The organism is Erwinia sp. GW821-FHT03D09 (genome assembly GCF_059420805.1).
In genome coordinates, this window is record NZ_JBWKUK010000015.1 from 87473 (window position 1) to 138935 (window position 51463).

Consider the following 51463-nt stretch of genomic DNA (forward strand, 5'->3'; position numbering starts at 1 on the left):
AAGCCGGGACGTCCCACCGTGATAGCGAATCGAATCGCCTGCGAATGCTCTACAGTCTGATGGCGCCGTCCAGCACCGTGACCGTCTGGCCACCAATCCACACGCCGTCGCTGGCGTAGGTCACGGTCACTCTTCCCGCGCGCTGGATGGCGGTTCCCTGATGAACCACGTAGTCCAGCTCCACGCCGCGTTCCTGGAAATAACGGGCCAGGCAGGCATTCGCGCTGCCGGTCACCGGATCTTCCGTCAGAGAGCCTTGTTCAATCAGCAGACCACGCACCTCATAGCCATCAGCCACGCCTTTAAGTGGTCCAAACGGCATTACCCCGTTCACGTTGGATTTCTTAATCAGCCGGGCAAACTCGACGGCGTCCGGTTTGATCTCCAGCACTGCTTCCGCCGACTGCATCGGCACCAGCAGCCAGCGAATCCCCATATCGGCCACCATCACCGGCAGCTGCTCTTCCAGCTCATCGCTGTTCAGTGCGCTGGAAATGGGAGCATCGCTAAACGGTGTCAGCACTGCCTCCGGTGAGGCGAACGCCAGCGCGCCGTCCTCGCCGATGCGGATCTTCACCAGACCGACACCGCACTCCTGTACGATCTGCTGCGGCTGATTCAGCGAGAGACCGGATTCCAGCAAAGCGTGCGCCGTGCCCAGCGTGGGATGCCCGGCAAACGGCAGCTCCATATCCGGAGTGAAAATGCGCACGCGGTAATCCGCAGCCGGTTCGGTTGCCGGTAAAACAAAGGTAGTTTCAGAAAGATTGGTCCAGCGCGCGATGGTCTGCATCTGCTCATCGCTCAGACCGTCGGCATCCATAATTACCGCCAGCGGATTACCGTTAAACGGCGTGGGAGTAAAAACATCAACCTGTTTAAAAGGGCGTAGTTGCGTCATAACAATACCTGTAACCGGAAGATTTCCATGGGGGCTGACCACGTAGTGTGATGATTTATCACAGGGGTTGTCAGCCTCGTTGATTATGGCTATTACTAGATAATATCAGATAGAAAATGGAACATATTATGCTGAAAATACTGGGAAGAGCGTCTTCGATCAATGTCAGAAAAGTGCTGTGGATCTGTGATGAATTAGGTATCCCCTTTGAACGTGAAGAGTGGGGCGAGGGTTTTCAGTCGCTGAAGGAAGAGGCGTTTAAAGCGCTGAATCCGAATGCGCTGATTCCGGTTATTCAGGACGATGATTTTATCCTGTGGGAATCCAACACTATTATCCGCTATCTGGCGAATACGTACGGCGGAGAATGGCTCTATCCGCAAAACTCGCGGCTGCGTGCACGCGTCGATCAGTGGATTGACTGGCAGGCTACCGAACTCAATACTGCCTGGCGCTATGCGTTTATGTCGCTGGTTCGTCATTCCCCGGCGCATCAGGACCCAACGTTGCTGGCGGCGGCCTGCAAGGGCTGGGAATACACCATGGGGATACTCAACCAGCAGCTGGAGAAAACCGGGGCTTACGTATCCGGAGACAACTTCTCGCTGGCAGATATCCCGGTGGGCCTGTCGGTTAACCGCTGGTATGAAACTCCGCTTGAACATGCGGAGTTTCCTGCCGTACGAGCCTACTACGAGCGCCTGACCGCGCGTAAGGGCTACGCAGCCTGGGGGCGAAACGGTACGCCATAGTTTTTAAACTACCCCGGCGGCGATACCGCTCATTTCGCAGGCTACGGCTCCTGTACGCTGTAGCGCCCAGATGTAGCGCTCATTAAACGGATAGCAGCAGGAGAGTCGCAGGGCGTTATTACAGCGCTCGCTCAGCGTGTAAAGCGCACCGGGCGTCAGGCAAATTTTCTCCTGCAGCAGCCGGTGGAAGAGCTCAACGCTATCGATATTGCCGGGCAGCTCAACCCAAAAAACAAAGCCTCCGCTGGGACGGGTGGCGCGGGTTCCGTGCGGGAAATGGCGGGCAATAATACCGCGTGCTTCCTCCAGCTGGGCGGCATAGCGGCGGCGCAGCGAGCGCAGATGGTGATCGTAGCCGCCGGACTCCAGAAAAATCCCCAGCGTTTCCGATAGCAGGCGTGATTCTGCCAGCGAGGAAACGGATTTAAGCCGTGCCAGTTCCTGGCTGAAACGGCCGGCGGCAATCCAGCCGAGATGGAAGTCGGGCGCCACAGTTTTGGTAAAGCTGCTGCAGTAAAGTATCCAGCCGTTTTCATCAAAGGCTTTAACCGCGGGCGTCAGCGGCCAGCAAAACTGTAGTTCCGCATACAGGCCATCTTCCAGCAGCGGCACCTCGTACTTATTCACCAGCCGTGCCAGTCGCTTTTTTCCTTCCAGCGTCATGCTGCTGCCTAATGGATTCTGCGCGTTCGGCATGGCGATAATCGCCTGAATGCGCCGCTCCTGCAGCATCAGCTCCAGTGCATCCAGCGACAGCCCGAGCTGGGGATCGGTGGGGATCTCCAGCACCTTAAGCCCCAGGCTGGCGAGCAGCGGAAAGAGGTAAAAGTAGGTCGGCGTTTCCAGCCCAACACAGTCGCCGGGCTGGGTGACCGCGCGCAGAGCCAGCTGGAGTGCTTCCATACAGCCGTGGGTGAGCGTCACGTCGTCTGTGCTGATGCGAATACCCAAATCCATTGAGCGGCGGGCAATCTCCCGACGCAGGCGCAGGCTGCCCGGCGGCAGGGCGTAGCGGCCAATCAGGTCGGGTTCGCGACGCAGCAGTGAGGCCATGATGCGGCTGATTTTTGCCGTGGGGAAAAAGTCGCTGTTCTGCGGGCAGGCCAGTGAAATATTGGTGTAATCGGCATGGTTCTGGGCGGCAAAAACGGCATCGATCAGGTCGAGTTTTTTACTCCCCGGCGAGCGCACGCTGCTGCGCGGTGGAGACTGGTAGGTCAGGGAAGGGAGCGCATCGCGCACGTAGTAACCGGATTGCGGACGCGCCTCAATCAGGCCGCGATCCTCCAGAATACCGTAGGCAGCCAGTACGGTATTCACGCTGACCTGGTAGCTGGCCGCGCAGCGTCGGATAGCGGGCAGTCGGCTGCCGGGCATAAACGCACCCTGATGGATAGCGGCGGCCAGCGTTTCGGCCAGATTATGGTACAGCGTTGCCCGCGTTTCGGTAATGGACACAGATCGCTCCTCAACTGATGGGTACAGTGATAAGTAAAATCACTTTGTACCCATAACAATACTGTTTTTCTGCATCTGTTACCATTGCGGCAGAGTGAATACACTGGCTGCATTCACCCGGAATGTAGGAACTCTCTTATGCTCGATCTCTCTTTTGTCAGCTATGTCACCGTTATGTCGATTACCCCAGGCCCTAATAATCTGATGCTGGCGACCTCCGGGGTCAATTTTGGTATGCGCCGTACCCTGCCGATGGTCACCGGAATTATGCTGGGCTGCGGTATACAGACCGCACTGGCGGGAGCGCTGCTGGAAGTGCTGCTGATGTGGATGGGGGCGATTCGCCTGCCGCTCACGCTGCTGGGCTGCGGTTATCTGCTGTGGCTGTCGTGGAAGGTTTTCCGTTCCGGCGCGCCGGAATTGCGTGAAAAAGCACGTCCAATGACGATGATTGGTGGCGCGCTGTTTCAGGCAGTGAACCCGAAAGCCTGGCTGATGGCGATCAACGTGGCGCTGATGTATACCGTCAACAGCAGCATTCTGGCGGTAATGGTCGGTTTTATGGTGCTGAACCTGCCGTGCATCCTGGTCTGGGCGATGATGGGCGATCGCCTGGGTAAACACCTGCAGGTGCCGTGGAAGCTACAGCTGTTTAACACCGTCATGGCGCTGTCGTTGCTGGCAACCACGCTGTGGATGCTGGTGGAAGCTATCCAGCTGGCTTAATTCCTCAAATTCAGCGCAATAAAAAAGGCGGATATACGCCTTTTTTCTTTGTTTCAAATTGCCCGCCGGCGTATGGGTATCCCCATCCCCATCCTGACGTTACTTACCGACGACTTCCGCCGCCTGCTCGCTGCTTTCATCGTTGGCAGAGGTCATTGGCGCGTACTCCAGTTGCAGGATACGGCTGGTATCCGCCAGCTCTTTCTCCGTTGCGGCCACGTTGCTGTTCAGCTTCTGACCATAGAACGGAATAATCGCTTTCAGTTTGCTCTGCCAGTCTGACGATGCCATCTGCTCTTTGAACACTTTGCTCATCAGATCCAGCATGATTGGCGCCGCCGTTGAGGCACCCGGCGATGCGCCCAGCAGCGCGGAAATGGTGCCGTCCTGCGAGGTGACCACTTCGGTGCCCAGCTTCAGCACGCCGCCTTTTTTGGCATCTTTCTCAATGATCTGTACGCGCTGACCGGCTTTCACCAGTCGCCAGTCCTCTTTACGCGCGTCCGGGAAGTATTCGCACAGCGCCTTGTGACGATCGTCAGCGCTGAGCAGCACCTGACCAACCAGATATTTCACCAGATCGAAGTTATCCATCCCCACGCGCATCATCGGCATCAGGTTCGATGGTGTAATAGAGCCAAACATATCCCACAGGGAACCCTGCTTGAGGAACTTGGTGGAGAAGGTGGCAAATGGACCGAACAGCAACACCGGCTTGCCGTCCAGCGTGCGGGCATCCAGGTGCGGGACGGACATCGGCGGTGCACCGACGGACGCTTTGCCGTACACCTTCGCCAGATGGCGTTTCACCACTTCCGGGTTTTCGCTGACGAGGAACTCGCCACCTACCGGGAAGCCTGCATAGTTTTTCATTTCAGGAATTGCGGACTCCTGTAACAGCGTCAGCGCTGCACCACCGGCACCGATAAAGACATATTTGGCGCGAATAGTGTCCTGCTTGCCATCGTTTTTCAGGTCGGCCACGGTCACGTTCCAGCTGCCGTCGCTGTTGCGGTGAACCTTGCGCACTTCGTGGCGGTTTTTCAGGCTGAAGTTCGGGTTCTTCTTCAGCGAGGTGACCAGCTGGCGGGTGACTTCACCGAAGTTGACGTCGGTGCCGATCGGAACCCGGGTCGCCGCAACTTTCTGCCCCTGCTCACGGCCTTCCATCACCAGCGGTACCCACTGTTTGATCTGTTCCGCATCTTCAGAATATTCCATACCCCGGAACAGGGTACAGTTTTGCAGCGCCGCATAGCGACGTTTCAGGAAGCTGACGTTATCGTCGCCCCAGACGAAGCTGATATGCGGCACGCTGGTAATAAAGCTGCGCGGATCGCGCAATACGCCACGTTCAACCTGGTGCGCCCAGAAACGCCGGGAAATCTGGAACGATTCGTTAATTTCTACCGCTTTCTTAATGTCGATCGATCCATCGGCATTTTCCGGAGTGTAATTCAGTTCCATCAGCGCTGAGTGCCCCGTACCGGCATTATTCCAGCCGTTGGAACTCTCTTCGGCGACTGCATCGAGACGCTCTACCATGCTGATGCGCCAGTTCGGCTCCAGCTCTTGCAGGTAGGTACCAAGGGTGGCGCTCATCACTCCACCACCGATCAGTAAGACATCAACGTGCTTCTCGTCTTCTACTGCGGCTTTACTGGTCAAACCCAGACCCGCCAGAAGTACTGCCATTTTACGCATGAGGATACATCTCCGTATGCTGAAGTAATTCAACATGTTAAGCAGGTAAAACAGACCCGATATATCTCTGAACCAGTGAAGTTATTGCGCTAATTCAGGAAGGCTAAAAGATTCCACCTGCATTTTTTGCTGCAAGTTTAATCACTTTTAGAAGTATCAGAAATATACCATTGTTACGGGCTAATTAAAAAAGTGTTTAAAGATTAAAAATGAGAATGATATGTGAGAGGAAATTAGTAACATTTATACGGGCCGTTGAACGGCCCGAAATAACGTCAGGATTTGAAGGGTAAATAGTTGACCTGGATGGATTAATTACGAGGAGCACTGTCCGGCAGCTTGCGGTGGCTGATTGCCAGACGGTTATAAGCGTTCATCAAACCGACAGCAATTGTCATATCAGTAATCGCTTTTGCGCTAAATTCTTTTTGTACCAGGGCATAAACCTCATCCGGGGCGTTGGTCTGTGCAATCAGCGTCAGGGATTCTGCCCATGCCAGCGCCGCCTGCTCATTAGTGGAAAACCAGTTGCCTGCTTCGCGCCAGACCTGAGTGAGCACAATTTTGTCCCACGGCATTCCCTCTTTGTGTAACGCTTTAGTGTGCATGTCGATGCAGTATGCGCAGCCGTTAATTTGTGAGACGCGCAGAAATATCAGTTCGATAATGCTCATCGGCACTCCGCACTGCGCTACATAACCATAGACGGCGCCCAGAGCCTTCATTCCGGCAGGGGAGGTGGCATTAAAATCAATACGTTCGCTCATTTTTGTGTCTCCAAAGACAGGGGGGATTGGCGTGAATGATCGAGAACATTCGCTGCTGATGACTATTTTCATCGGTTTGATGGGGCAATAAAAGTGCCAGGAATTGACAAAAACAGTGGTCCATCCGCCGTGCAGACGGCTGAACAGATTGGCCTGCAGCGCTACGCCGATCGTTCGCTGACGGAGCAGATTCGTGCCGGGATGGCGCAGGCGATTGCGGAAGGCCGTGTCCCGGCGGGATCGCGCGTACCCTCCTGCCGCGATCTGGCGGTTGCGCTGGGCGTTTCGCGCGGTACGGTGCGCAGTGCCTATGACATGCTGGTGGACAGCCAGCTGCTGGTGGCCCGTGGTGCAGCGGGCACCTGGGTCAGTGCCGTTCTGCCCGCCGCCCGTGTGATACCGCAGAAAGCGCCGGTGCTTGCCCCGCTGGCGGATGTGGTCCATGCCTTTGACGTTGCGCCGTTAACCTTCCAGATGGGGACACCCGCCAGCGATGCCTTTCCGGCCAAAGTCTGGTCGCGCATTCTGGCCCGACACGTTCGGGAGATTGCCGGAGGCGCAACGGGGTATGCCGATCCGCGTGGCAGCCTGACACTGCGTCAGGAGCTGGTGAGCTATTTGTCGCTGGCCCGTGGCATCCGCTGTCAGGCCTCGCAGGTCATCATCACCAACGGCTATACCGGTGCGCTGGGCATTATTTGCCTGGCACTCGGACTGCGCGGCACGCGTGCGTGGAGCGAAGACCCGGGCTATCTGCTGGCTCGTCGTGCACTGAATCTGGCCGGAATCGAGGCGGTGCCGGTACCGGTGGATGAACAGGGGATTTCCGTTGCAGACGGTATGCGGTTGGCCGCCGACGCCCGCGTGGCGCTGGTGACGCCGGGGCAGCAGTCACCGCTCGGCGTGACATTATCGCTTGCGCGCCGTGGCGAGTTACTGGCCTGGGCGCGGCGGCAGGATAGCTGGATTATCGAAGATGATTATCTCGGCGAACTGCAATTGCAGGGGCGGGCGGTTCCTGCGCTGGCGGCGCTGGATGCAGAGCGCGTGCTGCATATCGGCACCTTCAGTAAAACGCTCAGCCCGGCGCTGCGTATGGGGTATCTGGTGGTGCCGGACGCGCTGGCCGGGCATTTTGCGGAAACGGTGGCGCTGCTGGCCCCGGCATCGTCATCCGTACTGCATAATGCGGTGGCGGAATTTCTGCATGAGGGGCACTACATGCGCCATCTTCGGCGGATGAAACGGCTGTACGCCGCCCGGCTTAACGAGCTGCTGCAGGCGCTTGAGCCGCACTTCACACCGTTGTCGCGTGCGGCACTGGCGGTGATTATTCCCCTGCCGCAGGGCACTCGCGATGTACAGATTGCAAAGGCGGCTCTGGCACAGGGTATGGCCCCGTCACCGCTGTCGGTGTGGTATCAGGATAAAACGGCTTACTGCGGGCTGGTTTTAGGAGTGACTAATTTACCGGAAGGTGGTTTTGCCGCGAGTGCGGCCAGGCTGAAGGCGCTGGTGAAGGAGTTTGGTTAATAGTCCCTGCCCCGAAGGGCAGGGATGAGGATCAGGCTTTTTTCGCTGCAGCAGCGGCTTTCACGATAACCGCGAACGCGTCGGCTTTCAGCGATGCACCGCCAACCAGCGCGCCGTCGATATCCGGCTGACCGAACAGCTCAGCTGCGTTTTTATCGTTGACGGAACCACCGTACTGGATGATGACCTGTGCAGCCACGGCCGCATCCTGCTTAGCGATGTGGTCACGAATAAATTTGTGTACCGCCTGGGCCTGCTCAGGGGTCGCCGATTTGCCGGTACCGATGGCCCATACTGGCTCATAGGCGATAACCGCGCCGTTGAAGGCTTCAGCGCCCTGAGTTTTCAGCACCGCGTCGATCTGACGAGCACAAACTTCTTCGGTTTTGCCCGCTTCGTTTTCAGCGTCGGTTTCACCGATGCACAGAACCGGCACCAGACCTGCCGCTTTCACGATGGCGAATTTTTTAGCAATGAATTCGTCGCTCTCGGCGTGATAGGTACGACGCTCAGAGTGACCGATAATGATGTACTGCGCACCGATATCTTTCAGCATGTCGGCAGAGGTTTCGCCGGTGAACGCACCTGACAGGTTCACGTCAACGTTCTGCGCACCCAGTACGATATGGCTACCGGAAATGGCATGTTTTGCCTGATCCAGATAGATCGCCGGTGGGGCAATTGCCACGCCACAACCGTCAACACCGCTCAGTTCGTTACGCAGACCGGCGATCAGCTCATTAACCATGTGCTTGCTACCGTTCAGTTTCCAGTTACCCATCACTAATGGATGTCGCATTGTATCCTCCACGCTTAGAGAGTATTAAAGCTGCCAGCAGGCAGCGTTGTCTGCCGACAGTATAGAGATCAAATATGCGAAAGGCTTTGCTTTTCGTCATCGTTTGCATGAATCGATTCAGGGGGCCGTGAGAGCCAGTTTTAGCGGTTCGATCGCGAAAGTAAGCCCCTTTTCGCCGTTATCCGCCACAATGTAGCGTAACGCCCCCTCCTTCTGTTGGTAATATCGCGAATTCTTGCCTTTCGCCAGCAGCTCGTTCACCCGTTTCTGGCTTTGTTCATCGCTGAGCATCGGTTCAAAGAACCGCACAAACGCCGTCATATAGGCCAGCGCCTTTTCCCGAGCGGCTTTCTGTTCCGGCCCGGGGATGGGTAGCCAGGTGAGCTGGAGCGTTTTGATTTTCCCGCTGCCGTGTTCAAGTGCCGTGGACGCGTAAAGATTTTCGTTGATCTTACTGGCGGCACGGGTCAGATTGCTTTTATCATCGGATGTGTCAATTGCGCGATATTCACCTAACGGTAACGTTGCGTTGGCAGCATTATATTTTTCACGAAACTGGCCAATGGTCATATCAAAGGTTGGGGCCCCCATTTGCAAATAGGGTGCCGCAGGCATATGTTCTGCCCGGTCCTGAGGATCGGGATCGGCTTTTACTGTAGCGATGTTCAGTGTGGTCAGCAGGATAATTACTGCCCATATCGCTTGATTCATTTTCGTGGCCCTAACCAGTAAACTCTGCTCAAGATTAAAACGGACAATGACTGGAAAAGTCAAAGGGCACCCTGACACTGGGAAAAATAATGACTCTACAACAATGGTGTTTCTCATTTCATGGCCGTCTCAGGCGGCGGGATTTCTGGATCTGGCAGGTAGTCTGGGTGCTGCTGTTGACGCTGTTGTTCAGCCTTGCCGGCAACGGTTTGATGGATATGCAGCTGGCGGCATTCTGCGTGGTGGCGCTGCTGTGGCCGGTCAGCGCTGTGCTGGTGAAACGGTTGCATGACAGGAATAAAGGCGGCCAGTGGGCGCTGCTGCTGATCCTCGCGTGGATGCTGATGGCCGGTAGCTGGTCGATGCTGCCGGTCGATGCGCAGTGGCTGGTGGGGCGTTTTATCCCCACGCTGATTCTGGTCAGCATGATGGTGGAACTCGGTTTCTTCCGCGGTACGGATGGTGATAACCGCTACGGTAAGATGGCGCAGTACGTGGTGTTTCTGCGCCGTGGAACAGCCTGATTACCAGTAGTGCTCACTGGTCATGTGGCCCGGTTTACGCTTGAAGTGCTTGCGCATTCCGCGCGTATCTTTCAGCAGCTGCTGGGTGTCTTTTACCATCTCCGGGTTACCGCACAGCATGACGTGGCTCGACTCAGCATCGATTTTCAGGCCGGTTGCGGCTTCCAGCTGGCCGCTGGCAATCAGCGCCGGCACTCTGCCGGTCAGTGAGCCTTCGGCTTCTTCACGGCTCACGACCGTTTGAATTTGCAGCTGGCCGTTATAGCGCTGCTGTAGCTGCTGTAGCTGCTGCATCTGCGGCAGATAGCTCAGATCCCGGGCGTAGCGCACGGCATGAAGCAGTACGATATTTTTAAAGCGATCCAGTCCTTTCCCTTCTTCTAAAATTGACAGATAAGGACCAATGGCGGTACCTGTTGCCAGCATCCACAGCGTATCGCACTGCGGAATTTCCTCGATAACAAAAAAGCCCTGCGCGTCCTGGGTAATCATTACTTCATCACCCGGCTTCAGCGCATACAGCAGCGGGCTGAGCTTACCCTCCGGAACCAGCACCAGATAGAACTCCAGATTTTTATTGCTCGGCGCATTCACAAAGGAATAGGCGCGAACCACGCGCTCACCGTTAACTTCCAGCGACAGTTTGGCGTACTGACCGGCGGTAAAGGGGTCGATGGGGGCGGTCACAATGATACTGAACAGGCTGTCCGTCCAGTTCGTCACTTTTTCTACTCGGGCGTTGACCCAGGCGGCCATAACAAACTCCTTAACTCAGTTGCGGCAGGATTGGCTTCTCTGCGGCTATCTTCGTCAGCTGTGAGTGGTTTTTCCAGTTTCCGACGGCGGTAAGGCTCGTATAAACAAAGTATGCGCACGAATTTACCTTAGCGTAAAAATTGTTTTACAGCCGCGCCCGTTTTTAGTGACAGCCGCAGGTGGCTTATTTTGGGTTCAGTCCTCGCTTTGTTATCCATTCCTGATATTTTCTCCGGCGCTGAGCGTATCCATTTACCTGATCCTCTGGATACGAAAAATTTTACCGTTATTTATACTGATGTGGCGCGATGAAAAAGATTGAAAATGGACATTTGTTAGTGATGCTGATTGCCCTGCTGGCGGTCGGACAAATGGCGCAGACTATTTATGTTCCGGCGATGTCCACCATTGCGGCGGCATTTAACGTTGGTGATGGCGCCGTTCAGCGGGTGATGGCGGCATATCTGATGACCTACGGTGCCTCTCAGCTGTTTTACGGCCCGCTCTCGGACAGTATTGGCCGCCGGCCGGTTGTTTTGCTTGGTATGGGGATATTTATCCTCGGCTCGCTGACAGCTTTGCTGGCGCACAGTCTGAACGGACTGGTACTGGGGGCGGCGATCCAGGGGCTGGGGACGGGGGTGGCGGGCGTGATGGCACGAACCATGCCGCGCGATCTGTATGAGGGCAGGGCGCTGCGTCATGCCAACAGCCTGTTAAATATGGGTATCCTTATCAGCCCATTGATTGCCCCTCTAATAGGTGCCGGGCTGACCCGGCTGTTTGGCTGGCAGGCGTGTTTTGCGTTTCTCCTGCTGTTGTGCCTGATGGTCAGCTGCGCCATCCTGCGATGGATGCCGGAAACACGCCCGCAGACCGCGCAGCCTCGCCCGCTGTTTTCACGCTATCGCCCGCTGCTGGCCGACAGCAGTTTTATACGCTATCTGGTGATTCTAATCGGCGCACTGGCCGGTATTGCCGTATTTGAAGCCAGCTGCGGCGTATTGATGGGCGGCGTTCTGGGAATGAGCAGCTTCGCCGTCAGCCTGCTGTTTATCCTGCCGCTGCCGGCGGCATTTTTTGGCGCCTGGTTTGCCGGTAAAAGCGATAAGCCCTTTACGAGCATTATGTGGTATGCGGTGAACAGCTGCCTGCTGGCAGGCATACTGATGTGGCTCCCTGGCTGGCTGGACGTGATGAATCTGTGGACGCTGATTGTGCCCGCCTCGCTGTTTTTCTTTGGCGCAGGCATGCTGTTTCCGCTGGCCACAACCGGAGCGATGGAGCCCTGGCCCTATATGGCGGGTACCGCCGGTGCGCTGGTCGGTGGGTTGCAGAATCTGGGATCGGGGCTGACTGCCTGGCTTTCTGCGCTGCTGCCGCAAAACGGGCAGTTCAGCCTCGGGATGTTGATGTTTGCCACTTCGCTGTTGATTCTGTTCTGCTGGCTGCCGCTGTCGAAGCGTCCGGAGCCGCAGACCGTTTGACGCTCAACCAGCAACGCCGGAGCCAGCAATCAGCGGCTGGCTCCGGCGAGTGAATTACAGAATAAACGGATGAAGGCTGTCGTCTTTACGGTCAAGATAGTGAATGGACTGGATACGGCGAATGGTGCGCGATTTACCGCGGATCAACAGCGTTTCGGTGGTCGCCATATTGCCTTTCCGCGTGACGCCCTTCAGCAGATCGCCGCTGGTGATGCCGGTGGCGGCAAAGATTACGTTATCGTTGCGCGCCATCTGATCGAGCAGTAAGACTTTGCCAGCATCAATGCCCATTTCATGGCAGCGCTGAATCTCCTGCTCGCCCAGGCGACGATTTTCTGCCGTATCGCCTTTCACCTCATGACGCGCCAGTAAACGACCCTGCATATCGCCATCCAGTGCGCGGATCACTGCCGCAGAGATTACGCCCTCCGGCGCACCGCCAATACCGTACATCACGTCTACTTCGCTGTCCGGCATGCAGGTAAGAATTGAGGCTGCCACATCACCATCCGGGAAGGTAAACACGCGTACGCCAAGCTGCTGGAGGCGGGCAATCATCGCATCGTGGCGCGGCTTCGCCAGCAGCGTGACGGTCAGCTCGCTGAGTGGTTTATCGAGCGCGCCGGCAATACGCTGCAAATTCTCTTCCAGCGGAAGATTCAGGTCGATAGCGCCCTTCGCTCCGGGGCCGACAACCAGTTTTTCCATATACATATCGGGGGCGTGCAGAAAGGTGCCTTTATCGCCGACCGCCAGCACCGCCAGTGCGTTCGCCTGGCCCAGCGCGGTCATGCGTGTCCCTTCAATCGGGTCTACGGCGATATCAACCGCATCGCCTTTGCCGCTACCCACTTTTTCACCGATATACAGCATCGGCGCTTCATCAATTTCCCCTTCGCCAATCACGATCTGACCGTCAATATCCACCTTGTTAAGCATGATGCGCATCGCGTGTACCGCCGCGCCATCGGCCGCATTCTTGTCACCGCGTCCCAGCCATTTATAACCAGCCAGCGCCGCCGCTTCGGTTACGCGTGAAAATTCAATTGCCAGTTCTCGTTTCATGACGTGCCTCGGAAAAGTGATGAGGCGGGAAGTTTATCACAGGCGGGGAGGAGAGGAGGTGCCCGCAGTCGCCGACTGCGGGCGGGTAAAACTTTAGTTATCCTGATCTTCCCACGCCTGAGCGCGGGCAACGGCTTTCTTCCAGCCTGCATACAGCACGTTACGCTGGGTGGTTTCGATACCAGGGCGGAATTCACGCTCGATAACCGACTTGGCGCGAACTTCTTCCAGATCCTGCCAGAAGCCTACCGCCAGGCCAGCCAGATACGCGGCACCCAGTGCGGTCACTTCACGGACTTCAGGGCGCTCCACGCGGGTGCCCAGGATATCCGACTGGAACTGCATCAGGAAACTATTGGCAACGGCACCGCCGTCCACACGCAGCGACTGCAGACGGGTATTGGCGTCATTCTGCATGGCTTCCAGCACGTCGCGAGTCTGATAAGCGATGGACTCCAGCGTGGCGCGGATGATGTGGTTGGCGTTTGCGCCACGGGTCAGGCCAAAGATGGCACCGCGTGCATACGGGTCCCAGTACGGTGCGCCCAGGCCAGTAAAGGCCGGAACCATGTATACACCGTTGGAATCTTTCACTTTCGTGGCGAAATATTCGGAATCCGTTGAGTCGCTGATCAGTTTCATCTCGTCACGCAGCCACTGGATGGATGCACCGCCGATAAATACCGCCCCTTCCAGCGCATAGTTCACTTCGCCGCGTGGACCGCAGGCGATGGTAGTCAGCAGGCCGTGAGTTGAGGTGACTGCTTCTTTACCGGTATTCATCAGCATAAAGCAGCCGGTGCCGTAGGTATTTTTCGCCATACCCGGCTGCACGCACAGCTGGCCATACAGGGCGGCCTGCTGATCGCCAGCGATACCGGCGATGGGAATACGGGTACCACCTTTACCACCGATGTTGGTCTGGCCGTACACTTCTGAAGAGGATTTCACTTCAGGCAGCATTTCACGCGGGATGTCGAGGATTTCCAGCATGCGCTGATCCCACTCCAGCTTGTGAATATTAAACATCATGGTACGCGAGGCGTTAGTGAAGTCGGTGATGTGCACCCGTCCCTGCGTCATTTTCCACACCAGCCAGGAATCGACGGTGCCGAACAGCAGCTCACCACGGCGGGCACGTTCACGTGAGCCTTCTACATGATCGAGTATCCACTTCACTTTGGTGCCGGAGAAGTACGGGTTGATCACCAGGCCGGTAGTGTGCTGGATATACTCTTCCAGACCTTCTTTCTTCAGTTTTGCGCAGTAGTCTGCGGTACGCGGGTCCTGCCAGACGATAGCGTTATAGATTGGCTTACCGGTTTCTTTATCCCAGACGATGGTGGTTTCGCGCTGGTTGGTGATACCAATGGCGGCGATCTCATCAGAACGGATGTCCGCGTGCGCCAGAACTTCGACCAGCGTTGAGCTTTGTGACGCCCAGATATCCATCGGGTCATGCTCAACCCAGCCCGCTTTCGGGTAAATCTGCTGGAATTCGCGCTGCGACACGGCAACGATGTTGGAATCATGATCCAGAATTACCGCACGTGAGCTGGTAGTTCCCTGGTCGAGTGCGACGATATATTTTTTTTCTACGGTCATAATTTCTTCCTGATGAGTTCGAGAGTTATACCCGCCGGAGCGGGTATAGCAGGATTACGCTTTACGCTGTGCAGCGCGCTGCACTACTTCATCCTTTTTTACCGCCGTCTGACCCGGCAGATTGCGGCCAATCAGAGAACGGTAGCCAAATGCGCCAACGATTGCACCGAGCATCGGCCCGAAGATTGGCACGAGGAAATAAGGAATATCGCGACCGCCGGTGAAGGCCATGCTGCCCCAGCCTGCGAGTGATGCGAACAGCTTAGGACCGAAATCACGCGCCGGGTTCAGAGCAAATCCAGTCAGTGGGCCCATTGCGGCACCAATTACGGCAATCAGTAGACCGATTAACAGCGGTGCTAGTGGGCCACGCGGCAACCCGTTGCCATCATCGGTCAGTGCCATGATCAGCGCCATCATCACGGCAGTAATCACAGCTTCGACCAGGAACGCCTGCCCCACGCTGATATGCGGATTTGGGTAGGTTGAGAATACGCCAGCAACATCCAGACTTTCTACGCTACCGCGTACCAGCTGATGAGTCTGTTCGTAGTCGAGGAATAAATTGTAGTAGAGCCCGTACACCAGCGCAGCAGCGCAGAACGCGCCGGCTATCTGAGAAATGATGTAGGGGAGCAATTTACGTCCTTCAAAATTAGCAAATAACCACAGGGCAATACTGACAGCAGGATTCAGGTGCGCGCCGGAGATGCCTGCGCTGAGGTAGACCGCCATGGCAACGGCGATGCCCCACACGATGCTAATTTCCCACTGGCCAAAAGCGGCACCAGCGAGTTTTAACGCAGCGACACAGCCTGCACCAAAGAAGAGGATGGTTGCGGTGCCGAGAAACTCGGCGATACATTGTCCTTTAAGTGTGCTTGTTGCATGACTCATGTTGAAATTCCTGAAGGCGAGTTAAGAGTTTACTATCATCGTTTTTCTCATTCCCTGAGCCGCCCAAGTCTTTTGTAGGGCTGATGTGAATTTATCGTTAACGAGCATAAACGAGAAATAGCGAAATCAAAAGTTGTGTGCTGTGTCATAAAAATGAGCGAATTCGCGTATTCAGGGTGCTTAAAATCACTATGCTGCGCGTTTAAGCGGTAACGAAATGTGCAACTCATTAATCTCGGCCCTGCCGTATTGCGCGAATATGTTACACAAACCAGGTCTACGCTGAAAATTGTTACAGACTGCACCCCAACTGGCTTAGCTGCTGGACTTGCTATGCGCGTCTACTTACAATCGAAGCATCGTTGTTATCCGCGGAATGTCGGTTCACTCCTTATCCCTGCGGCTAGCATCATCAGCGCCCTGCGATTAGGAGAGGTTATAGATATGTCATTTGAAGTATTCGAGAAACTGGAAGCAAAAGTGCAGCAGGCGATTGATACCATCACGCTGTTGCAGATGGAGATCGAAGAGCTTAAAGAACAGAATGGAAATCTGAATCAACAAATTCAGCATGCTGCTGGTAATAGTGAAGCGCTGGTGCGTGAAAACCAGCAGCTAAAGGAAGAGCAGCACGTATGGCAGGATCGTCTGCGTGCGCTGCTGGGTAAAATGGAAGAAGTGTAAGGCTTCGCTTTTTATTAAAGTGAGTCTGCAGAGAGCGGGTGCCAGCGGCACCCGTTTTTGAATCCGTTATTCGAGGTCAAGCGGGTCTTCTGACAGGATCATGCCGGTGTTGTCGGCGTAGAGATGATCGCCAGAGAAGAAGGTGACGCCGCCAAAGTTTACGCGAACATCGCTTTCACCAATCCCTTCTCCGGCAGCGCCGGCAGGAATGGCTGCGATCGCCTGGATACCGATATCCAGCTCTTCCAGATCGTCAACCTGGCGCACTGATCCGTAAATTACAATGCCTTCCCATTCATTTTGGACTGCCAGCCTTGCCAGTGCCGCATCAACCAGCGCGCGACGCACGGAGCCGCCACCGTCTACCAGCAGTATCCGGCCCCGACCGTTTTCCTCCAGCAAATCATAAAGTAGACCGTTGTCCTCGAAACATTTTACCGTAATGATTTGCCCACCAAACGAGGTGCGGCCACCAAAGTTTGAGAAGAGCGGTTCAACGACATTCACGTCTTCGTGATAGATGTCGCACAGTTCTGAGGTATCGTATTTCATAGGGATTTCGTCTGTTTGCTACAGGGAGCTTAAGTATATCGCTTAATCATCGCTGTTGGCAAAATCATCAATTGTTAAAAGTTACGATGGGTCAAGTACATCGCGATTAGCTCAGCAGGAGTCCAATGGCAAAAAGCACGTTGATCAACAGCGCCGTTTTGACCGTTCTGACCAACAGCGGGCGCATTGCCATTGCGCTGGGTTCGTGTATTACATAACGCGCCTGCTGCCAGATAAGGGGCACCGCCAGCAGGAACAGCCAGCCGAAGGGGTGCGGATTATTCATCAGTGTAAACAGCGTAAAGCTGGCGATCGCGCCCGCCAGCAGCAGTAAATGATAATGCCGCGCGCGCCGCGATCCGAGCCGAACCGCCAGGGTGAACTTGCCGTTTTGGCGATCGTTTTCGATATCGCGCATATTGTTGGCGTTAAGCACCGCCGTTGCCATCAGGCCGCAGCCGGTGGCCGGCAGTAGTGGTAACAGATTAAATTGGTGAGTTTGCAGATACCAGCTGCCGATGACGCCAAGCCAGCCAAAGAAAATCATCACCGATACGTCACCCAGGCCAAGATAGCCGTAGGGTTTTCTCCCCACCGTGTAGGCAATGGCGGCAACGATTGCCAGTGCGCCAAGCAGCAGAAAACCCAGCATATCGCTTAGAGTTTTGCAGGATCTTATCAGCAGCATAATACCGCTCAGCATGGATAGCGCCACGGCGAGAGCCATTGCCATTCGCATCTGCTGCTGGGTTATTGCCCCTTTTTGCATACCGCGCAGAGGGCCAATACGCGCCGGCGTATCGCTGCCTTTTACTGCGTCGCCATAGTCGTTTGCCAGATTAGAGAGGATTTGCAGTAGCACGGTGGTTAACAGTGCCAGCAGTGCCGTCGTGAGATTGAACGAACCCTGCCACCACGCCAGCGCGCTGCCGGTGATAATTGAAGCGCAGGCCAGCGGGAGCGTGCGCGGGCGCAAACTCTCAATCCATGCCTGTGGGTGACTGATTGGGGTAGCCAGCTGGCTGTTGTCGGTCATAGGCAGGCCTCTGCTCTGATTGGCGGTCCCGGAAAAGCCGGACCAACGTTAAGGAGCAGTGTAAGGCGCTTAATGCCCCGAGGAATTAACCTTGGTCAAGTTGGCTGAGAATTTAGCCAAAAAAAACGGAGGCCATATGACAGGCCTCCGTTGACATAGCTGTTTACCGTCGTTACAGAATAAAGCGGCTGAGATCTTCGTCTGCGACCAGCTCATCCAGATGCTTACTGACATACTCGGCATCAATGGTGATCGACTGACCGTTCAGATCGCTGGCGTCATAGGAGATTTCCTCCATCAGGCGCTCCAGCACGGTATGCAGACGGCGTGCACCAATGTTTTCAGCGGTTTCGTTCACCTGCCAGGCGGCGGCGGCAATTTTGCTGATACCGTCTTCGGTAAAGTTGATATCCACGCCTTCAGTACCCATCAGCGCTTTGTACTGCACGGTGATCGACGCGCTTGGCTCGGTCAGGATGCGTTCAAAGTCGTGCGTGGTTAACGCCTGCAGCTCAACGCGGATCGGCAGACGTCCCTGCAGTTCAGGGATCAGGTCTGACGGGCTGGCAACCTGGAAAGCACCCGAGGCGATAAACAGAATGTGGTCAGTTTTCACCATCCCGTGCTTGGTCGAAACGGTACAGCCTTCTACCAGCGGCAGCAGGTCGCGCTGTACACCTTCGCGAGAAACGTCAGGACCTGAGGATTCGCCGCGCTTACAGACTTTGTCGATCTCGTCGATAAACACAATACCGTGCTGCTCTACCGCTTCGATAGCATTCTGCTTCAGTTCTTCCGGGTTAACCAGCTTGGCGGCTTCTTCTTCCACCAGCAGCTTCATCGCATCTTTGATTTTCAGCTTACGCGGCTTCTGCTTCTGGCCGCCGATATTCTGGAACATGGATTGCAGCTGGCTGGTCATCTCTTCCATACCCGGAGGAGCCATGATTTCGACACCGACGGAAACGGCGGCGAGATCGATTTCGATTTCTTTATCGTCCAGCTGGCCTTCGCGCAATTTCTTGCGGAACGACTGGCGTGCAGCAGACGGTTCGGCAGGCGCTTCCGACTGGCCCCAGTTGTTTTTAGCCGGTGGAATCAGCACGTCAAGAATGCGGTCTTCTGCCATCTCTTCAGCGCGGTAGCGATTTTTTTCAATCGCCTGAGAGCGAACCATTTTAATCGCCGAGTCGGTCAGATCGCGGATGATCGAATCCACTTCTTTACCTACGTAGCCTACCTCGGTGAACTTAGTGGCTTCCACTTTGATAAACGGCGCATTGGCCAGTTTTGCCAGGCGACGGGCGATTTCGGTTTTACCGACGCCGGTTGGGCCAATCATTAGAATATTTTTTGGCGTGACTTCATGGCGCAGCTCTTCGTCCAGCTGCATACGGCGCCAGCGGTTACGCAGGGCAATCGCCACTGCGCGCTTGGCGCCGTCCTGGCCGATGATGAATCTGTTCAGTTCGCTGACGATTTCGCGCGGGGTCATTTCAGACATAAATTGGGGTCCTTACGCTTTAGACGCTAATTCTTCGATGGTGAGGTTGTGGTTGGTATAGATGCAGATATCACCTGCAATACCCAGCGCTTTTTCCACAATATCGCGTGCGCCAATGTCAGTGTTTTCCAGTAATGCACGAGCGGCTGCCTGTGCGTAAGGTCCACCTGAACCGATGGCAATCAAATCATTTTCTGGCTGGATAACGTCACCGTTGCCGGTAATGATCAGCGAAGCATTTTCATCGGCGACGGCCAGCAGTGCTTCGAGCTTGCGCAGCATACGGTCCGTACGCCAGTCTTTTGCCAGTTCAACCGCGGCTTTCACCAGGTGGCCCTGGTGCATTTCCAGTTTGCGTTCAAACAGTTCGAAAAGGGTAAAAGCATCTGCGGTACCGCCAGCAAAACCGGCAATGACTTTGTCATTGTAGAGACGACGCACTTTTTTAACGTTGCCTTTCATTACGGTATTACCGAGGGTAGCCTGGCCATCGCCGCCAATTACTACCTGGCCATTGCGTCGTACACTTACTATTGTTGTCACGGGCGGACCCCTTGTTGCAGTTGGTGAGGTCCCCGCACTTTTCGTGCGGGGCACTGATGCAAACTGATATGGGGCAGCTTTTAGGGGTTTCAACCCCCAATGGCGAGAGGAATACAATTTGAGTGGCCGGAGCCACGAAGATTTTTCAGTGCGCTGTCAGCGGCGGCGCGGTTGCCGTACGGACCAATCACCACGCGGTTCCAGCCACCGCCGGTGGTAATACGGCTTTCGAAACCTTCAAAGGCCAGTGCTGCGCGAACGGACTCCGCCTGGTCAGTGCCTTTGAAGGAACCACACTGAACCATCCAGCGCTGCTGCTTCTCTTTTTCGGCTTCTTTCGGCTTCGTTTCAGCTTTTGGCTGGGCAGCGACTTCCTGTTGCCGTGTTGGTTCACGGATAACAGGGGTTATCTGTGCGGGTTTCTGCTGAGCCTGGTTTTGCTGCTGAACTGCACGCTCGGTCTGTTGTGTTTGCTGCTGGGTTCGTACCTGCTGCTGATTCTGCTGTACCTGCTGGGTTCTTGCGGGTTGCTGATATGGCTGCACCGGCTGGTTTTGCTGAGTTCTTACCGGCTGCTGCTGGACCTGCTGCGGCATACGTGACTGCTGCTGTAGCTGATTCTGGCGCTGTATGGTCTGCTGGCGTTGAGCAGGGGTTTGCTCATTCCACGGTACCTCATTCAGCTGGGTTGGCTGCTGGCGCATATCGGCCTGCATTTGCTCTAGCAGCTGCCTCTGTTCGTTAGTCAGCTGTGTCTGCGAATGGGCTTCACCGCCGGATGAAGGTTCTGTCGGCGTAGGCACACCTATCTGGCGATTTTCTAACTCTTTGATATAGCGCCAGCGTTCCTCGGGTTTCGGCGGCAGGCCGTTACCGGTGGCTTTATGATCGGTGATGACTGGGGTGTCTTCTTTTTTATGATGCGCAATAAACCACAAACCACCGACGAAGGTGACGAGGACAGCAACGGCCAGCATGGTCATAAACTTTGATGCGCCAGAACCACCGCTGCGCTTTTTACTGCGACTGTTGGTCTTGCGACGCGTCCCTGTCGAACGCCCGCGGCCTACATAATCTTTTTGTGCCACTATCGTTCCGTTAATAATCAATGAAAGAAGACCGGGCAAAATCGCGATGGGCACCCGGCTACAGCCCGTCATGTTACTTAAGGGTCGGAAGTTTGACCAGCAGCGATCTTACTAAGAATCCGCTGATTTTGCGCCAGGTCTCAGTTAGCGAAAATGGCCGTTACACAATATGTTAATCTTCATCGTGCAGTGAGGGTGCTGTGCTACCGCGGATCTTTAACTCAAAATCCAGTAGACGGGAGCCAACATTTACCATCCGCCCCTGAAGCTGCTCCAGCAAGAGTAGCATTGCCTCGCGCCCAATGTTAAATCGCGGCTGCGCAACGGTGGTCAGCTGCGGGTCACTGTAGCGTGATAATTCAATGTCATCAAAGCCAATGATGGACAGATCTTTGGGGATCCGCAGGCCCATATTCTTCGCCTGAGACATCGCGCCCAGCGCCATAATGTCGCTATGGCAGAACAGGGCATCGGGCGGTTTTGGCAGCGCCATCAGCTTTTTCATCGCCTGCGTCCCGGCGTCAAAGGTAAAATCACCGCGCACGATGTACTGGGGGGCCACGCTTATACCGCTGCGGCGTAAGGCCTGAATGTAGCCCTGCAGGCGATACTGACACAGCGGCATATCTTCCGGTCCTGATATGCAGGCGATGCGGCGGTGGCCCAGCTTTTGCAGATGATTTACTGCTTCAAACGCGGCGGTCAGGTTGTCGATATGCACCGTGGGCAGTTCAAGCTCTGGTGCGAATTCGTTGGCCATCACCATCGGCGGTAGGTTGCGTTGTTCTTCCAGTCCGGCTTCAAAAGGTAGCTGCGATCCCAGCAGCACCATGCCGTCGATTTGGCGCGTCAGCATTAAATTCAGAAACGATTTTTCCTGCTGATTCTGGTGGGCGCAGTCGCCAATCAGCACCAGATAGCCCTGATCTGCGGCAATGACTTCGATCCCACGAATCATTTCACTAAAAAACGGGTCGCAGATATCCGGCACGATAACCAGAATAGTCCGTGATTCGCTACGCCGGGTGCTGCGCGTCATTGAATGCGGGGAATAACCGACGGCAATCACCGCCTGTTCAACTTTACTGCGTGTCGCGGCGGAGACCTTTTCCGGGTTCATCAGGGCACGGGAGACCGTTGCCGTTGATACGCCTGCTTTTTCAGCTACGTCCTTCATGGTCGCTGCTGTTGTCTCTTGATTGTGCTCCAACGCTTCTCTCCTCACGCCAGCCGAAGCTGACCTGACTAACGGGTGATAATGTGCTCTTTCAGTGGCGGGCCGCGAATCCTTTTGCTGACCATTGTGCATTTTTACAGATGCAGCGAACTGCTGTTACTTAATTTGCATAAAAAATGTGACTTGTGCGACTTTTTTCGACCCGGGCCGCAATTTTGCTCTGCAAACGTTTACGTATTCAGCTTCCAGCCGGATCGACATCCATAAACCGCGATTGGCATTTTCAGCTTTCAGCAGGATCGATATCCAGCGACCATTTCACTTTGCGTGATTGGGGAAGCGTGCCGATAAGCGGCAGGCTGGATTTTATCAGCCGCTGCAGCACGGCGCGCGAAGGGTGCTGTAACAGCAGTTGCCAGCGGTAACGGCCGCTTCGCTTGGCCTGCAGAGCCGGCACCGGTCCCATCACCCAGAATCCGTCGTCATTCAGCGGGCTGGCTTCCAGCAGGTTGCGCAGCTGCTGGAGAAACAGGGAAGCCTGTTGATTATCGTGATCCTCCGCGCGGAACAGCGCGTGGCTGGTAAATGGCGGCAGGAATACGCTTTTACGCTCACTCAACGCCTGTTTAGCAAAGGCATCATAGCCCTGCTTCAGCAGCGTTTGCAGCAAAGGGTGGTCCGGGTGATGGGTCTGCAACAGCACTTCCCCCTGTTTGCCCGCTCGTCCTGCCCGTCCTGCTACCTGTGTGTAGAGCTGGGCAAAGCGCTCGGCAGAGCGGAAATCCGCAGAGAACAGCGCGCCGTCAACGTCGAGTAGGGAAACCAGCGTGACGTCAGGAAAGTGGTGGCCCTTCGCCAGCATTTGCGTGCCAACGAGAATTCGTGCTCCGCCGCGATGTACTTCCGCGAGCTGTTGTTCCAGTGCGCCCTTTCGGCTGGTGGTATCCCGATCGATACGCGACAGCGGCACGTCGGGGAATAGCGTGCTGAGGTTATATTCCAGCTGTTCCGTGCCCAGCCCGACGGGCACCAGGTGTGTCGATCCACACTGGGGGCACTGATGGGGAATCGGACGCTGGCTGTCGCAGTGGTGGCAGCGTAGCTGGCGCTGATGTTGATGTAGCGTGTAGTAGCGGTCGCAGCGCTGGCATTCAGCAATCCAGCCGCACTCGTGGCACAGCAACGTGGGGGAAAATCCACGGCGGTTAAGGAACAGCAGAACCTGATTATCGGCCTTTAAGTGTTCGCCAATTTTTTTTATCAGCAGCGGAGATAAGCCGCCCTGAAGCTTCACGCCTTTCAGGTCGATCAGTAACTGCGTGGCGCGCGTTGCATTTCCGGCACGTTTGCTGAGGCTGAGCAGATGGTATTTGCCCAATTGCACGTTGTGTAATGTTTCCAGTGCAGGCGTCGCAGACCCCATCACCACCGGAATATCTTCCTGGCGGGCACGCAGCACCGACAGATCGCGGGCGTGATAGCGCCAGCCCTCTTGCTGTTTGTAGGAACCGTCGTGCTCTTCATCAATAATGATGGCACCAAGCCGTGCAAAGGGCGTAAACAGCGCTGAGCGGGTGCCAATAACAATCGCCGTCTCACCGCTGCGAGCGCGCAGCCATACCGCCAGGCGTTCGCTATCGTTCAATCCGGAATGCAGGACGTCAACCGGGGCATTAAAACGTTCACGAAAGCGGGCGATAGTTTGCGGCGTCAGGCCAATTTCAGGCACCAACACCAGCGCCTGGCGGCCGTTAGCCAGAATATTTTCCAGTACGCTGAGATAGACTTCGGTTTTGCCGGAACCGGTGATCCCGTCCAGAAGCCAGGCAGAAAAGCGATCGTCGGCGCTGCGGATAGCGCCAACTGCCGTTGCCTGTTCAGTGTTTAACCGCAGTCGCTCACCGCTTACCGCAAAGTTTTCACGCCAGTCCAGCACCGCACGGGTAGCCGCATGAAGCTCGCACAGTCCCTTCGCCCGGATCGCCTGCAATGTCGCTTCGGTGATATCGTGCTGGCTGACCTCATGCCGGTAAAGCGTTCTCTGGCGCAGTGCGGCCAGCGCCTGCTGTTGTTTGGGCGCACGCTTCAGGCTTTCTGGCGGCGTGGTGCGCCCCTGTTCGGTGATGGCCCACTGCCAGAGCGGGGCCTCTTCCGCTGCTTTTCCCTGCCGCAGCAGAACCGGCATGGCATGGAACAGCACTTCCCCCAGTGGGTAATGATAATAGTCTGCTGCCCATTGAAGGATATGCCATAAAGAAGGCGAGAACAGGGGGGTACTGTCCAGCACCTCATGCACGCTTTTCAACTGGTCGCGAGGGTAATCGCTGTGTTCGCCAATGCTGACCACGACGCCAATTGCTTTACGTTTGCCGAACGGCACGCTGACGCGGCCACCGGGAACGGCGTGGCAGAGGTGGGGAGGCAACAAATAATCAAAGTTGCGGGCAAGTGGAACGGGCAGTGCGACCTGAACAACGGGCATGGCTTCATCCGGGTGAAAAGCAGGGCCATTTAGTGTACACTGTGTCGTTCGCAATGTGCGGATAGGATTGCAGCGGACGGTTAATTTCTGTATAATTCGCCGCCGTTGATACGGTATTTTGTATCGAGATGCCCATAACCTTCGAGGTTTGGGTATATCACCTGACTATTAATCTTCGTGTGGTGCCGGTGCAGGAAAATTCCTGGCGCGGGAGAGCGACACGGCCTTAACTGAGGTTTCCCATGAAAAAAGGTATTCACCCAAATTACGTTGAAATTACTGCTAAATGTTCTTGCGGTAACGAAATCAAAACTCGTTCTACTGCCGGTCGCGATCTGAACCTGGACGTTTGTGGCGAATGTCACCCGTTCTACACTGGCAAGCAGCGTGATGTTGCTACCGGTGGACGCGTTGACCGCTTCAACAAGCGTTTCAGCATCCCTGGCAGCAAATAAGCAGTCAGTCAGAAACAGTCAACGTTTCGGATGCACGAACAAAAAAACCAGCTCAGGCTGGTTTTTTGGTCTCTGGAATCAGGAGGCCGTAGCGTATTTCAGCACGTCACCCTGCCAACCTTTTTGCGCATAGTTCTGCAGATGGTCGATACGTTTTACCGGTTGACCCGCCGAGAAGTTAATCTCTTTCAGCTTGACCATCACTTCCGACGGTGCGAAGACCGATTTAAAGTGATATTCGCCGTGGCTGAGGTCGGCAATGGTCGTCCAGTAGGTTGACGTACCTTTATTCTCCTGTGGGAACTTCGAATATTTTGCGTACGCATCGGTGATTGATTTCACCATCGGATCGCTGGCGTCCGGGTAGTTAATCGGGAATGCCGCATTGTTGACTACCGACAGAATAAATCCCTGAGCCTGTGCTTTATTATCCGGCTGTGGGATGTTTTTTATACCGATACTGGTGCGTACAAAACGGTCTTCCGCGCTTTGCGTACCGGGAATGTGGTTTTCATCGACACCCTGATATTTTTTCAGATTTTCCAGCTGGCGATCGTATGATGGTGGATTGGTCATCACGCGGTAGTCGCGGTTGTGGTAAATGTTGACCTTACCGTTGTCGATTTCAATGATTGCTGAGTCACCGGTGACGTCTTCCAGCGCGATATGTTTCGTATCCGACGCGTAATCAATCGGCAGTTTTCTGGCGACCAGATGAACATCCTGTAACCCTTTCACCGCCTCATCAACCGTGGCGAAATTGTCGAGTAAGTAGCTGAGCCATGCACGGCTGTCCAGCTCGGGCTTATCCTGGTTGTTCGCCTGGACCTGCTTACCGTTGGTGTAATATTGCGTGTGTCCGGCCAGTCCTTTCTCGTTCATGCCATCCATTGGAAAAACACCATCGGCGTAAATCACTACACTGCCGTAGCGCGTTGTCCACTGTTTCGCACCGGGTCCATGGCTGCCGGTATGCTTGACACCTTTCGGCGTGATCACCAGGGAGGGGTCAACCGGGCCAAAGAAATCAAGATTACGGGCGCTGATCATATAGCCGGGATAGGAATTTAAAAACGCGCGGGTGCAGGCGCTGGCGCTGCCGATTGTTGCGATGGTCAGGGATGCGCCCAGGGCGACAGCCACCAGGCTGGACAATGTTTTATTCATCTTATTTCTCCTTTTGCTCACTGATGGCCAGCATAGTCAGAATGCTTAAAAGGAAAGAGTCAGTGACTGAGGGAATTTCCCCCACGGTATTTTTTAAGCAGGGAGCTTATGACCATCAATTTTTCACTGGCGCAGATCGAAGCGTTTGCCTGCGTGGTGGAGTCAGGCAGCATTACGCACGCCGCCAGGCGGATGAACAAAGACCGCACGACCGTCAGCGAGCTACTGGACTACCTGGAACTGGATCTGGGCTACGCCCTGTTCGATCGCCACTGTCGGCCGTTTGCGCTGACCGAGCGCGGTAGACTGCTTTATCGCCGGGCACGGCTGTTTTTACACGAGGCTCAGGCGTTCAGCTATCTGGCCATGCAGCAGCAGAAGCAACCGCCGCAAACGCTGACGCTCAGTTACGATATTTTCACTCCGCGTATGCTGCTTGCCACTCTGGCGGAGGAGTGCCGTTGCCAGGGCGTTCAGCTCAATCTCTGCAACCAGGATCGCCAGGATGCCGAGCAGGCGCTGCAAAAGGGCGAAAGCGATATTGGCATCTATCAGGCGGTGAACAAGTCAGTGAGCGAGCGTTTTAAGTGGCGCGCAGTGGGCAGTATCGAAATGGGGGTATATGCCAGCCCCTCGCTGTTCGCGCATCGGCCCGTCAGCCAGCTGTCGTTGACGGCCTGCAATCAACTGATCCCGAATAAGGGTCTGGAAGACCACCTGGCGCGTCGCCTGCAGATTGCCGATCGCGTGCAGTTTGTGAATGATGCCGTTCTGCTGGAGTCTTTACTGGAGAAGGGGGCTGGTTGGGCTTTTCTGCCCGTCCATGTGCTGGAGGAAAGAAAAAGTCAGATTGAACGGATTGAAACCGAAATGGGCAGCAGCGGGATAGTGCATGCGATGGTAGCCATCTGGCAGCCGGAGCAGGCCGGGCACCCGATTTTAAATCAGGTGCTCGACCGAATAACCGAGCTGTTTGCGGCGAATTAATACTCCCAGGTGTCGGGATCGACGCCCATTTCGCGCATAATCGCTTTTGCTTCTTCAGGGATCTCGTCGCTACGTTCCTTACGCAGATCCACATCATCAGGCAAAGGCTGACCGGTGAACGCATGCAGGAATGCTTCACACAGCAGTTCACTGTTGGTGGCATGACGCAGGTTATTCACCTGGCGACGGGTGCGTTCGTCGGTCAAAATTTTGAGCACTTTCAACGGAATAGATACCGTGATTTTCTTTACCTGTTCGCTCTTCTTACCGTGTTCAGCGTAAGGGCTGATATATTCGCCGTTCCATTCAGCCATGGGTTACCTTAGTCATAATCAATATTTAAATGAGAAATGCCGAAATTCGGCCAATTATGCCCGAAGTTGGTGTGTATCACACAGCGATAACACAACTTTCTGTGGGGGATATCGGCATAATTTTAGCGGTTATTGGCCCATTGCTCAATCTATACGCAAAGACATTTAGATGTCCAGATGTATTGACGGCTATATTCACCCTGTTTACTCTATAGTCCTTCAACTTCTTCAGCAGGAATTTATGCACCATGACGCGTAAACAGGCAACCATCGCAGTACGCAGCGGATTGAATGATGACGAGCAATATGGCTGCGTTGTCCCACCGATTCACCTGTCCAGTACCTATAACTTTCTCGATTTCAACGAGCCGCGCGCGCACGATTATTCGCGCCGCGGGAATCCGACCCGCGATGTGGTACAGCATGCACTGGCGGAGCTGGAAGGGGGTGTGGGTGCCGTACTGACCAATACCGGTATGGCCGCGGTGCATCTGGTGTGTACCGTATTCCTGAAGCCGGGTGACCTGTTGGTCGCTCCGCACGACTGTTACGGTGGCAGCTATCGTCTTTTTGACAGCCTGAGCAAACGCGGTGCTTATCGGGTGAAGTTTGTCGATCAGGGTGATGAAGCCGCACTTCAGGCTGCACTGGCTGAAAAGCCGAAGCTGGTGCTGATTGAAAGCCCGAGTAATCCGCTGCTGCGCGTAGTGGATATTGCCGCGATCTGTCAGGCGGCGAAAGAAGCCGGGGCGATCAGCGTGGTGGATAACACCTTCCTCAGCCCGGCACTGCAGAATCCGCTGGCGTTGGGTGCAGACCTGGTGCTCCATTCCTGTACTAAATACCTTAACGGCCACTCTGATGTAGTTGCCGGCGCGGTGATTTCAAAAGATCCGCAGCATGCGACGGACCTTGCATGGTGGGCGAATAATATTGGCGTAACCGGCGCGGCGTTTGACAGCTACCTGCTCCTGCGCGGTCTGCGCACGCTTAATCCACGTATTGCGGCGGCACAGCGTAATGCACTGGCGATTGTTGAGTATCTGAAACAACAACCGCTGGTGAAAAAGTTGTATCATCCTTCTCTACCGGAAAACGCAGGACATCAGTTCGCGGTGAAGCAGCAGAAAGGCTTTGGTGCGATGTTAAGCTTTGAGTTTGATGGCGATGAAGCAACGCTGCGCCGTTTCCTCAAGGCGCTGGAGCTGTTTACCCTGGCGGAGTCGCTGGGTGGAGTGGAAAGCCTGATTTCGCATACTGCAACGATGACGCATGCCGGAATGTCGGCAGAAGCCCGTGCCGCGGCAGGAATTTCCGAAACGCTGCTGCGTATTTCGATAGGAATTGAGGATCACGAAGATTTAATCGCCGATCTGGATAATGCATTCCAGATTGCGGCCAAGAGGTAAGCATGAGTCATTCAGCAGTGACAGAGGTGGGCAGTTCACGGCAGTTACACAAATTTGGTGGCAGTAGCCTGGCGGATGCCAAATGCTATCAGCGCGTTGCCGGTATCGTGGCGGAGTACAGCCAGCCGGGTGACCTGATGGTCGTTTCTGCTGCAGGAAGCACCACTAACCAGTTGATCAGCTGGCTCAAACTGAGTCAGAGCGATCGACTGTCTGCACATCAGGTTCAGCAGGCTCTGCGCCGTTATCAGAGCGAGCTGATTAGCAGCCTGTTACCGCCGGAAACCGCCGACCCGCTCATTGCTGAATTTATTTACGATCTGGAAAAACTGGCTGCGCTGCTCGACGGTGTCATCAACGATGTCGTCTATGCGGAAGTGGTTGGACACGGTGAAATCTGGTCAGCACGGTTGATGTCGGCCGTGCTGAGGCAGCGCGATATTGATGCCAGCTGGCTGGATGCACGTGATTTTCTGCGCGCCGAGCGCGCTGCACAGCCGCAGGTCGATGAAGGTAAATCACTGCTGCTGCTTCAGCAGCTTATCGCTCAGCATCCCTCGCAGCGTCTGGTGGTCACCGGCTTTATCTGCGCCAACGATGCCGGTGAAACGGTGCTGCTGGGACGCAACGGCAGTGACTATTCCGCAACCCAGATTGGTTCACTGGCCGGCGTGTCGCGCGTGACCATCTGGAGCGATGTGGCCGGTGTGTACAGTGCCGACCCGCGTAAGGTGAAGGATGCCTGCCTGCTGCCGCTGCTGCGTCTGGACGAGGCCAGTGAGCTGGCGCGCCTCGCCGCACCGGTATTGCACACGCGTACACTGCAGCCAGTATCCAACAGCGATATCGATCTGCAGCTGCGCTGTAGCTATCAGCCTGAACAGGGATCAACCCGTATTGAACGCGTTCTGGCCTCCGGGACCGGAGCGCGCATTGTGACCAGCCATGATGATGTTTGTCTGATTGAGTTCCATGTCCCTGCGCACCATGACTTCGCGACGGTGCATAAGGAAATCGACCATCTGCTCAAACGTGCCCAGGTTCGTCCGCTGGCGACGGGAGTTCATCCCGATCGCAGTCTGCTTCAGCTGTGTTACACCTCAGAAGTGGTCAACAGTGCGTTAGCGCTGCTGGAAGATGCTGCGCTGCCGGGACGTTTACAGCTGCGGGAAGGAATGGCGCTGGTGGCGATGGTTGGGGCGGGCGTGTGTCGTAATCCGCTGCACAGCCACCGTTTCTGGCAGCAGATGAAAGACCAGCCGGTTGAGTTTATCTGGCAGTCGGAAGAGGGCATTAGCCTGGTGGCGGTGCTGCGCGTCGGCCCAACCGAGCATCTGATTCGCGGCCTGCACCAGACCCTGTTCCGCGCAGAGAAACGCATCGGCCTGGTACTGTTTGGCAAAGGGAACATCGGTTCACGCTGGCTGGAACTGTTTGCTCGCGAGCAGGAGACTCTTTCTGCGCGTACCGGCTTTGAATTTATTCTGGCAGGCGTAGTGAACAGCCGCCGCAGCCTGCTGAGCTACGACGGGCTGGAAGCCAGTCGGGCGCTGGCGTTCTTTGAAGAGGAAGCGGTAGAGCAGGATCAGGAATCGCTGTTCTTGTGGATGCGGGCCCACCCGTTTGACGACCTCGTAGTGCTGGACGTGACCGCCAGTGAATCACTGGCCGCGCAGTATCTGGATTTCGCCAGCTACGGTTTCCATGTGATTGGTGCAAACAAAGTCGCAGGCGCATCAAGCAGCGACGCCTATCGTCAAATTCGCGATGCCTTTGCAAAAACCGGGCGCCAGTGGCTGTACAACGCCACCGTGGGGGCCGGGCTGCCGGTGAACCACACGGTGCGTGACCTGCGCGAAAGCGGCGACAGTATTCTGGCGATCAGCGGGATCTTCTCCGGTACGCTTTCCTGGCTGTTCCTGCAGTTTGACGGCACGGTGCTGTTTACCGAACTGGTAGACCAGGCATGGCAGCAGGGGCTGACCGAGCCCGATCCGCGCGTCGATCTGTCTGGCCAGGACGTGATGCGTAAGCTGGTAATCCTGGCGCGTGAAGCCGGTTACGACATCGAACCGGATCATGTTCGCGTAGAGTCGCTGGTTCCGGCGGGATGCCAGGCGGGCTCGGTGGATCATTTCTTCGAAAACGGCGACACGCTTAACGAGCAGATGTTGCAACGTTATGAGGCGGCTCAGGAGATGGGACTGGTGCTGCGTTATGTGGCGCGCTTTGATGCCAACGGTAAGGCCCGCGTTGGCGTGGAGGCCGTCCGCGCCGATCATCCGCTCGCTGCGCTGCTACCGTGCGATAACGTCTTTGCTATTGAAAGCCGCTGGTACCGCGATAATCCGCTGGTGATCCGCGGTCCGGGTGCCGGTCGTGATGTGACCGCCGGAGCCATTCAGTCGGATCTGAACCGGCTGGCGCAGCTGCTGTAGCGTTAACAGCGTGCTGGTGGCCGAATATCATCAGCACGTTCTGTTTAATAAAGGAATGAAAACAGGCATGGACGCCTGCTAAGTAGATAAAATGGGAAGCAGGCCTCCAGCGGCCGTATGAATTTGGGATACGGCACTGCACATTATTTTAATAGATTATTCTGCTGGTAGCGAAAAGTCTTTGTACTGGCGACGAGTGGTTTCTCCGGGCCATTAATCCGCAAAAAAGACCCCATTCTTGCATCACTCACACGCCATTGAGCAGCATAGCTCATAAGGGTGACAGGCTCTGCTATCCAGCCGGCCTGAGCCATTGAATTTTACTGATTAACGCATCATGAATTTCCCTCATCTTCATTGAGGATTTGTCACGGCATGTCAACATCTAACTGTTGACTGAATGTACAATTTCCGTCATTTTGAATGTCTGGACGTCTAAATGGATAGACGTTTAACGGCGACAGAATCAATGGCGATCGATGAGGTAACGGGTATGAGTTTTTTCCATGCAAATCAGCGCGAAGCACTAAATCAGAGTCTGGCCGAGATAAACGGGCAGATTAATGTCTCTTTTGAGTTCTTCCCGCCGCGCACCGCTGAAATGGAAAATACCCTCTGGAGCTCTATCGATCGTCTGAGCAGCCTGAAGCCGCAGTTTGTCTCCGTCACCTACGGAGCCAACTCCGGCGAGCGCGACCGCACCCACAGCATCATTAAAGGCATTAAAGATCGTACCGGTCTGGAAGCTGCACCGCATCTCACCTGTGTCGATGCCACCCGTGAAGAGCTGCGTACTATCGCACAGGACTACTGGAATAACGGTATCCGCCATATCGTTGCCCTGCGCGGCGATCTGCCTCCGGGCAGCGGCAAGCCTGAAATGTACGGGGCTGACCTGGTAGCGCTGCTGAAAGAGGTGGGTGATTTTGATATTTCCGTTGCGGCCTATCCGGAAGTGCATCCTGAAGCGAAAAGTGCTCAGGCTGACCTGATTAACCTGAAACGTAAAATCGATGCCGGTGCGAATCGGGCGATTACTCAGTTCTTCTTTGATGTAGAAAGCTATCTGCGCTTCCGCGATCGCTGTGTGTCAACCGGAATTGATGTTGAGATCGTACCGGGTATTCTGCCGGTATCTAACTTCAAACAGCTGCAGCGCTTTGCCACCATGACTAACGTGCGTGTACCGGGCTGGATGACCAGCATGTTTGAAGGGCTGGATGATGATGCCGAAACCCGCAAAATGGTCGGTGCCAATATTGCGATGGATATGGTGAAGATCCTGAGCCGTGAAGGGGTGAAAGACTTCCATTTCTACACGCTGAACCGCGCAGAGATGAGCTACGCCATCTGTCATACGCTGGGCGTTCGCCCCGGTGCGAATGCAAACGTGGCCTGATACGCTGTAAACCGGGTTAAGATTTCACCACAGACAGTATTATAGTTTGTATCAATATATACTGCTTGTTTTTGTTTGGTTTGCGCTCAGTTTGCCTTTAGACTACATAAAACGGTAGGAATGGAATCTTCATGAGTACTTACATAGATATATAGTACAGATCATTATCTCACCTGAAACAGCAGTAGGATTTTTTCACGGTGTTTTATCGGTTCCCCAGGATTTGGGTTATCTGGCCTATGGTTATATAGATACTGACTCCAGATACAATAGGGGAACAGAACGGATTAGACTAATTAATGCTATTCGTTTTGGTATTCTTCAAAATGAAAATTTTTTCAGAACGATTGAAACAGTATTGAATAAATTCAATCAATATGTTCCAGAGAAAAAAAGGGATGGTATCTACGCTAAGATTGGGGCATCAGTAGTTGGGCGAGCTATTACCAATTCTATAATATCAAAAAAAATAGCAACTTCTATAGCTCAAAGAAGCTCTCTCATGGTCGCTCTACGTGGTGGTATAGCCGGCAATACTCTGTTAGCTGGCGGTATGGCTGAACGTAGTATATACACATCCCAACGGCTTCAAAGCGCCGATCCAGAAATATATTACACATTGCGTCAAAGAAACTACGATTTCCTTTATTTCCTTGTTGAACCGGCTTTACACCCCTTTGTTGAAGCGTTAAGGGTTAGAAGAACACAAGGAGAAGCGGCATTCAATCAGATTCTGGACCTTGTTGAAAAAGAGGTTAATCATGGCAGATGATAAAACTAAAAAATTATCATTGGGGAAGCAAGTATTTCATAGTTTCTTAGAATACTCTGTTTCCTTGCTTGGTGGCATTTTAGTTTTTTTATGTATTTATTGGTTCTTCCACTTTGAAACATGGTATGAACGATTTATATATATAGCTGTTAGTGTGGTTGTAGTATACATCATTGTTAAAATTCTACCTGAAAGACCAGAAGAATAGGATCTTAACAACATAAGAATTTACTAATTTCTTTACCAGATTATTTATTTTTATACGGTGGAAATGGAGTTCAGATAAAAGGCTCTTGCACCGCTTTAGTCCGTGAAGGTGCTATAGAGGTAATGAATACTCAACATGGCATTACTAATGGTGCAGGTGTGGAATAAGAAATATATATCATAACACTTGATGGCGTTGTTATTTTTTTCGTTGTATTTAACCATGCTTATATTCCCGTATGAATAAAATGGTGCTGATTTATTGTGTTTATGTGTGGCTGAAAGCGAGCTGGGAAGAGCTGAAAGGTGCCCTGAGTGGGTAGAATGTTCAAATGACGGGGTTACAGAAAAATATCGCGATCGCGGCTTGTGATCGCTAAAAAAGAAGAACCCCACATTAAAAAGTGGGGGTAGTCGGCACTCTGAAACAGGACGCTCAGCGTCCTGTTTTATACCTGTGAAGTATTAACAGAGCGGGATCTCCCGCCCTTGCAACTTAGCCGGTGTTACGCATGCCTGCCGCCACGCCGGCGATAGTCACCATCAGCGCCTGCTCCACGCGTGCATCGACTTCACCGCCATCAGCTTCCTGCTGGCGCGAGCGGTGCAGCAGTTCAGCCTGCAGCACGTTCAGCGGGTCGGTATAGACGTTACGCAGTGCGATAGATTCAGCAATCCACGGCTGGTCGGCCATCAGATGCGAGTCGTTAGCGATGGTCAGTACCGCTTTGATATCGGAATCCAGCTGGTCACGCAGCTGTTTGCCCAGCGGCCACAGAGACTCTTCCACCAGACGCTGATCGTAGTACTCCGCCAGCCAGAGGTCCGCTTTAGAGAACACCATCTCCAGCATGCCCAGGCGCGTAGAGAAGAACGGCCAGTCGCGGCACATGGTTTCCAGCTGTTCCTGGTGGCCTTCTTCCATCGCCTGCTGCAGTCCGGCTCCGGCACCCAGCCACGCTGGCAGCATCAGGCGGTTCTGCGTCCAGGCAAAGATCCACGGAATGGCGCGCAGCGACTCAACGCCACCGGTCGGGCGACGCTTGGCCGGACGTGAACCCAGCGGCAGTTTACCCAGCTCCAGCTCCGGCGTGGCCGAGCGGAAGTAAGGGACGAAGTCAGCGTGCTCGCGCACGTAGCCGCGATACATTTTACAGGACACATCGGAGAGCTGATCCATGATGCTGCGCCATTCGACTTTTGGCTCCGGTGGTGGCTGCAGGTTGGCTTCCAGGATCGCACCGGTATACAGCGACAGGCTGCTGATGGTGACTTCCGGCAGACCAAACTTAAAGCGGATCATCTCACCCTGTTCGGTGACGCGCAGGCCGCCTTTCAGGCTGCCCGGAGGCTGAGACAGCAGGGCTGCGTGCGCAGGGGCACCGCCACGGCCGATACTGCCGCCGCGTCCGTGGAACAGCGTCAGGGTAATCCCGGCTTTCTCACAGGTTTTGATCAGTGCGTCCTGAGCCTGGTACTGTGCCCAGCTAGCGGCCATCACACCCGCATCTTTGGCGGAATCAGAATAACCAATCATCACCATCTGTTTGCCCTGAATAATGCCGCGATACCAGTCGATATTCAGCAGCTGCCTCATCACATCGTTAGCGTTATTCAGGTCGTCCAGGGTTTCAAACAGCGGAGCAACCGGCAGGGTGTAAGAAATACCGGCTTCTTTCAGCAGCAGGTGGACGGCCAGCACGTCGGACGGTGTTTTCGCCATCGAAATAACGTAAGCGGCGATCGAACCTTTCGGCACATCGGCGGCTACACGGCAGGTATCCAGCACTTCTTTGGTGTCGGCGCTTGGCTCCCAGTTGCGAGGCAGCAGCGGACGTTTGGAATTCAGCTCGCGGATCAGGAAGGCCTGTTTGTCGGATTCTGACCAGCTTTCGTAGTCGCCAAGGCCCAGATAGCGGGTGATTTCAGCGATAGCTTCGGTGTGGCGGGTACTTTCCTGGCGCAGATCGATGCGCACCAGCGGAACGCCGAAGCACTTCACGCGGCGCATGGTGTCCAGCAGCTGGCCGTTGGCAATAATGCCCATCCCACAGGCCTGCAGTGACTGGTAGCAGGTGTGCAGCGGTTCCCACAGCTGATCGTTGGAGATCAACAGGTCTGCCGGACGCGGTAAACGCTCGCCTTTCAGGCGGCGCGCCAGGTAAGCCTGGGTGCTGGTCAGCTGGCTGCGAAGATTTTTCATAATCTCGCGGTACGGCTCCTGCGCTTCCTGATTGCCGCACAGCTCGCGCACTTCCGGCGTACATTCGGACATCGACAGCTCTGAGATCAGCACGGCGATATCGCGCAGGAACAGGTCGGTGGCTTTCCAGCGGCTCAGCTGCAGCACGTGGCGGGTAATATCAGCGGTCACGTTGGGATTTCCGTCGCGGTCGCCGCCCATCCAGGAGGTGAACTGTACCGGAACGAAATCAACCGGCAGGGTATAGCCGAAGGACTCTTCAACCTGCTCGTTTAACTCGCGCAGGAAGTGAGGTACACCTTCCCACAGGCTGTTCTCGACCACCGCAAAGCCCCATTTGGCTTCATCAATGGGTGACGGACGGTATTTGCGAATTTCATCAGTGTGCCAGGCCTGAGCAACCAGCTGGCGCAGACGGCGCATGATTTGCGCGCGGTCATAGTCAGAAAGATCGTTGTGATCCAGCTGCTTAAGGCAGTTGTTCACCTCAACCAGTTTGTGGATCAGCGTACGACGGGTGATTTCCGTTGGGTGAGCGGTCAGAACTAATTCCAGCGACAGGGATTCAATCGCCTCGCGAATGTTAGCTTCGGTCAGGTCCGGCTGTTGTTTCAGGCGTTCAAAGGTTTTCGCCAGCATTTCCGGATGGTTCGCCCCTTCGCCCTTCGGCGAAATGGTGTGGTATTGCTCGGCAACGTTGGTCAGATTCAGGAACTGACTGAAAGCGCGCGCCACAGGCAGCAGCTCATCGTTGGACAGATTTTGCAGCGTTGATAACAGCTCCTGACGGTGGGCATCATTTCCCGCACGTGATGACTTAGAGAGCTTACGGATAGTTTCCACCCGATCGAGAATGTTCTCTCCCAGTGCATCCTTGATGGTATCCCCGAGCAGCTTGCCGAGCATACTGACATTACTTCGCATTGCGGAATATTGTTCGTTCATATGACCCCTGACACCCTCTTTCTTGTACTTGTAACTTTATTTCACCCTTGTGGGTATAACGCAGCCTTTTATCTAGCCACGTTAATAACCATTCGTCAATTGACTTAAATTTGCCGGATCGTGCCGCTAAATAACGAGAATTTATGAAATTTAATTACACCGGAGCGAGATAAGTTATTCTTATCGTCCCGAATAATCGAAATCAGAGGCAAACAGCTGTTTTTGCAGTCGATTGCCCCATTTTTCGCCTCAGTGATAGCAAAAGTGATGCACAACCTGTGTAATCAATTCGCGAGTTGGTTTAATAAACGCCGTATCGATAAATTCATCCGGCTGATGCGCCTGGTTAATTGAACCCGGTCCTAACACCAGCGTCGGGCAGATTTCCTGAATAAATGGCGCTTCGGTACAGTAGTTCACCACCTCGGTTTCGGTACCGAGCAGTTTTTCCACCACCTGCACCAGCTGATGTTCGCGCGGGCACTCGTAGCCTGGGATCGACGGATGCAGTTCACCCACGGTCAGGCGGCCCGGCCAGCGCTCACTCACCGGCGCCAGCGCTTCATTCAGCAGCCCATCAAGATCGCTCAGCGTCAGCCCCGGCAGCGGGCGGATATCCATATGCAGCTCGCAGCAGGCGCAGATGCGGTTTGCCGCGTCGCCGCCGTTGATATGGCCCAGGTTCATGGTGGGGTAAGGAATGGCGAAGCCGCTGTGGTTGTAGCGCGTTTTCAGCGTGTTACGCAGCTCCATTAGCTGGGTAATTGACTCGTGCATCAGCTCAATGGCGTTAACGCCGCGAGCCGGATCGCTGGAGTGGCCGGACTGGCCCTGAATACGGATAACGTTGGAGATGTGGCCTTTATGGGCGCGGACCGGCTTCAGCGATGTTGGCTCGCCGATGATCGCGCAGTCAGGGCGCAGGCTGGTGGTTTCTGAGAAGAATTTGGCGCCGGCCATGGTGGTTTCTTCATCCGCCGTTGCCAGGATATACAGCGGTTTTTTCAGCGCGGACACATCAACTTCACGCAGCGTATCTAAGATGAAGGCGAAAAAGCCTTTCATGTCGGCGGTGCCCAGTCCGTACAGTTTGTTGTCATGTTCGGTCAGTGTAAACGGGTCACGCGTCCAGCGGCCGTCGTCGAAAGGTACGGTGTCAGTATGACCAGCCAGCAGCAGTCCGCCAGCACCGAGCCCACTTTTCGCTAACATATTGAATTTATTGCGTGTGCCAGGAACGGGCTGAACTTCAACAGTGAAGCCAATATCGCGGAACCAGCCCGCAAGCAAATTGATTAAAGTTTCATTGCTCTGATCGAGCGCGCTGTCGGTGGCGCTGATTGATGGCGTAGCAATCAGCTGGCGGTATATCTCAATAAAAGGTGGTAATGTTGTCTTCACTGTTGACAGTCCTTAGGTTAGGATAGTATCAATATTCATGCATTAATAGTGAATAAAAATACATTAACGACGAGCGGATGGAAACCGATAATTTTTCCACCATTTGGCTTGGACAGCCAAAGTGAACATAACCGCATTCTGCAACGTAGTCACATATTTAAAGCGAGTTACTCTCTGATGACCAATCCGTTAATTATCAAACTGGGTGGTGTGCTGCTGGATAGTGAAGAGGCGCTGGAGCGTCTGTTCGATGCGCTGGTGAGCTATCGTGCAACCCATTCGCGTCAGCTGCTGATTGTGCACGGTGGCGGCTGCCTGGTAGATGAATTGATGAACAAGCTGTCCCTGCCGGTGAAAAAGAAAAATGGCCTGCGCGTTACGCCTGCCGATCAGATAGACATCATTACCGGTGCGCTGGCCGGTACCGCCAACAAAACTTTGCTAGCCTGGTCGAAAAAACACGGTATTGATGCCGTTGGCCTGTGTCTGGGTGACGGCGGAAGTGTTAATGTTGCTCAGTTTGATGAAGAACTTGGTCATGTGGGACAGGCTACCCCGGGTTCACCGGTGCTGATTAATACGCTGCTGGGTGCAGGTTTCCTGCCGGTTGTCAGCTCAATCGGCATTACCCAGGATGGCCTGCTGATGAACGTCAATGCCGATCAGGCTGCGACGGCGCTGGCCGCGACGCTGGGTGCCGATCTGATTCTGCTCTCCGACGTGAGCGGTATCCTCGATGCCAACAAGCAGCGAATTGAAGAGATGACGGCTGAAAAAGCCGAGCAGCTGATCGCCGACGGTGTGATTACCGATGGAATGATCGTCAAGGTGAATGCCGCACTGGATGCCGCCCGTACCCTGGGCCGCCCGGTGGACATCGCCAGCTGGCGTCATGCCGAGCAGCTGCCAACCTTATTTAGCGGCGTGTCCATTGGCACCCGTATCCTCGCTTAATTAGAAACGTTTTCAAGGAATCATCATGCAAGACAAAAGCATCAAAAAAATCGTACTGGCTTACTCCGGCGGTCTGGATACTTCTGCGATTATTCCATGGCTGAAAGAGAACTACGGCGGCTGTGAAGTGGTCGCTTTCGTGGCGGATATCGGCCAGGAACGTGGCGATCTGGAAGGCGTTGAGCAGAAAGCGCTGCAGTCCGGTGCGTCTGAGTGCCATGTGGTTGACCTGCGTGAAGAGTTCATCAGCGAATACGTTTATCCGGTGCTGCAAACCGGCGCTCTGTATGAAGGCACCTACCTGCTGGGGACTTCTATGGCGCGTCCAATCATCGCTAAAGCCCAGGTTGAGCTGGCGCTGAAAGTGGGCGCAGATGCGCTGTGTCACGGTGCGACCGGCAAAGGTAACGACCAGGTGCGTTTCGAAACCACCTACACCGCGCTGGCTCCACAGCTGAAAGTGGTTGCGCCATGGCGTGAGTGGAACCTGCGTTCCCGTGAAGCGCTGCTGGACTACCTGAAAGAGCGCAATATCCCGACCACCGCGTCGCTGGAAAAAATCTACAGCCGTGATGAAAATGCATGGCATATCTCTACCGAAGGCGGCGTGCTGGAAAGCCCGTGGAACGCACCGAACAAAGATTGCTGGGTGTGGACCGTCGATCCACTGGAAGCGCCGGATCAGCCTGAACAGGTGACCATTGTCGTTGAGAAAGGTCGTGTAGTAGCGGTTAACGGTGAAGCGTTAACGCCGTTCGGCTGCCTGGACAAACTGAATGCGATCGGTGCACGTCACGGCGTGGGTCGTATCGATATCGTAGAAAACCGTCTGGTCGGCATTAAGTCTCGCGGCTGCTACGAAACCCCGGGCGGTACCATTATGGTTAACGCGCTGCGTGCCGTTGAGCAGCTGGTTCTGGACCGCGACAGCTTCAAATGGCGTGAGCAGCTGGGCCTGGAAATGTCCTACGTTGTTTACGATGGTCGCTGGTTCGCACCGCTGCGTAAATCTCTGCAAGCATCTGCAGAAGCACTGGCTGAAGAAGTGAACGGCGAAGTGGTACTGCAGCTGTACAAAGGCCAGGTGACGGCGATTCAGAAGAAATCTGCCAACAGCCTGTACTCTGAAGAGTTCGCCACCTTCGGCGAAGACGAAGTGTACGATCACCGTCACGCGGGCGGCTTTATCCGTCTGTTCTCCCTCTCTTCACGCATTCGTGCGCTGAACGAGAAAAAGTAATTAATTTGGTCGCGGTGGGCGAGGCGTGCCTCGCTCCTGCCTGATTTCCAGAGTGCGGCACCCGTGCCGCCTCTTGCATAATTTCTGAATGGAGTACTGAGCATGGCACTTTGGGGTGGGCGGTTTACGCAGGCAGCAGATCAACGTTTCAAACTGTTTAATGATTCACTGCGCTTCGACTATCGTCTGGCAGAGCAGGACATCACCGGTTCCGTTGCCTGGTCCAAAGCGCTGGTGACGGTCAATGTATTAACCGTAGAAGAGCAGCAGCAGCTGGAAAGCGCGCTGAATGTTCTGCTGGAAGAAGTGCGCGCGAATCCGCAGCAAATTGTGGAAAGCGACGCCGAAGATATTCACAGCTGGGTGGAAGGCAAACTGATTGATAAGGTCGGCGCGCTGGGTAAAAAACTCCACACCGGCCGTAGCCGTAACGATCAGGTCGCAACCGACCTGAAACTGTGGTGCAAACTGCAGGTTAGTGAGCTGTTGACTGCGGTTCGCGAATTCCAGCGGGCGCTGGTGGCCACCGCAGAAGCAAACCAGGACGCGGTGATGCCGGGTTATACCCATCTGCAGCGTGCGCAACCGGTGACCTTTGCGCACTGGTGCCTGGCGTATGTTGAAATGCTGGCCCGCGATGAAAGCCGTCTGCAGGATACGTTAAAACGCCTGGACGTCAGCCCGCTGGGCTGCGGTGCGCTGGCGGGTACGGCTTATGAGATCGATCGCGAGCAGCTGGCTGGCTGGTTAGGTTTTGCTTCTGCCACTCGTAACAGTCTGGATACTGTTTCCGACCGCGACCATGTGCTGGAGCTGCTGTCCGATGCTTCAATCGGCATGATCCACCTTTCGCGTTTTGCTGAAGATCTGATCTTTTTCAACACTGGAGAAGCAGGTTTTGTTGAGCTGTCCGATCGTGTAACGTCTGGCTCTTCACTGATGCCACAGAAGAAAAATCCTGATGCGCTGGAGCTGATCCGCGGCAAAGTGGGCCGTGTGCAGGGCGCGCTGACTGCCATGAGCATGACGTTGAAAGGCCTGCCGCTGGCGTACAACAAAGACATGCAGGAAGATAAAGAAGGCCTGTTTGATGCGTTGGATACCTGGCACGATTGCCTGCATATGGCAGCCCTGGTGCTGGATGGTATTCAGGTGAAACGTCCACGCTGCCAGGAAGCGGCAGAACAGGGTTATGCAAACTCAACCGAGCTGGCAGATTATCTGGTGGCGAAAGGCGTACCGTTCCGTGAGGCGCACCATATTGTTGGTAAAGCGGTAGTGGAAGCGATTAAACAGGGCGTAGCTCTGGAAGCATTGAAACTGGCCGATCTGCAAAAATTCAGCAGCGTTATCGGTGATGATGTTTACCCGGCGCTGTCACTGCAGTCATGTCTGAATAAGCGTAGCGCCAAAGGCGGTGTTTCTCCACATCAGGTATCGTTGGCAATTACTGACTCGAAACAGCGTATTAAATAATCTTTATTTGCCCAATGTATCTGTGTAATTAAAAGTGCGCAGATACATTTTTTTTACGTTTTTTTTAAAATAAATAATTTTCTATTTTTTTTATTCGTTTTTATCAATATTCTATCCAAGTTGTATATGGACATAACTTTGACTTGAGATGGAGATTTAAAATGAAAGAGTTATCTAGTCGTGAAATATCTGAAGTAAGTGGTGCTGGTCTGCTCGGTGCCATTAATCTGGCATCTACTGCGGGGTGGGCTGGTAGCATTGTTGGTGGACGTAATGGCGGTAATGGTGGTGGGCTGCTTGGCTTTGGAATCATCGGAAGCGGCGTTGGTATGGTGATAGGTGGCTGTATTGGGGCTACTGGTGGTTTTATTAAAGGGCTCACTCAGTCAGATAGCGCTTCATACGAACAGTCTGAAGAGATCATGAAGGGTATTAACAGCGGTTCGATAGGCAATTAATTAATTTAGAAAATAAAGCACACCGATTGGGTGTGCTTTTTAGTATTATGAGTGTCAGTAATTAAAAGTCTCTATGATATGCTGATTAAAAATCACGCTTACCACTTCAGAGAACCGACTTTTCTATACGAATGACCGTTGCCGGATTATGCGGAAAAAAACTTTTCTAAATCATCGCTGCCACCAATATGGCGGCCGCCAATAAATACCTGAGGTACGGTGGCGCGGCCGGTGATGGCGCGCAGGCTCACGGTAGTGGCATCCTGGCCCAACACGATTTCTTCATACTGAATACCGCGATCCAGCAGCATCTGCTTGGCTTTGGTGCAAAACGGGCAGCCGGGCTTGGTGAGCAGCGAAACGGACTCCTGCACTTTAAATTCCGGCGCAACATAGCGCAGCATGGTATCGGCATCAGACACTTCAAACGGGTCGCCCGGCTTGTTCGGCTCAACGAACATTTTGACCACCACGCCGTTGCGTACCAGCATGGAATAACGCCATGAGCGCGGACCGAAGCCAAGGTCGGCTTTCTCTACCAGCATTTCCATTCCGCGGGTGAAATCACCGTTGCCGTCAGGAATAAAATTGATGTGCTCGGCATGCTGATCGGCTTTCCACGCGTTCATCACGAAGGTGTCGTTAACGGATACGCAGAGGATGCTGTCCACACCATGGCTTTTAAACACGCCGGCCAGTTCGTTATAGCGCGGCAGGTGGCTTGAGGAACAGGTTGGGGTAAAGGCTCCGGGCAGGGAGAAGACGATCACCGTTTTGTCTTTGAACAGCTCATCAGTGGTGACATCAACCCAGCTGTCGCCCTGTCGCGTGTGAAAAGTGACCTTTGGGATGGATTTACCTTCCTGACTTGCAAACATGTAAAGACCTCATCGTTTAATTTTCGGGTGGGCTATTTGTGTACGGACACATTATTATGATTGAGGGTTGATAGGGCTAATCGTTGATTGCTATCCTATCTATCGCCACGAACTATCGTGGTCAGGAGGATAAGATGAATATTCGTGATCTTGAGTATCTGGTTTCACTGGCGGAACACCGCCATTTTCGTCGGGCAGCGGATGCCTGCCATGTAAGCCAGCCGACCCTCAGTGGGCAGATCCGCAAGCTGGAAGATGAACTGGGTGTGATGTTGCTGGAGCGTACCAGCCGTAAGGTGTTGTTCACCCAGGCAGGACTTCTGCTGGTGGATCAGGCGCGCACTGTACTTCGTGAAGTCAAGGTACTGAAAGAGATGGCCAGCCAGCAGGGTGAAGCGATGTCCGGCCCGCTGCATATTGGCCTGATCCCGACCGTAGGCCCCTATTTGCTGCCGCAGATTATTCCGTCTCTGCATAAAACGTTCCCTAAGCTGGAGATGTATCTGCACGAGGCGCAAACGCAGCAACTGTTGGCACAGCTCGACAGCGGTAAGCTGGACTGCGCCATCCTTGCGCTGGTGAAAGAGTCGGAAGCGTTTATTGAAGTGCCGCTGTTTGATGAGCCGATGAAGCTGGCGGTGTATCAGGATCACCCGTGGCACGATCGCGATCGTGTTCCGATGTCGGATCTGGCCGGTGAGAGGCTGCTGATGCTTGAAGACGGTCACTGTCTGCGCGATCAGGCGATGGGTTTCTGCTTCCAGGCGGGCGCGGACGAGGACACGCATTTCCGTGCAACCAGTCTGGAAACGCTGCGTAACATGGTGGCGGCGGGCAGCGGAATTACGCTATTACCTGCGCTGGCCGTACCGAAAGAGCGGGTGCGTGATGGTGTATGCTATCTGCCCTGCTACAAGCCGGAACCACAGCGCACCATCGCACTGGTTTATCGTCCGGGATCACCTCTGCGCGGCCGTTATGAACAGCTGGCAGAGGCGATCCGAACGCATATGCAGGGCGTGATGATTGGCGGTTTAAAACAGGCGATTTAAGCCGTTCAGCGCAGCCACTCGATAGGCCTCAGCCATGGTCGGGTAGTTGAAGGTGGTATTCACAAAGTACTCAATTGTGTTGCCACCGTTTTTCTGTTCCATGATTGCCTGACCGATATGGATAATCTCGGCCGCGCGTTCACCAAAGCAGTGAATACCCAGAATTTCTTTGGTTTCACGGTGGAACAGAATTTTCAGGCTGCCGACGTTCATCCCGACAATCTGCGCACGAGCCAGATGCTTGAACTGTGCCCGGCCCACTTCATACGGCACTTTCATCGCCGTCAGCTGTTGCTCGGTTTTGCCGACGGAGCTGATTTCCGGGATGGTGTAGATACCGGTTGGAATGTCTTCAATCAGATGCGCGTTGGCTTCGCCTTTCATCAGAGCCTGTGCGGCAATACGGCCCTGATCGTAGGCGGCGGAGGCCAGGCTTGGATAGCCAATCACATCGCCAACCGCGTAGATATGCGGCTGTGCGGTCTGATACATGCTGTTGACCTTCAGTAGCCCACGGCCATCAGCCTTCAGCCCGACATTTTCCAGCGACAGCGAGTCGGTGTTACCGGTGCGTCCGTTGGCGTACAGCAGGCAGTCCGCTTTCAGCTTCTTCCCGGATTTCAGATGCATAATCACGCCATCTTCAACCCCTTCAATTTTCTCGAACTCTTCGTTATGGCGGATAACTACGCCGCTGTTCCAGAAGTGGTACGAGAGCGAATCCGACATTTCCTGATCGAGGAAGGCCAGCAGGCGGTCGCGGGTGTTAATCAAATCAACTTTGACGTTCAGACCGCGGAAAATTGAAGCGTATTCACAACCAATGACCCCGGCACCATAGATAATGACATGGCCCGGCTCATGGTGAAGATTGAGGATTGAATCGCTGTCGTAAACCCGTGGATGGGTAAAATCAACATCCGGCGGGTGGTAAGGGCGTGAACCACAGGCGATAACAAATTTCTCAGCGGTCAGACGTTCGGTTGTACCATCAGGGCTTTCTACTTCGATGGTGTTGGCATCAACGAAACGTGCATCGCCCTGGAACATCTCACAGTGATTCCGTTCATAGAATCCCTGACGCATACGGGTTTGCTGACTGATAACGTTCTCGGTGTGGTTGAGAATGTCGGCAAAGGAGGAGCGAAGGAGACGTGAGTGGTCGCTATACAGTGGGTTCTGGTTAAACTCGATAATGCGGCTAACGGCATGACGCAGTGCTTTCGACGGAATCGTTCCCCAATGTGTACACCCGCCGCCGATATTGTGGTAGCGCTCGATTACTGCGACGCGCGCTCCCTGTTTCACCAGCCCCATCGCAGCGCCTTCGCCGCCCGGGCCTGAACCAATAATAATGGCGTCGTAATCATAAGACTGTTGCATACCAATACGTCCTATTTTATAAAACAATTTTACAACGATATCCTAACATCCAGCGGCCAGCTTCCCAATTCTTACCGCTTTTTTTGCCATCATTTGCCAAATTCTCAGGTTAACAGGCGGTCACAAAGTTTGAGGCACTGTACGCTGAAATTTTTGCTATAGTGCCCACTTGCAGGCTAAACAGGCACAAAAATGGGCGTCAGAGCGCAGCAAAAAGAACGTACACGGCGGTCACTTATCGAGGCGGCATTCAGTCAGTTAAGTGCCGAGCGTAGCTTTGCCAGCCTGAGTCTGCGCGAGGTGGCCAGAGAGGCGGGAATTGCCCCGACGTCATTTTATCGTCACTTTCGTGATGTAGATGAACTGGGATTAACCATGGTAGACGAAAGCGGCTTAATGCTTCGTCAACTAATGCGACAGGCTCGTCAGCGTATTGCCAAAGGTGGTAGCGTTATTCGTACTTCCGTGTCAACTTTCATGGAATTTATCGGCGATAACCCTAACGCCTTTCGCCTTCTGCTACGTGAGCGCTCAGGGACATCAGCCGCCTTCCGTGCCGCCGTTGCCCGGGAAATACAGCATTTTATCGCCGAACTGGCGGATTATCTGGAAATAGAAAATCGCATGCCGCGCAGCTTCACTGAAGCGCAGGCGGAAGCGATGGTTATCATTGTGTTTAACGCCGGTGCAGAAGCACTGGATATTGATGCCGTACAGCGTCGTCAGCTGGAAGAACGGATGGTACTGCAGCTACGTATGATCTCGAAAGGGGCATATTACTGGTATCGCCGTGAGCAGGAGAGACTGGCTGTGACGCTGGCATCCAACGATTAAAAAGGTGGAGACATGAGTTTAGCTTCAGGCAGAGACAAAGGAACGCTGCTGCTGGCGTTTTTAACCGGGCTTTCCATTAACGGTAGTTTTTCGGCACTTTTTAGCTCGATAGTACCCTTTTCAATGTTCCCGATTATTGCGCTGGGGCTTGCCGCCTGGAGTCTGCACCAGCGCTATCTGAATCGTTCGATGCCTGATGGTATGCCCTCACTGGCCGCAGGGTTCTTCCTGCTGGGTATCCTGCTTTATAGCGCAATGGTGCGGGCGGAGTATCCGGATATCGGTTCGAACTTTATCCCGACCATTTTGATGGTAGCGGTCGTGTTCTGGATTGTGGGCAAGTGGCGGGGGCGTAAGAACAGCTGATTTTCAGGGCGATCGTTCGATCGCCCTGATTGTTTAACGCCGGGTCAGCAGTACGCCGCATTCCATATGATGGGTATACGGGAACTGATCGAACAGCGCCAGGCGGGTCACATCATGAGTGGCGGACAGCGTGGCGAGGTTGTTGCACAGCGTTTCAGGATTGCAGGAAATATAAAGGATGCGCGGGTAGGCCTGTACCATTTTCACCGTTTCATCATCCAAACCGCTGCGTGGCGGATCGACAAAGATGGTTTCACACTCGTAGCTCTTCAGATCGATCCCCTCCAGACGGTTAAAGCTTCTTTCCCCGTTCATCGCCTGGGTGAATTCTTCCGCCGCCATACGAATGATCTGTACGTTATCAATCTGATTTACCGCAATATTGTACTGCGCCGAGGCGACGGAAGGCTTGGCGATTTCGGTAGCCAGTACCCGACGGAAATTACGTGCCAGCGCCAGCGAGAAGTTGCCGTTGCCGCAGTACAGTTCCAGCAGGTCGCCGCTTGAGTTACGGGTGGTATCCAGCGCCCATTCCAGCATTTTCACGTTCATGGCGGCGTTTGGCTGGGTAAAGCTGTTTTCGACCTGGCGGTAAATCATCTCCCGGCCATCCACCGTCAGGCACTCATCCACGAAATCCTGGTCCAGACAGATTTTGGTTTTCGTGGCGCGGCCAATCAGATGCAGGTTAAATCCTTCAGCACGCAGCGCATCGCGTAGTTGCTCTGCAGCCTGCTGCCAGACTTCATCCAGCTTACGGTGATACAGCAGGGAGACCACGACCTGGCCACTCTGTGTAGAAAGGTAATCAATCTGGAACAGCTTAAAGCGCAACGCCTGCGTTTCACGCAGCGTAGCCAGTAATCGTGGCATCAGGCGATTAATCAGCTCGCTGGCGGCCGGGAAGCTGTTAACACGGATTCTTTCACGTGTTTGCTGATCGAAGATGATGTGGTAGAGGTCATCGCCATCGTGCCAGACGCGAAACTCGGCACGCATCCGATAGTGGCTGACCGGCGAACGGAAGATTTCAACTTCGGGCGCGTTAAAGGCCGACATCATCGACGTCAGGCGGTTTACCTTTTCGGCAAGCTGATCTTCATATTGTTCTACGGGCAGCTGTTCGGGCGTCATAGTGATTCCTGGATATTTGGCGGAGATAGCCGGGCGATTGTAGGGATTCCACATCTGATGTCCAGCATTGTGAACGAATTGCCACTATGGAAGTCCAGCTATCTGGACTTCCAATTGTGTTATACATAAAATGCGCTCTCCGGCCTCCCCATGAGTTAAAAGGGAATCCAGTGAAAATCTGGAGCTGACGCGCAGCGGTATAGAATGTCATGGCAATCGCGCAAGCAGACACTGTCTCCGGATGGGAAGTCATTGCCTTTTACGACACTGAGCCCGAAGACCTGCCGGATTAACGTCGCATTATTACGATCATCGCGTGCTATCGATTGTAAGCCTGCGGCATCCTGCAGGTTTTTTTGGATGCTCTATCAATGACAAAAATGAATAAATCGCTGTTTGCCTTTAGCGCAACGGCAATTGCACTCTGGGCGCAGTATGGTTTTGCACAGGATAATAAAGAAGAAACCCAGGTTGTGACGGCGAACCGCTTTCAGCAGCCTGTCAATACGGTACTTGCGCCGACCACCGTTGTTACCCGTACTGAAATCGATCGCTGGCAGTCTAAAAGCCTCAGCGATGTGATGCGCCGTTTGCCGGGCGTTGATGCCGTGCAGAGTGGTGGATTGGGGCAAAAAACCAGTCTCTTTATTCGCGGCTCTAACTCTAATCATGTACTGGTGCTGATCGACGGCATCCGGCTGAATCAGTCTGGCATCACCGGCTCTGCGGATATCAGCCAGATACCGCTGGCGCTGGTACAGCGCGTTGAGTATATCCGTGGTGCTCGCTCCGCGGTTTACGGTTCTGATGCGATCGGCGGCGTGGTTAACATTATTACCACGCACGAAGGCGAAGGCACGACGCTGGAAGCCGGGGTCGGTTCAAACAGCTATCAAAATTATAATGGCTCTACCCGGCAGAAACTCGGTGAAAATACTCAGGTGACGCTGGCCGGGGATTATACCTACACCCGAGGTTTCGACGTAAAGGCCGGTTATCCAAACGATTACGGCCCGGCCCAGCCAGATCGCGACGGCTTTATGAGCAAAACGCTTTACGGCGCGTTGAATCACCAGTTTAACGAACAGTTCAGTGGTTTCGTGCGCGGTTACGGTTTTGATAATCGTACCGGCTATGACAGTGGCTACGGTGATGCCGTACCGGGCTCGTTAGTTGATACGCACCAACTCTACAGCCAGACTTGGGACACCGGGCTGCGCTTTAATCAGGGTATCTGGTCCTCACAGCTTGTTGCCAGCATCAGCCGCGTGAAGGATTACAACTACGATCCGCGCCTGGGGCGCTACAGCGCAGCAACCACGCTGGATGAAAGCAAACAGTATAATGTGCAGTGGGGCAATACGTTCGCCGTGGGGCAGGGGGCTGTTAGCGGTGGCGTAGACTGGCAGAAGGAAACCACGGAGCCAGGCACCAGCTCGCTGGCAAACAGCACCGAGCTACGCAATACCGGACTGTATCTGACCGGGCAGCAGCGGTTCGGTGAGTTTACCGTTGAAGGCGCGGTGCGCGGGGATGATAACTCCCAGTTCGGCTGGCATGACACCTGGCAGACCAGCGCCGGTTGGGAATTCGTGGAGGGTTATCGCTTTATTGCTTCCTACGGTACGGCATTCAAAGCGCCAAACCTGGCCCAGCTTTACAGCAACTTCTATGGTAACGACCAACTGAAGCCGGAAGAGAGTAAGCAGTGGGAAGCGGGCTTTGAAGGGTTGACCGGTCCGGTCACGTGGCATATCTCCGGCTATCGTAATGACATTGATAATCTGGTCGATAGCGATCCAACGACATACCGTTACTACAACATCTCGAAAGCCACCATCAAGGGCGTTGAAGCAACGGCTTCCTTTGATACCGGTCCGCTGAGCCACCAAGTCTCCTTCGACTATCTGGACCCGCGTAACGGCGCAACTAATGAGATCTTACTGCGCCGTGCGAAACAGCAGGTGAAGTACCAGCTTGACTGGACGGTCTATGACTTTGACTGGTCTGTTACCTATCAGTACCTGGGTCAGCGCTATGATAAAGACTTCAACGTCTATCCTGAGCGAACGGTGAAAATGGGCGGTGTCAGCCTTTGGGATCTCGCCGTGTCGTATCCGATCACATCCCATCTGACTGTTCGTGGTAGAATTGCCAACCTGTTCGATAAAGACTACGAGACAGTGTATGGCTATGAAACCCCTGGACGAGAATACTACCTCAACGGCAGCTACACCTTCTAATCTGCGCCCCACCGTGCTGGTTTTTGACTCCGGCGTCGGTGGGCTTTCAGTCTATGATGAGATCCGCAAGCTATTGCCGGATCTCCACTATCTCTACGCGTTTGATAACGTTGCCTTTCCTTATGGTGAAAAGTCGGAAGAGTTTATCGTTGATCGGGTTGTCTCTATTGTAGAAGCGGTCACGCTTCGTTATCCCCTCGCGCTGGTGGTCATTGCCTGTAACTCGGCCAGCACAGTGACCCTACCAGCATTACGTGAACGTTTTTCTTTCCCTGTGGTGGGCGTTGTGCCTGCGATCAAGCCCGCGGCGCGCTTAACCCGCAACGGGATTGTTGGTCTGTTAGCGACTCGCGGAACGGTGAAGCGTCCTTATACCCATGAGCTGGTGGCGCGTTTTGCCAGCGAATGCAAAATCGAAATGCTGGGCTCAGCGGAGCTGGTCGAACTGGCGGAAGCGAAACTGCACGGTAAACCGGTGGCAATAGAAGAAGTGAAGCGGATTTTACAACCGTGGCTGCGTATGAAGGAGCCGCCGGATACCGTCGTACTGGGATGCACGCATTTTCCACTGATTAGTGAAGAACTGCAGCAGGTGCTGCCGGAAGGCACCCGATTAATTGATTCCGGCGCTGCGATTGCCCGCCGTACCGTCTGGTTATTAGAAAATGAATCACCAGAAGCTTTTTCTACAGACAGTAATATCGCGTACTGCATGGATATTACGGAACAGGCAGTACAATTAATACCCGTTTTGCAGCGTTACGGGTTTGAAAAGCTCGAAAAACTAGCGCTCTGAAGCACTTTTGGGCAAAAAAACAACATTCGAACATCTTTTTAAAATTAGCCCTTGTCAGCCGCCAGAAAACCCCTATACTGCGCCTCCACTGACACGGAACAACGGCTTACAGGCCAGCGTGTTGGAGGTTCAGGAAGTTGTCTGAACCGCCGGAAAAAACCTCTCAAAAAGAGGTTGACTCCGAAGGAGGAAAGCGTAATA

At 54.3% G+C, this 51463-nt stretch carries 46 protein-coding genes and 1 riboswitch; of the genes, 22 read left to right on the top strand and 24 right to left on the bottom strand.

Annotation, left to right across the window (positions count from 1 at the left end):
• Window positions 1-49: 49 nt before the first annotated feature.
• On the bottom strand, window positions 50-901 hold the full coding sequence (locus AC07U6_RS15945) for a PhzF family phenazine biosynthesis protein (RefSeq protein ID WP_494764284.1): 852 nt from the start codon (window positions 899-901) through the stop codon (window positions 50-52).
• Window positions 902-1029: 128 nt separating this feature from the next.
• Here AC07U6_RS15945 and AC07U6_RS15950 point away from each other — a divergent pair, with 128 nt between their 5' ends.
• Window positions 1030-1653 (top strand): glutathione S-transferase family protein, encoded by a 624-nt coding sequence (locus AC07U6_RS15950; protein WP_494764283.1) that lies wholly within the window; start codon window positions 1030-1032, stop codon window positions 1651-1653.
• Between the two features lie 3 nt (window positions 1654-1656).
• On the opposite strand, the gene AC07U6_RS15955 is transcribed toward AC07U6_RS15950, so the two are convergent.
• On the bottom strand, window positions 1657-3111 hold the full coding sequence (locus tag AC07U6_RS15955; protein WP_494764282.1) for an aminotransferase-like domain-containing protein: 1455 nt from the start codon (window positions 3109-3111) through the stop codon (window positions 1657-1659).
• A 138-nt stretch (window positions 3112-3249) separates the two neighbouring features.
• Here AC07U6_RS15955 and AC07U6_RS15960 point away from each other — a divergent pair, with 138 nt between their 5' ends.
• Entirely contained in the window at window positions 3250-3837 is a 588-nt protein-coding gene (locus AC07U6_RS15960) for a LysE family translocator (protein ID WP_494764281.1), read from the top strand.
• A 99-nt stretch (window positions 3838-3936) separates the two neighbouring features.
• Here AC07U6_RS15960 and mqo read toward each other — a convergent pair whose 3' ends face one another.
• Window positions 3937-5541, bottom strand: coding sequence for a malate dehydrogenase (quinone) (gene mqo / locus AC07U6_RS15965; protein WP_494764280.1), 1605 nt, complete (start codon window positions 5539-5541; stop codon window positions 3937-3939).
• 311 nt (window positions 5542-5852) lie between these two features.
• On the bottom strand, window positions 5853-6308 hold the full coding sequence (locus AC07U6_RS15970; protein WP_494764279.1) for a carboxymuconolactone decarboxylase family protein: 456 nt from the start codon (window positions 6306-6308) through the stop codon (window positions 5853-5855).
• A 93-nt stretch (window positions 6309-6401) separates the two neighbouring features.
• Here AC07U6_RS15970 and pdxR point away from each other — a divergent pair, with 93 nt between their 5' ends.
• Window positions 6402-7841 (top strand): MocR-like pyridoxine biosynthesis transcription factor PdxR, encoded by a 1440-nt coding sequence (pdxR, locus tag AC07U6_RS15975; protein WP_494764278.1) that lies wholly within the window; start codon window positions 6402-6404, stop codon window positions 7839-7841.
• A 31-nt stretch (window positions 7842-7872) separates the two neighbouring features.
• Here pdxR and tpiA read toward each other — a convergent pair whose 3' ends face one another.
• Window positions 7873-8640 (bottom strand): triose-phosphate isomerase, encoded by a 768-nt coding sequence (gene tpiA / locus AC07U6_RS15980; RefSeq protein ID WP_205067560.1) that lies wholly within the window; start codon window positions 8638-8640, stop codon window positions 7873-7875.
• Window positions 8641-8757: 117 nt separating this feature from the next.
• On the bottom strand, window positions 8758-9351 hold the full coding sequence (locus tag AC07U6_RS15985; RefSeq protein WP_494764277.1) for a YiiQ family protein: 594 nt from the start codon (window positions 9349-9351) through the stop codon (window positions 8758-8760).
• Between the two features lie 89 nt (window positions 9352-9440).
• Here AC07U6_RS15985 and AC07U6_RS15990 point away from each other — a divergent pair, with 89 nt between their 5' ends.
• Complete coding sequence (locus AC07U6_RS15990) at window positions 9441-9875, top strand: DUF805 domain-containing protein (RefSeq protein ID WP_494764276.1); 435 nt, start codon at window positions 9441-9443, stop codon at window positions 9873-9875.
• On the opposite strand, the gene fpr is transcribed toward AC07U6_RS15990, so the two are convergent.
• Complete coding sequence (fpr, locus tag AC07U6_RS15995) at window positions 9876-10631, bottom strand: ferredoxin--NADP(+) reductase (RefSeq protein WP_494764275.1); 756 nt, start codon at window positions 10629-10631, stop codon at window positions 9876-9878. It lies immediately after the preceding gene.
• Between the two features lie 308 nt (window positions 10632-10939).
• Between fpr and emrD the strand changes: the two genes are divergently transcribed.
• Window positions 10940-12118 carry a multidrug efflux MFS transporter EmrD gene (gene emrD, locus AC07U6_RS16000; protein WP_494764274.1) on the top strand — a complete coding sequence of 393 codons (1179 nt, stop codon included), beginning with the start codon at window positions 10940-10942 and terminating at the stop codon, window positions 12116-12118.
• 54 nt (window positions 12119-12172) lie between these two features.
• Here the strand turns inward: emrD and glpX are convergent, their stop codons facing one another.
• From glpX to AC07U6_RS16015, 3 genes are all read right to left on the bottom strand, one after another.
• Window positions 12173-13183 carry a class II fructose-bisphosphatase gene (glpX, locus tag AC07U6_RS16005; protein ID WP_494764273.1) on the bottom strand — a complete coding sequence of 337 codons (1011 nt, stop codon included), beginning with the start codon at window positions 13181-13183 and terminating at the stop codon, window positions 12173-12175.
• A gap of 93 nt (window positions 13184-13276) precedes the next feature.
• On the bottom strand, window positions 13277-14788 hold the full coding sequence (glpK, locus tag AC07U6_RS16010) for a glycerol kinase GlpK (protein ID WP_494764272.1): 1512 nt from the start codon (window positions 14786-14788) through the stop codon (window positions 13277-13279).
• A gap of 54 nt (window positions 14789-14842) precedes the next feature.
• Window positions 14843-15685, bottom strand: a complete 843-nt coding sequence (locus tag AC07U6_RS16015) for an MIP/aquaporin family protein (protein ID WP_494764271.1) — start codon at window positions 15683-15685, stop codon at window positions 14843-14845.
• 444 nt (window positions 15686-16129) lie between these two features.
• On the opposite strand from AC07U6_RS16015, the gene zapB reads away from it, so the two are divergent.
• A complete protein-coding gene (gene zapB / locus AC07U6_RS16020; RefSeq protein WP_105594487.1) occupies window positions 16130-16369 on the top strand; it encodes a cell division protein ZapB in 240 nt (79 codons plus the stop codon).
• Between the two features lie 66 nt (window positions 16370-16435).
• Here the strand turns inward: zapB and rraA are convergent, their stop codons facing one another.
• The 7 genes from rraA to priA form a co-directional block, all read right to left on the bottom strand.
• Window positions 16436-16921 (bottom strand): ribonuclease E activity regulator RraA, encoded by a 486-nt coding sequence (rraA, locus tag AC07U6_RS16025; RefSeq protein WP_314425663.1) that lies wholly within the window; start codon window positions 16919-16921, stop codon window positions 16436-16438.
• Window positions 16922-17027: 106 nt separating this feature from the next.
• Window positions 17028-17957 (bottom strand): 1,4-dihydroxy-2-naphthoate polyprenyltransferase, encoded by a 930-nt coding sequence (locus tag AC07U6_RS16030; protein WP_494764270.1) that lies wholly within the window; start codon window positions 17955-17957, stop codon window positions 17028-17030.
• Window positions 17958-18129: 172 nt separating this feature from the next.
• Window positions 18130-19461: an ATP-dependent protease ATPase subunit HslU gene (gene hslU, locus AC07U6_RS16035; RefSeq protein ID WP_494764269.1), complete on the bottom strand. Its 1332-nt coding sequence runs from the start codon at window positions 19459-19461 to the stop codon at window positions 18130-18132.
• A 12-nt stretch (window positions 19462-19473) separates the two neighbouring features.
• Window positions 19474-20004: an ATP-dependent protease subunit HslV gene (hslV, locus tag AC07U6_RS16040; protein ID WP_105594491.1), complete on the bottom strand. Its 531-nt coding sequence runs from the start codon at window positions 20002-20004 to the stop codon at window positions 19474-19476.
• Between the two features lie 89 nt (window positions 20005-20093).
• Window positions 20094-21092, bottom strand: coding sequence for a cell division protein FtsN (gene ftsN, locus AC07U6_RS16045; protein ID WP_494764268.1), 999 nt, complete (start codon window positions 21090-21092; stop codon window positions 20094-20096).
• A 172-nt stretch (window positions 21093-21264) separates the two neighbouring features.
• Window positions 21265-22302 carry a DNA-binding transcriptional regulator CytR gene (cytR, locus tag AC07U6_RS16050; protein WP_494764267.1) on the bottom strand — a complete coding sequence of 346 codons (1038 nt, stop codon included), beginning with the start codon at window positions 22300-22302 and terminating at the stop codon, window positions 21265-21267.
• 250 nt (window positions 22303-22552) lie between these two features.
• On the bottom strand, window positions 22553-24751 hold the full coding sequence (priA, locus tag AC07U6_RS16055; protein ID WP_494764266.1) for a primosomal protein N': 2199 nt from the start codon (window positions 24749-24751) through the stop codon (window positions 22553-22555).
• Window positions 24752-24993: 242 nt separating this feature from the next.
• On the opposite strand from priA, the gene rpmE reads away from it, so the two are divergent.
• Window positions 24994-25206 carry a 50S ribosomal protein L31 gene (rpmE, locus tag AC07U6_RS16060; RefSeq protein WP_494764265.1) on the top strand — a complete coding sequence of 71 codons (213 nt, stop codon included), beginning with the start codon at window positions 24994-24996 and terminating at the stop codon, window positions 25204-25206.
• A gap of 78 nt (window positions 25207-25284) precedes the next feature.
• On the opposite strand, the gene AC07U6_RS16065 is transcribed toward rpmE, so the two are convergent.
• The gene (locus AC07U6_RS16065) at window positions 25285-26373 is read right to left on the bottom strand and encodes a linear amide C-N hydrolase (protein WP_494764264.1); all 1089 of its coding nucleotides are present in this window, start codon (window positions 26371-26373) and stop codon (window positions 25285-25287) included.
• Window positions 26374-26481: 108 nt separating this feature from the next.
• Between AC07U6_RS16065 and AC07U6_RS16070 the strand changes: the two genes are divergently transcribed.
• Window positions 26482-27360, top strand: coding sequence for a LysR family transcriptional regulator (locus AC07U6_RS16070; protein WP_494764263.1), 879 nt, complete (start codon window positions 26482-26484; stop codon window positions 27358-27360).
• Here AC07U6_RS16070 and metJ read toward each other — a convergent pair.
• On the bottom strand, window positions 27357-27674 hold the full coding sequence (metJ, locus tag AC07U6_RS16075; RefSeq protein ID WP_013200201.1) for a met regulon transcriptional regulator MetJ: 318 nt from the start codon (window positions 27672-27674) through the stop codon (window positions 27357-27359). The genes AC07U6_RS16070 and metJ overlap by 4 nt on opposite strands.
• Window positions 27675-27922: 248 nt before the next feature.
• Between metJ and metB the strand changes: the two genes are divergently transcribed.
• The 5 genes from metB to AC07U6_RS16100 all read left to right on the top strand — a co-directional run bounded on the left by metB (window position 27923) and on the right by AC07U6_RS16100 (window position 33900).
• Window positions 27923-29083, top strand: coding sequence for a cystathionine gamma-synthase (gene metB, locus AC07U6_RS16080; protein WP_494764262.1), 1161 nt, complete (start codon window positions 27923-27925; stop codon window positions 29081-29083).
• 2 nt (window positions 29084-29085) lie between these two features.
• Window positions 29086-31521, top strand: a complete 2436-nt coding sequence (locus AC07U6_RS16085; protein WP_494764261.1) for a bifunctional aspartate kinase/homoserine dehydrogenase II — start codon at window positions 29086-29088, stop codon at window positions 31519-31521.
• A gap of 493 nt (window positions 31522-32014) precedes the next feature.
• Window positions 32015-32920 (top strand): methylenetetrahydrofolate reductase, encoded by a 906-nt coding sequence (gene metF / locus AC07U6_RS16090; protein WP_494764584.1) that lies wholly within the window; start codon window positions 32015-32017, stop codon window positions 32918-32920.
• A 151-nt stretch (window positions 32921-33071) separates the two neighbouring features.
• Window positions 33072-33692, top strand: a complete 621-nt coding sequence (locus AC07U6_RS16095) for a hypothetical protein (protein WP_494764583.1) — start codon at window positions 33072-33074, stop codon at window positions 33690-33692.
• Complete coding sequence (locus AC07U6_RS16100) at window positions 33682-33900, top strand: hypothetical protein (protein ID WP_494764260.1); 219 nt, start codon at window positions 33682-33684, stop codon at window positions 33898-33900. The genes AC07U6_RS16095 and AC07U6_RS16100 overlap by 11 nt, the downstream gene beginning before the upstream one ends.
• Before the next feature lie 495 nt (window positions 33901-34395).
• On the opposite strand, the gene ppc is transcribed toward AC07U6_RS16100, so the two are convergent.
• Both ppc and argE read right to left on the bottom strand, forming a co-directional pair.
• Window positions 34396-37047 carry a phosphoenolpyruvate carboxylase gene (gene ppc / locus AC07U6_RS16105; RefSeq protein WP_494764259.1) on the bottom strand — a complete coding sequence of 884 codons (2652 nt, stop codon included), beginning with the start codon at window positions 37045-37047 and terminating at the stop codon, window positions 34396-34398.
• Window positions 37048-37296: 249 nt separating this feature from the next.
• Window positions 37297-38448, bottom strand: coding sequence for an acetylornithine deacetylase (argE, locus tag AC07U6_RS16110; protein ID WP_494764258.1), 1152 nt, complete (start codon window positions 38446-38448; stop codon window positions 37297-37299).
• Between the two features lie 177 nt (window positions 38449-38625).
• On the opposite strand from argE, the gene argB reads away from it, so the two are divergent.
• The 4 genes from argB to AC07U6_RS16130 all read left to right on the top strand — a co-directional run bounded on the left by argB (window position 38626) and on the right by AC07U6_RS16130 (window position 42576).
• Window positions 38626-39402 (top strand): acetylglutamate kinase, encoded by a 777-nt coding sequence (gene argB / locus AC07U6_RS16115; protein ID WP_494764257.1) that lies wholly within the window; start codon window positions 38626-38628, stop codon window positions 39400-39402.
• Between the two features lie 25 nt (window positions 39403-39427).
• On the top strand, window positions 39428-40642 hold the full coding sequence (locus tag AC07U6_RS16120; RefSeq protein WP_205067548.1) for an argininosuccinate synthase: 1215 nt from the start codon (window positions 39428-39430) through the stop codon (window positions 40640-40642).
• 102 nt (window positions 40643-40744) lie between these two features.
• Window positions 40745-42118, top strand: coding sequence for an argininosuccinate lyase (gene argH, locus AC07U6_RS16125; RefSeq protein ID WP_494764256.1), 1374 nt, complete (start codon window positions 40745-40747; stop codon window positions 42116-42118).
• A 161-nt stretch (window positions 42119-42279) separates the two neighbouring features.
• On the top strand, window positions 42280-42576 hold the full coding sequence (locus AC07U6_RS16130) for a hypothetical protein (RefSeq protein WP_494764255.1): 297 nt from the start codon (window positions 42280-42282) through the stop codon (window positions 42574-42576).
• 146 nt (window positions 42577-42722) lie between these two features.
• Here AC07U6_RS16130 and AC07U6_RS16135 read toward each other — a convergent pair whose 3' ends face one another.
• The gene (locus AC07U6_RS16135) at window positions 42723-43454 is read right to left on the bottom strand and encodes a glutathione peroxidase (protein ID WP_494764254.1); all 732 of its coding nucleotides are present in this window, start codon (window positions 43452-43454) and stop codon (window positions 42723-42725) included.
• A gap of 134 nt (window positions 43455-43588) precedes the next feature.
• Between AC07U6_RS16135 and oxyR the strand changes: the two genes are divergently transcribed.
• The gene (gene oxyR, locus AC07U6_RS16140) at window positions 43589-44506 is read left to right on the top strand and encodes a DNA-binding transcriptional regulator OxyR (protein WP_494764253.1); all 918 of its coding nucleotides are present in this window, start codon (window positions 43589-43591) and stop codon (window positions 44504-44506) included.
• Here oxyR and sthA read toward each other — a convergent pair.
• Window positions 44489-45889 carry a Si-specific NAD(P)(+) transhydrogenase gene (gene sthA / locus AC07U6_RS16145; protein ID WP_494764252.1) on the bottom strand — a complete coding sequence of 467 codons (1401 nt, stop codon included), beginning with the start codon at window positions 45887-45889 and terminating at the stop codon, window positions 44489-44491. The two genes, oxyR and sthA, sit on opposite strands and share 18 nt — an antisense overlap.
• 192 nt (window positions 45890-46081) lie before the next feature.
• Here sthA and fabR point away from each other — a divergent pair, with 192 nt between their 5' ends.
• Together fabR and AC07U6_RS16155 are read left to right on the top strand one after the other, a co-directional pair.
• Complete coding sequence (gene fabR, locus AC07U6_RS16150) at window positions 46082-46723, top strand: HTH-type transcriptional repressor FabR (protein ID WP_494764251.1); 642 nt, start codon at window positions 46082-46084, stop codon at window positions 46721-46723.
• Window positions 46724-46735: 12 nt separating this feature from the next.
• Window positions 46736-47089, top strand: a complete 354-nt coding sequence (locus tag AC07U6_RS16155) for a YijD family membrane protein (protein WP_494764250.1) — start codon at window positions 46736-46738, stop codon at window positions 47087-47089.
• Between the two features lie 33 nt (window positions 47090-47122).
• Here the strand turns inward: AC07U6_RS16155 and trmA are convergent, their stop codons facing one another.
• A complete protein-coding gene (gene trmA, locus AC07U6_RS16160) occupies window positions 47123-48223 on the bottom strand; it encodes a tRNA (uridine(54)-C5)-methyltransferase TrmA (RefSeq protein WP_494764249.1) in 1101 nt (366 codons plus the stop codon).
• 123 nt (window positions 48224-48346) lie between these two features.
• A riboswitch (cobalamin riboswitch) is annotated at window positions 48347-48527 on the top strand.
• Between the two features lie 67 nt (window positions 48528-48594).
• On the opposite strand from trmA, the gene btuB reads away from it, so the two are divergent.
• Together btuB and murI are read left to right on the top strand one after the other, a co-directional pair.
• Entirely contained in the window at window positions 48595-50466 is a 1872-nt protein-coding gene (gene btuB, locus AC07U6_RS16165; protein ID WP_494764248.1) for a TonB-dependent vitamin B12 receptor BtuB, read from the top strand.
• Window positions 50411-51262 carry a glutamate racemase gene (gene murI / locus AC07U6_RS16170; protein ID WP_494764247.1) on the top strand — a complete coding sequence of 284 codons (852 nt, stop codon included), beginning with the start codon at window positions 50411-50413 and terminating at the stop codon, window positions 51260-51262. The genes btuB and murI overlap by 56 nt, the downstream gene beginning before the upstream one ends.
• The last annotated feature ends 201 nt before the right edge of the window (window positions 51263-51463 follow it).

Excerpts from the sequence above, each read along its gene's own strand:
- AC07U6_RS16135 (WP_494764254.1), bottom strand. The coding sequence starts at position 43,454 with ATGTTTGCAAGTCAGGAAGGTAAATCCATCCCAAAGGTCACTTTTCAC.
- AC07U6_RS16100 (WP_494764260.1), top strand. The coding sequence starts at position 33,682 with ATGGCAGATGATAAAACTAAAAAATTATCATTGGGGAAGCAAGTATTT.
- AC07U6_RS15950 (WP_494764283.1), top strand. The coding sequence starts at position 1,030 with ATGCTGAAAATACTGGGAAGAGCGTCTTCGATCAATGTCAGAAAAGTG.
- fabR (WP_494764251.1), top strand. The coding sequence starts at position 46,082 with ATGGGCGTCAGAGCGCAGCAAAAAGAACGTACACGGCGGTCACTTATC.
- AC07U6_RS16070 (WP_494764263.1), top strand. The coding sequence starts at position 26,482 with ATGACCATCAATTTTTCACTGGCGCAGATCGAAGCGTTTGCCTGCGTG.
- AC07U6_RS16120 (WP_205067548.1), top strand. The coding sequence starts at position 39,428 with ATGCAAGACAAAAGCATCAAAAAAATCGTACTGGCTTACTCCGGCGGT.
- AC07U6_RS15945 (WP_494764284.1), bottom strand. The coding sequence starts at position 901 with ATGACGCAACTACGCCCTTTTAAACAGGTTGATGTTTTTACTCCCACG.
- AC07U6_RS15985 (WP_494764277.1), bottom strand. The coding sequence starts at position 9,351 with ATGAATCAAGCGATATGGGCAGTAATTATCCTGCTGACCACACTGAAC.
- ppc (WP_494764259.1), bottom strand. The coding sequence starts at position 37,047 with ATGAACGAACAATATTCCGCAATGCGAAGTAATGTCAGTATGCTCGGC.
- mqo (WP_494764280.1), bottom strand. The coding sequence starts at position 5,541 with ATGCGTAAAATGGCAGTACTTCTGGCGGGTCTGGGTTTGACCAGTAAA.
- AC07U6_RS15960 (WP_494764281.1), top strand. The coding sequence starts at position 3,250 with ATGCTCGATCTCTCTTTTGTCAGCTATGTCACCGTTATGTCGATTACC.
- fpr (WP_494764275.1), bottom strand. The coding sequence starts at position 10,631 with ATGGCCGCCTGGGTCAACGCCCGAGTAGAAAAAGTGACGAACTGGACG.
- AC07U6_RS16030 (WP_494764270.1), bottom strand. The coding sequence starts at position 17,957 with ATGACCGACAACAGCCAGCTGGCTACCCCAATCAGTCACCCACAGGCA.
- btuB (WP_494764248.1), top strand. The coding sequence starts at position 48,595 with ATGACAAAAATGAATAAATCGCTGTTTGCCTTTAGCGCAACGGCAATT.
- glpK (WP_494764272.1), bottom strand. The coding sequence starts at position 14,788 with ATGACCGTAGAAAAAAAATATATCGTCGCACTCGACCAGGGAACTACC.
- trmA (WP_494764249.1), bottom strand. The coding sequence starts at position 48,223 with ATGACGCCCGAACAGCTGCCCGTAGAACAATATGAAGATCAGCTTGCC.
- tpiA (WP_205067560.1), bottom strand. The coding sequence starts at position 8,640 with ATGCGACATCCATTAGTGATGGGTAACTGGAAACTGAACGGTAGCAAG.
- AC07U6_RS16155 (WP_494764250.1), top strand. The coding sequence starts at position 46,736 with ATGAGTTTAGCTTCAGGCAGAGACAAAGGAACGCTGCTGCTGGCGTTT.
- metJ (WP_013200201.1), bottom strand. The coding sequence starts at position 27,674 with ATGGCTGAATGGAACGGCGAATATATCAGCCCTTACGCTGAACACGGT.
- murI (WP_494764247.1), top strand. The coding sequence starts at position 50,411 with ATGGCTATGAAACCCCTGGACGAGAATACTACCTCAACGGCAGCTACA.
- emrD (WP_494764274.1), top strand. The coding sequence starts at position 10,940 with ATGAAAAAGATTGAAAATGGACATTTGTTAGTGATGCTGATTGCCCTG.
- AC07U6_RS15990 (WP_494764276.1), top strand. The coding sequence starts at position 9,441 with ATGACTCTACAACAATGGTGTTTCTCATTTCATGGCCGTCTCAGGCGG.
- glpX (WP_494764273.1), bottom strand. The coding sequence starts at position 13,183 with ATGAAACGAGAACTGGCAATTGAATTTTCACGCGTAACCGAAGCGGCG.
- zapB (WP_105594487.1), top strand. The coding sequence starts at position 16,130 with ATGTCATTTGAAGTATTCGAGAAACTGGAAGCAAAAGTGCAGCAGGCG.
- AC07U6_RS16130 (WP_494764255.1), top strand. The coding sequence starts at position 42,280 with ATGAAAGAGTTATCTAGTCGTGAAATATCTGAAGTAAGTGGTGCTGGT.
- argH (WP_494764256.1), top strand. The coding sequence starts at position 40,745 with ATGGCACTTTGGGGTGGGCGGTTTACGCAGGCAGCAGATCAACGTTTC.
- argB (WP_494764257.1), top strand. The coding sequence starts at position 38,626 with ATGACCAATCCGTTAATTATCAAACTGGGTGGTGTGCTGCTGGATAGT.
- rpmE (WP_494764265.1), top strand. The coding sequence starts at position 24,994 with ATGAAAAAAGGTATTCACCCAAATTACGTTGAAATTACTGCTAAATGT.
- AC07U6_RS16085 (WP_494764261.1), top strand. The coding sequence starts at position 29,086 with ATGAGTCATTCAGCAGTGACAGAGGTGGGCAGTTCACGGCAGTTACAC.
- priA (WP_494764266.1), bottom strand. The coding sequence starts at position 24,751 with ATGCCCGTTGTTCAGGTCGCACTGCCCGTTCCACTTGCCCGCAACTTT.
- oxyR (WP_494764253.1), top strand. The coding sequence starts at position 43,589 with ATGAATATTCGTGATCTTGAGTATCTGGTTTCACTGGCGGAACACCGC.
- AC07U6_RS16065 (WP_494764264.1), bottom strand. The coding sequence starts at position 26,373 with ATGAATAAAACATTGTCCAGCCTGGTGGCTGTCGCCCTGGGCGCATCC.
- hslU (WP_494764269.1), bottom strand. The coding sequence starts at position 19,461 with ATGTCTGAAATGACCCCGCGCGAAATCGTCAGCGAACTGAACAGATTC.
- rraA (WP_314425663.1), bottom strand. The coding sequence starts at position 16,921 with ATGAAATACGATACCTCAGAACTGTGCGACATCTATCACGAAGACGTG.
- AC07U6_RS16015 (WP_494764271.1), bottom strand. The coding sequence starts at position 15,685 with ATGAGTCATGCAACAAGCACACTTAAAGGACAATGTATCGCCGAGTTT.
- metB (WP_494764262.1), top strand. The coding sequence starts at position 27,923 with ATGACGCGTAAACAGGCAACCATCGCAGTACGCAGCGGATTGAATGAT.
- AC07U6_RS15970 (WP_494764279.1), bottom strand. The coding sequence starts at position 6,308 with ATGAGCGAACGTATTGATTTTAATGCCACCTCCCCTGCCGGAATGAAG.
- metF (WP_494764584.1), top strand. The coding sequence starts at position 32,015 with ATGAGTTTTTTCCATGCAAATCAGCGCGAAGCACTAAATCAGAGTCTG.
- sthA (WP_494764252.1), bottom strand. The coding sequence starts at position 45,889 with ATGCAACAGTCTTATGATTACGACGCCATTATTATTGGTTCAGGCCCG.